This is a genomic window from Pseudalkalibacillus sp. JSM 102089, from assembly GCF_041366475.1.
GTDB classification, from domain to species: domain Bacteria; phylum Bacillota; class Bacilli; order Bacillales; family Guptibacillaceae; genus Guptibacillus; species Guptibacillus hwajinpoensis_B.
In genome coordinates this window covers 1-57,671 of the sequence record NZ_JBEWYW010000004.1, presented here as the reverse complement: position 1 = coordinate 57,671, position 57,671 = coordinate 1, and the positions used below count along the sequence as shown (strand labels likewise).

The 57,671-nt window shown below is 39.5% G+C and carries 52 protein-coding genes, 1 tRNA gene, 3 riboswitches and 1 other annotated feature (1 of these 57 running past the window's edge); of the genes, 5 read left to right on the top strand and 48 right to left on the bottom strand.

Annotated elements, in window-relative coordinates; genetic code table 11:
* The 20 genes from lon to ABVF21_RS10805 all read right to left on the bottom strand — a co-directional run.
* A protein-coding gene (gene lon / locus ABVF21_RS10900; RefSeq protein WP_303532014.1) for an endopeptidase La crosses the window boundary here: on the bottom strand, window positions 1–428 show its start. 1,894 nt of this gene lie to the left of the window's left edge; only the first 428 of its 2,322 coding nucleotides appear in the window; it begins with the start codon at window positions 426–428; its stop codon lies beyond the left edge, outside the window.
* A 253-nt stretch (window positions 429–681) separates the two neighbouring features.
* The gene (gene lonB, locus ABVF21_RS10895) at window positions 682–2,349 is read right to left on the bottom strand and encodes an ATP-dependent protease LonB (RefSeq protein ID WP_371018207.1); all 1,668 of its coding nucleotides are present in this window, start codon (window positions 2,347–2,349) and stop codon (window positions 682–684) included.
* Window positions 2,350–2,480: 131 nt separating this feature from the next.
* The gene (clpX, locus tag ABVF21_RS10890) at window positions 2,481–3,755 is read right to left on the bottom strand and encodes an ATP-dependent protease ATP-binding subunit ClpX (protein WP_194219374.1); all 1,275 of its coding nucleotides are present in this window, start codon (window positions 3,753–3,755) and stop codon (window positions 2,481–2,483) included.
* A 327-nt stretch (window positions 3,756–4,082) separates the two neighbouring features.
* Window positions 4,083–5,375 carry a trigger factor gene (tig, locus tag ABVF21_RS10885; RefSeq protein ID WP_303532021.1) on the bottom strand — a complete coding sequence of 431 codons (1,293 nt, stop codon included), beginning with the start codon at window positions 5,373–5,375 and terminating at the stop codon, window positions 4,083–4,085.
* Window positions 5,376–5,634: 259 nt separating this feature from the next.
* Window positions 5,635–6,663 (bottom strand): hypothetical protein, encoded by a 1,029-nt coding sequence (locus ABVF21_RS10880; RefSeq protein ID WP_303532022.1) that lies wholly within the window; start codon window positions 6,661–6,663, stop codon window positions 5,635–5,637.
* A 412-nt stretch (window positions 6,664–7,075) separates the two neighbouring features.
* Window positions 7,076–7,152: transfer RNA gene (locus ABVF21_RS10875), tRNA-Arg, on the bottom strand.
* Window positions 7,153–7,248: 96 nt separating this feature from the next.
* The gene (locus tag ABVF21_RS10870) at window positions 7,249–7,764 is read right to left on the bottom strand and encodes a metallophosphoesterase (RefSeq protein ID WP_371018206.1); all 516 of its coding nucleotides are present in this window, start codon (window positions 7,762–7,764) and stop codon (window positions 7,249–7,251) included.
* Window positions 7,765–7,872: 108 nt separating this feature from the next.
* Window positions 7,873–8,466 (bottom strand): XTP/dITP diphosphatase, encoded by a 594-nt coding sequence (locus tag ABVF21_RS10865; protein WP_371018205.1) that lies wholly within the window; start codon window positions 8,464–8,466, stop codon window positions 7,873–7,875.
* Complete coding sequence (gene rph / locus ABVF21_RS10860) at window positions 8,459–9,217, bottom strand: ribonuclease PH (protein WP_303532031.1); 759 nt, start codon at window positions 9,215–9,217, stop codon at window positions 8,459–8,461. The genes ABVF21_RS10865 and rph overlap by 8 nt, the downstream gene beginning before the upstream one ends.
* Window positions 9,218–9,419: 202 nt before the next feature.
* A complete protein-coding gene (locus ABVF21_RS10855; RefSeq protein ID WP_303532034.1) occupies window positions 9,420–10,505 on the bottom strand; it encodes a GerMN domain-containing protein in 1,086 nt (361 codons plus the stop codon).
* 211 nt (window positions 10,506–10,716) lie between these two features.
* Window positions 10,717–11,514: a glutamate racemase gene (gene racE, locus ABVF21_RS10850; protein ID WP_303532037.1), complete on the bottom strand. Its 798-nt coding sequence runs from the start codon at window positions 11,512–11,514 to the stop codon at window positions 10,717–10,719.
* Window positions 11,515–11,544: 30 nt separating this feature from the next.
* The gene (locus tag ABVF21_RS10845) at window positions 11,545–11,994 is read right to left on the bottom strand and encodes a MarR family winged helix-turn-helix transcriptional regulator (protein WP_194219366.1); all 450 of its coding nucleotides are present in this window, start codon (window positions 11,992–11,994) and stop codon (window positions 11,545–11,547) included.
* 190 nt (window positions 11,995–12,184) lie between these two features.
* Window positions 12,185–13,912: a phosphoenolpyruvate--protein phosphotransferase gene (gene ptsP / locus ABVF21_RS10840; protein WP_194219365.1), complete on the bottom strand. Its 1,728-nt coding sequence runs from the start codon at window positions 13,910–13,912 to the stop codon at window positions 12,185–12,187.
* Window positions 13,912–14,178 carry a phosphocarrier protein HPr gene (locus ABVF21_RS10835; protein ID WP_136947743.1) on the bottom strand — a complete coding sequence of 89 codons (267 nt, stop codon included), beginning with the start codon at window positions 14,176–14,178 and terminating at the stop codon, window positions 13,912–13,914. Before ABVF21_RS10835 ends, ptsP begins: the two co-directional genes overlap by 1 nt.
* 31 nt (window positions 14,179–14,209) lie before the next feature.
* Window positions 14,210–16,246 carry a glucose-specific PTS transporter subunit IIBC gene (ptsG, locus tag ABVF21_RS10830; RefSeq protein WP_303532048.1) on the bottom strand — a complete coding sequence of 679 codons (2,037 nt, stop codon included), beginning with the start codon at window positions 16,244–16,246 and terminating at the stop codon, window positions 14,210–14,212.
* 166 nt (window positions 16,247–16,412) lie between these two features.
* Window positions 16,413–17,252 (bottom strand): glucose PTS transporter transcription antiterminator GlcT, encoded by an 840-nt coding sequence (glcT, locus tag ABVF21_RS10825; RefSeq protein ID WP_303532050.1) that lies wholly within the window; start codon window positions 17,250–17,252, stop codon window positions 16,413–16,415.
* A 536-nt stretch (window positions 17,253–17,788) separates the two neighbouring features.
* A complete protein-coding gene (locus ABVF21_RS10820) occupies window positions 17,789–18,016 on the bottom strand; it encodes a helix-turn-helix domain-containing protein (protein ID WP_369810531.1) in 228 nt (75 codons plus the stop codon).
* Window positions 18,017–18,370: 354 nt separating this feature from the next.
* Window positions 18,371–19,129, bottom strand: a complete 759-nt coding sequence (gene sdhB, locus ABVF21_RS10815) for a succinate dehydrogenase iron-sulfur subunit (protein ID WP_303532052.1) — start codon at window positions 19,127–19,129, stop codon at window positions 18,371–18,373.
* The gene (sdhA, locus tag ABVF21_RS10810; protein ID WP_303532055.1) at window positions 19,129–20,892 is read right to left on the bottom strand and encodes a succinate dehydrogenase flavoprotein subunit; all 1,764 of its coding nucleotides are present in this window, start codon (window positions 20,890–20,892) and stop codon (window positions 19,129–19,131) included. The genes sdhB and sdhA overlap by 1 nt, the downstream gene beginning before the upstream one ends.
* Before the next feature lie 74 nt (window positions 20,893–20,966).
* Window positions 20,967–21,575 carry a succinate dehydrogenase cytochrome b558 subunit gene (locus ABVF21_RS10805; protein WP_194219360.1) on the bottom strand — a complete coding sequence of 203 codons (609 nt, stop codon included), beginning with the start codon at window positions 21,573–21,575 and terminating at the stop codon, window positions 20,967–20,969.
* Between the two features lie 307 nt (window positions 21,576–21,882).
* On the opposite strand from ABVF21_RS10805, the gene ABVF21_RS10800 reads away from it, so the two are divergent.
* Window positions 21,883–22,326, top strand: coding sequence for a YslB family protein (locus tag ABVF21_RS10800; protein WP_303532061.1), 444 nt, complete (start codon window positions 21,883–21,885; stop codon window positions 22,324–22,326).
* A gap of 30 nt (window positions 22,327–22,356) precedes the next feature.
* Here ABVF21_RS10800 and ABVF21_RS10795 read toward each other — a convergent pair whose 3' ends face one another.
* From ABVF21_RS10795 to zapA, 21 genes are all read right to left on the bottom strand, one after another.
* The gene (locus ABVF21_RS10795) at window positions 22,357–23,592 is read right to left on the bottom strand and encodes an aspartate kinase (protein WP_194219358.1); all 1,236 of its coding nucleotides are present in this window, start codon (window positions 23,590–23,592) and stop codon (window positions 22,357–22,359) included.
* Between the two features lie 244 nt (window positions 23,593–23,836).
* Window positions 23,837–24,025, bottom strand: a riboswitch (Lysine riboswitch).
* Between the two features lie 79 nt (window positions 24,026–24,104).
* Complete coding sequence (gene uvrC / locus ABVF21_RS10790; protein ID WP_303532065.1) at window positions 24,105–25,886, bottom strand: excinuclease ABC subunit UvrC; 1,782 nt, start codon at window positions 25,884–25,886, stop codon at window positions 24,105–24,107.
* 77 nt (window positions 25,887–25,963) lie between these two features.
* Window positions 25,964–27,472 carry a hypothetical protein gene (locus tag ABVF21_RS10785; RefSeq protein WP_371018204.1) on the bottom strand — a complete coding sequence of 503 codons (1,509 nt, stop codon included), beginning with the start codon at window positions 27,470–27,472 and terminating at the stop codon, window positions 25,964–25,966.
* Window positions 27,473–27,585: 113 nt separating this feature from the next.
* Window positions 27,586–28,524: an FTR1 family iron permease gene (locus ABVF21_RS10780; RefSeq protein WP_303532069.1), complete on the bottom strand. Its 939-nt coding sequence runs from the start codon at window positions 28,522–28,524 to the stop codon at window positions 27,586–27,588.
* Between the two features lie 30 nt (window positions 28,525–28,554).
* Window positions 28,555–29,322 (bottom strand): hypothetical protein, encoded by a 768-nt coding sequence (locus tag ABVF21_RS10775; protein WP_303532070.1) that lies wholly within the window; start codon window positions 29,320–29,322, stop codon window positions 28,555–28,557.
* A gap of 66 nt (window positions 29,323–29,388) precedes the next feature.
* Window positions 29,389–30,162, bottom strand: a complete 774-nt coding sequence (locus ABVF21_RS10770) for a glycosyltransferase family 2 protein (RefSeq protein ID WP_303532071.1) — start codon at window positions 30,160–30,162, stop codon at window positions 29,389–29,391.
* Window positions 30,159–31,622 carry an alkaline phosphatase family protein gene (locus ABVF21_RS10765; RefSeq protein WP_371018202.1) on the bottom strand — a complete coding sequence of 488 codons (1,464 nt, stop codon included), beginning with the start codon at window positions 31,620–31,622 and terminating at the stop codon, window positions 30,159–30,161. The genes ABVF21_RS10770 and ABVF21_RS10765 overlap by 4 nt, the downstream gene beginning before the upstream one ends.
* Window positions 31,619–32,563 carry a lysylphosphatidylglycerol synthase transmembrane domain-containing protein gene (locus tag ABVF21_RS10760; RefSeq protein ID WP_303532073.1) on the bottom strand — a complete coding sequence of 315 codons (945 nt, stop codon included), beginning with the start codon at window positions 32,561–32,563 and terminating at the stop codon, window positions 31,619–31,621. Before ABVF21_RS10760 ends, ABVF21_RS10765 begins: the two co-directional genes overlap by 4 nt.
* The gene (locus ABVF21_RS10755; RefSeq protein WP_303532076.1) at window positions 32,536–33,483 is read right to left on the bottom strand and encodes an NAD-dependent epimerase/dehydratase family protein; all 948 of its coding nucleotides are present in this window, start codon (window positions 33,481–33,483) and stop codon (window positions 32,536–32,538) included. The genes ABVF21_RS10760 and ABVF21_RS10755 overlap by 28 nt, the downstream gene beginning before the upstream one ends.
* 86 nt (window positions 33,484–33,569) lie before the next feature.
* The gene (locus tag ABVF21_RS10750; protein WP_371018201.1) at window positions 33,570–34,766 is read right to left on the bottom strand and encodes a hypothetical protein; all 1,197 of its coding nucleotides are present in this window, start codon (window positions 34,764–34,766) and stop codon (window positions 33,570–33,572) included.
* A 144-nt stretch (window positions 34,767–34,910) separates the two neighbouring features.
* Window positions 34,911–35,222: a thioredoxin gene (gene trxA / locus ABVF21_RS10745; protein WP_194219347.1), complete on the bottom strand. Its 312-nt coding sequence runs from the start codon at window positions 35,220–35,222 to the stop codon at window positions 34,911–34,913.
* A 253-nt stretch (window positions 35,223–35,475) separates the two neighbouring features.
* Complete coding sequence (locus ABVF21_RS10740; RefSeq protein ID WP_303532082.1) at window positions 35,476–36,453, bottom strand: electron transfer flavoprotein subunit alpha/FixB family protein; 978 nt, start codon at window positions 36,451–36,453, stop codon at window positions 35,476–35,478.
* A gap of 12 nt (window positions 36,454–36,465) precedes the next feature.
* Window positions 36,466–37,236, bottom strand: a complete 771-nt coding sequence (locus ABVF21_RS10735; RefSeq protein WP_303532084.1) for an electron transfer flavoprotein subunit beta/FixA family protein — start codon at window positions 37,234–37,236, stop codon at window positions 36,466–36,468.
* A 29-nt stretch (window positions 37,237–37,265) separates the two neighbouring features.
* Complete coding sequence (locus tag ABVF21_RS10730; RefSeq protein WP_303532085.1) at window positions 37,266–38,039, bottom strand: enoyl-CoA hydratase; 774 nt, start codon at window positions 38,037–38,039, stop codon at window positions 37,266–37,268.
* Between the two features lie 52 nt (window positions 38,040–38,091).
* The gene (locus tag ABVF21_RS10725; protein WP_226614598.1) at window positions 38,092–38,685 is read right to left on the bottom strand and encodes a TetR/AcrR family transcriptional regulator; all 594 of its coding nucleotides are present in this window, start codon (window positions 38,683–38,685) and stop codon (window positions 38,092–38,094) included.
* A 245-nt stretch (window positions 38,686–38,930) separates the two neighbouring features.
* Window positions 38,931–40,625 carry an AMP-binding protein gene (locus ABVF21_RS10720; protein WP_303532088.1) on the bottom strand — a complete coding sequence of 565 codons (1,695 nt, stop codon included), beginning with the start codon at window positions 40,623–40,625 and terminating at the stop codon, window positions 38,931–38,933.
* Window positions 40,626–40,963: 338 nt separating this feature from the next.
* Window positions 40,964–41,371 carry a DUF350 domain-containing protein gene (locus ABVF21_RS10715; RefSeq protein ID WP_303532090.1) on the bottom strand — a complete coding sequence of 136 codons (408 nt, stop codon included), beginning with the start codon at window positions 41,369–41,371 and terminating at the stop codon, window positions 40,964–40,966.
* A 16-nt stretch (window positions 41,372–41,387) separates the two neighbouring features.
* A complete protein-coding gene (locus ABVF21_RS10710) occupies window positions 41,388–43,733 on the bottom strand; it encodes an endonuclease MutS2 (protein WP_303532092.1) in 2,346 nt (781 codons plus the stop codon).
* A 31-nt stretch (window positions 43,734–43,764) separates the two neighbouring features.
* Window positions 43,765–45,480 carry a DNA polymerase/3'-5' exonuclease PolX gene (gene polX / locus ABVF21_RS10705; protein WP_303532095.1) on the bottom strand — a complete coding sequence of 572 codons (1,716 nt, stop codon included), beginning with the start codon at window positions 45,478–45,480 and terminating at the stop codon, window positions 43,765–43,767.
* Between the two features lie 175 nt (window positions 45,481–45,655).
* Window positions 45,656–46,198, bottom strand: coding sequence for a CvpA family protein (locus ABVF21_RS10700; protein WP_226614603.1), 543 nt, complete (start codon window positions 46,196–46,198; stop codon window positions 45,656–45,658).
* Between the two features lie 6 nt (window positions 46,199–46,204).
* Complete coding sequence (gene zapA, locus ABVF21_RS10695) at window positions 46,205–46,465, bottom strand: cell division protein ZapA (RefSeq protein WP_194219337.1); 261 nt, start codon at window positions 46,463–46,465, stop codon at window positions 46,205–46,207.
* A 152-nt stretch (window positions 46,466–46,617) separates the two neighbouring features.
* Here zapA and rnhC point away from each other — a divergent pair, with 152 nt between their 5' ends.
* Complete coding sequence (gene rnhC / locus ABVF21_RS10690) at window positions 46,618–47,568, top strand: ribonuclease HIII (RefSeq protein ID WP_303532099.1); 951 nt, start codon at window positions 46,618–46,620, stop codon at window positions 47,566–47,568.
* Window positions 47,569–47,625: 57 nt separating this feature from the next.
* Here rnhC and ABVF21_RS10685 read toward each other — a convergent pair whose 3' ends face one another.
* Complete coding sequence (locus ABVF21_RS10685) at window positions 47,626–48,597, bottom strand: nucleoside hydrolase (RefSeq protein ID WP_283153909.1); 972 nt, start codon at window positions 48,595–48,597, stop codon at window positions 47,626–47,628.
* Window positions 48,598–48,694: 97 nt separating this feature from the next.
* A riboswitch (purine riboswitch) is annotated at window positions 48,695–48,794 on the bottom strand.
* 140 nt (window positions 48,795–48,934) lie between these two features.
* Window positions 48,935–49,037, top strand: a riboswitch (purine riboswitch).
* Window positions 49,038–49,178: 141 nt separating this feature from the next.
* Here ABVF21_RS10685 and ABVF21_RS10680 point away from each other — a divergent pair.
* Entirely contained in the window at window positions 49,179–50,369 is a 1,191-nt protein-coding gene (locus tag ABVF21_RS10680; protein WP_371018200.1) for a NupC/NupG family nucleoside CNT transporter, read from the top strand.
* Between the two features lie 53 nt (window positions 50,370–50,422).
* On the opposite strand, the gene pheT is transcribed toward ABVF21_RS10680, so the two are convergent.
* The 3 genes from pheT to ABVF21_RS10665 all read right to left on the bottom strand — a co-directional run bounded on the left by pheT (window position 50,423) and on the right by ABVF21_RS10665 (window position 54,988).
* Complete coding sequence (gene pheT, locus ABVF21_RS10675) at window positions 50,423–52,831, bottom strand: phenylalanine--tRNA ligase subunit beta (RefSeq protein ID WP_283153907.1); 2,409 nt, start codon at window positions 52,829–52,831, stop codon at window positions 50,423–50,425.
* A gap of 27 nt (window positions 52,832–52,858) precedes the next feature.
* Window positions 52,859–53,893, bottom strand: coding sequence for a phenylalanine--tRNA ligase subunit alpha (gene pheS / locus ABVF21_RS10670; RefSeq protein WP_194219332.1), 1,035 nt, complete (start codon window positions 53,891–53,893; stop codon window positions 52,859–52,861).
* Between the two features lie 65 nt (window positions 53,894–53,958).
* Window positions 53,959–54,184, bottom strand: a binding site (T-box leader).
* A gap of 54 nt (window positions 54,185–54,238) precedes the next feature.
* On the bottom strand, window positions 54,239–54,988 hold the full coding sequence (locus tag ABVF21_RS10665) for a TrmH family RNA methyltransferase (protein ID WP_283153905.1): 750 nt from the start codon (window positions 54,986–54,988) through the stop codon (window positions 54,239–54,241).
* A 141-nt stretch (window positions 54,989–55,129) separates the two neighbouring features.
* On the opposite strand from ABVF21_RS10665, the gene sspI reads away from it, so the two are divergent.
* Window positions 55,130–55,336: a small acid-soluble spore protein SspI gene (sspI, locus tag ABVF21_RS10660; protein ID WP_194219331.1), complete on the top strand. Its 207-nt coding sequence runs from the start codon at window positions 55,130–55,132 to the stop codon at window positions 55,334–55,336.
* 40 nt (window positions 55,337–55,376) lie between these two features.
* Here sspI and ABVF21_RS10655 read toward each other — a convergent pair whose 3' ends face one another.
* Both ABVF21_RS10655 and ABVF21_RS10650 read right to left on the bottom strand, forming a co-directional pair.
* Window positions 55,377–56,462 (bottom strand): M42 family metallopeptidase, encoded by a 1,086-nt coding sequence (locus ABVF21_RS10655; protein ID WP_283153904.1) that lies wholly within the window; start codon window positions 56,460–56,462, stop codon window positions 55,377–55,379.
* Window positions 56,463–56,542: 80 nt separating this feature from the next.
* On the bottom strand, window positions 56,543–57,031 hold the full coding sequence (locus ABVF21_RS10650; protein ID WP_283153903.1) for a dUTP diphosphatase: 489 nt from the start codon (window positions 57,029–57,031) through the stop codon (window positions 56,543–56,545).
* A 97-nt stretch (window positions 57,032–57,128) separates the two neighbouring features.
* On the opposite strand from ABVF21_RS10650, the gene ABVF21_RS10645 reads away from it, so the two are divergent.
* Window positions 57,129–57,524, top strand: coding sequence for a sigma-w pathway protein ysdB (locus tag ABVF21_RS10645; RefSeq protein WP_283153902.1), 396 nt, complete (start codon window positions 57,129–57,131; stop codon window positions 57,522–57,524).
* 62 nt (window positions 57,525–57,586) lie between these two features.
* On the opposite strand, the gene ABVF21_RS10640 is transcribed toward ABVF21_RS10645, so the two are convergent.
* Window positions 57,587–57,667 carry an IS3 family transposase gene (locus ABVF21_RS10640; protein WP_371018277.1) on the bottom strand — a complete coding sequence of 27 codons (81 nt, stop codon included), beginning with the start codon at window positions 57,665–57,667 and terminating at the stop codon, window positions 57,587–57,589.
* Between the last annotated feature and the right edge of the window lie 4 nt (window positions 57,668–57,671).

Sequence of the window (57,671 nt, the reverse complement as noted above, 5' to 3'; positions counted from 1 at the left end):
TTAGAAACTTTAATGTATTGTTCAAATAAATCAAGAACTGTTCGCATTAATGCCTCTTCTTCAACATTCTTATCTGCGCTTTCATTAATTTGCTCTACTTCAACCTCATAAAACTCTTCTGTATCTTTAAATTCTACAATTTTTCCTCGTTGGAGCCCTTCAACAAGCACTCTTATTGTGCCATTTGGCAATTTCAGCATTTGCTTAACCGTTGCAAGTGTTCCAATCTCGTAGATATCTTTTACATCAGGTGTTTCAATTTCCACCTCTTTTTGTGTAGATAGAAAAATTTTCTGGTCATCCATCATAACCTTCTCAAGTGCTTGTACAGACTTCTCACGTCCTACATCAAGATGTAAAACCATTGATGGGTAAACAAGCAAACCTCTTAAAGGCAGCAATGGCAATGTTTTATGTTCATTCTTCAATCACGGCACCTCCAGACAACAAACTAAAAAACGTTATGATTCGCAATTATCCGAGCTTATTCTATTGATAAGTTGTACTTCATTGTATCCTAAGTTTCTTCTACTTGTCTAATCATCCCTGCTCAAACTCCAAAAAAACTTACTTATAATAGAAAAACGCGCCTGGCAGTCTTTTTTAGCTATGTTAGCTGATTTAATTTATTTCACGTTTTTTTTTGAGTTTTCTTCAATGCACAAAGAAAATCCCCGCCCCCTAACTTCCGGGCTGGGATTTTCCTATTACAATGGAAGGAAATTCTTGCGCTTTTTCAATCATAAAGGCTGCGTCAAATACTTCTGACAGATGTTTTACCGGAACTACAGTAATACCTTTGATGACTTTCAGCATATCTTCATTATTCTCATATGGGATGAGGACTAATTCAGCACCAGCATCCCGTGCAGCTGTTACTTTGGCAAAAACGCCCCCCACAGGTTTAACTAACCCATGAATGCTAATTTCACCAGTCATTGCAACTTTATGATTAACAGGACTTCCCTTAACAGCAGAGTATATACCTGTCGCAATAGCAACCCCTGCTGAGGGACCATCTACAGGAACACCTCCAGGAAAGTTAATATGTAGATGATAAGCCCCCACTGGTAGCCCCATCGATTTTAAGACGGTCATAACGTTTTCTACAGAAGATTTCGCAAGGCTCTTTCTTCGGATCGACTTTGACTGATTCCCGATGCTTTCTTCCTCAACAATACCTGTAATAGTAACAGAGCCTTCTTTTTCTAGTTTACCTTTAACGGCTGTCACTTCAATTTCAAGTAAAGCTCCCATGTTTGGTCCATAAACTGCTAGCCCATTAACAACACCTGTTGCTGGGGACAGAGGGATTTTTCTTTCTGGCCTTGGCGTAAGTCGACTCGCATGGATGACCCATTCCATATCTGCCGCAGTAATGCTTCCTCTATTTTCTGTAATTGCCAGTCCTGCCGCAATTTGCATTAAGTTAACCGCTTCACGACCATTTCTAGCATAGCGACTAACCCGCTCAATACCATCGTTATCGAGCGTAAGATTTAATTTCTTCGCTGCTCTAGTCGCTATACGGGCGATTTCTTCCTGGCTCAGCTCACGGAAATAAACTTCCATACATCTAGAACGAATGGCCGGCGGAATATCTTCTGGAGTTCTCGTAGTCGCTCCAATCATTCTAAAATCTGCTGGTAATCCATTTTGGAAAATATCGTGTATATGGTTAGGAATATTTGTATTTTCTTCATTATAATAAGCACTCTCAAGATACACTTTTCGATCCTCTAGAACTTTTAGCAGCTTGTTCATTTGAATGGGATGAAGCTCTCCAATTTCATCAATAAAGAGGATCCCTCCATGCGCATTCGTAACAGCTCCTTGCTTTGGCTGAGGAATGCCCGCCTGCCCCATAGCTCCCGCACCTTGATAAATAGGGTCGTGAACAGAACCAATTAAAGGGTCAGCAATCCCTCTTTCATCAAAGCGTGCCGTAGTAGCATCTAGTTCTACAAAAACGGCTGAATTTTTGAAAGGCGTTCCACGGTTTCGCTTAGCTTCCTCTAGAACGAGGCGGGCGGCCGCTGTCTTGCCTACCCCAGGCGGTCCATATATAATCACGTGCTGCGGATTAGGTCCACAGATGGCGGCTCTTAACGTACGAATCCCTTCTTCTTGACCAACAATCTCAGAAAATCCAGTTGGCCGAATACGTTCTGATAGCGGTTCGCTTAGCGAAATACTTCTTAATCGACGTAAATGCTCCATTTCTTTTCGCGATTCTTTATCTATTGAAACTTTCTGGGTTCGCTGATTCCGAAGCAAATTCCAGAAATACAATCCGATCACTATTCCAAAAAATAATTGTATCGCTAGTGCTATCCCTGTCCAATTCATACTCCTACCTCCTGAAGATTGATCAATAGAACTAGTATCTCCTGAGGTTTCGTTCCATAAACCGGCAATTCACAAATTGGATAGGGCAACTCACAAAAAAGCCAATCACCCGCAGGCGATTGGCTTTGAAATTATGCACTTTCTTTAGGCGATTTCTTATCTTCGTCGATAACAGAACCATCTTCAAGAATCAATTTAGGCGTAGTCTTCTCACTTACTGTAGAAGCTGACAGTACACACTTCTTAATCTCTTCACGAGCAGGAAGGTCATACATAACATCAAGCATAATTCCTTCAATAATCGATCGAAGTCCACGTGCACCAGTTTTTCTTTCAATTGCTTGTTTCGCAATTTCTACTAGTGCATCATCTTCAAACTCCAGTTCAACATCGTCAAGTTCAAGAAGTTTTTGATATTGCTTCACTAATGCATTCTTAGGTTTTGTAAGAATTTCTACTAGTGCTTCTTCATCTAGAGGCTCAAGGCTTCCAATAACCGGAAGACGGCCAATAAATTCAGGAATCAGTCCAAAACGAAGGAGGTCTTCAGGAAGAACCTTACCTAGGTATTCACCTGGTTTAAGATCTTCTTGTTTTGCTTCGCCACTAAATCCAATAATTTTCTTACCAAGACGACGCTTGATAATTTGTTCAATTCCATCAAACGCTCCCCCGCAAATGAAGAGGATGTTTGTTGTATCAATTTGAATAAATTCTTGATGAGGATGCTTACGTCCACCTTGTGGAGGCACACTAGCAGTTGTACCTTCAAGAATTTTGAGTAGCGCTTGCTGAACACCTTCACCAGAAACATCACGGGTAATAGAAGGATTCTCAGATTTGCGAGCTACCTTATCAATTTCATCAATGTAGATGATCCCTTTTTCAGCTTTTTCTACATCGTAATCTGCAGCTTGAATGAGTTTAAGAAGAATATTCTCAACATCTTCCCCAACATACCCAGCTTCAGTTAATGACGTAGCATCCGCAATAGCAAAAGGCACATTTAGAATTCTAGCTAGCGTTTGTGCGAGAAGTGTTTTACCGCTCCCTGTTGGTCCAATTAGTGCAATATTACTTTTCGCAAGCTCAACATCATCAGGTTTAGATGATGCATTAATACGCTTATAGTGATTATAAACGGCTACTGAAAGTGATTTTTTCGCCTTTTCCTGTCCAATGACATAGTCATCAAGAATTTGGCAAATTTCATGAGGCTTCGGTACTTCTTTGAAGTCCACCTCTTCTTCAGTTCCAAGTTCTTCTTCAACGATTTCAGTGCATAATTCAATACACTCATCACAGATATAAACACCTGGTCCTGCTACTAACTTACGGACTTGATCCTGCGTTTTACCACAGAAAGAACATTTAAGTTGTCCTTTTTCATCGTTAAATTTAAACATGAATTCACCCCTAACCTTTGATCTCGATGAAATCCGAGTAGGTCTATCTGCAAAGGAACTCCGTCAGTCCAATTGAACTTTAATTACTCATGAAGTAATCTTAACGGGCATCCACCACTGGTTTCTCATCCTATTTATGTAATGAAATTGTATCATATAACGCAAAAGGATACGAAATAAAACGACTCTTTAAAGCTTATTATGTATCAAGTTCTTTGTCTTACTACTATGTTTAGCAAATTTGTTTCATTTCATTACTATTTCTTTTTGTAAAAACAAGGCGCGATTAAGCGCCTTGTTTCAAATAAGCCAATCTACTAGCTTGTATTAAGCTTTTTTACTGTTGTCTACAAGAACATCGATTGCTTTACGGATGCGTAGGTCACCTTTGAGTGCATCAGTGCCACCCTGCATAGTAAGCATTGAACGAATTTGTTCTTCTTCCATGTTGTACATTGCAGCCATTTTAGAAAGTTCTTCATTCACTTCTTCTTCAGAAACTTCCACATTTTCAGCTTCAGCAATTGCTTCAAGAGTTAGGTTAGTACGCACGCGCTTTTCACCGTCTTCTTGCATTTGCTCACGAAGAGCTTTTTCATCCTGCCCAGAGAACTGGTAGTACATTTCAAGGTTCATACCTTGTTGTTGAAGACGCTGTTCAAATTCTTGAAGCATGCGGTCAACTTCTGCATCTACCATAGCGGATGGAAGGTCAATCTCGCTGTTTTCAGTAGCTTTTTCAATCAACGTGTCTTTCTTTTGAACATCAGCATCTTCTGCTTTTTGTTTCTCAAGATTTTCTTTCGTTGTTTTCTTAAGCTCATCAAGTGATTCTACTTCTTCGTTTACATCTTTAGCGAACTCATCATCAAGCTCAGGAAGTTCTTTACGCTTAATGTCGTGAATTTTAACTTTGAATGTTGCTTCTTGACCAGCAAGATTCTCAGCATGATACTCTTCAGGGAAAGTAACTGTTACTTCCTTCTCAGCACCAGCTTTCTCACCAATTAGTTGCTCTTCAAAGCCAGGAATGAAAGTGTTTGAACCAATTTCTAATGAATAGTTGTCGCCTTGTCCACCTTCAAATGGTTCTTCTCCAAGGAAGCCTTCGAAGTCGATTACTGCTGTATCGCCTTCTTGAAGTTCTCCATCTTCAACAACAACAAGCTCAGCTTGCTTTTCTTGAAGTGATTTAAGCTCTGCTTCCACTTCTTCATCTGTAACGCTTGTCTCTTGTTCTTCAACTTCAAGACCTTTGTATTCGCCAAGTTTAACTTCAGGCTTAACAGTTACTGTTGCTTTGAAGATCAAGTTTTGACCTTTTTCCATTTGCTCCACGTCTACTTCCGGACGATCAACTGGCTCGATACCAGATTCATCGATAGCTTCTGAATAAGCTTTAGGAAGAATAATATCAAGAGCATCTTGATAAAGAGATTCTACACCAAAACGCTTTTCGAAAAGAGAGCGTGGCATTTTACCTTTACGGAATCCAGGTACATTAACCTGTTTTACGACTTTTTTGAACGCTTCGTCCAGCGCACTATTAACCTCAGAAGCGTCTACTTCTACTGTAAGAACGCCCTGATTACCTTCAAGCTTTTCCCAATTTGCAGTCATTTACACATTACCTCCAACAATAAATATATTTCCACTAATCGAGCGTTTAAAAAAGATGACGCCTTTTGGAGTATAAAAGCGTCTGCTGTCTTTTAAACGGTCTCTTTTACTAGTAAATATGGGTTTGCAACCATTTTATTATAACATAGAACAGTTACTTTTCAACACATACGGTATGATTGTAAACCGCGTAACCATAGTACAGCTTACCTATGTTCCCGAATGATCGCAAGGCAAAACATTCTATTTCCATGTATTTCTACTCAAATGGGCGATAAAATGGCTGATTTTCGATGTTCATGATCCGATTTGCGGCCACCTCAAATTCAGAAGACCTAACTTCATAATAATCGCTAAGCTCCTCATTTAACAAGCCTTCACCATTCATTTCAGAAGCCACTTTATGAACAGCTGCCGCCCAAACAGCACTGTTCGATGGTTCGGCTTCAAATGGCGAAATGGCGAACAAATAATGCCACCAAATTTGCATACACATCTCAAAAAGAGCTGGATTTTTCTGTTCCACCACATGAGAAAGTTTCGATTTAACGCTTAAAGAAAAGTCCTGCAGAAAAATATCCTTCAATTCGGAAGGATTTACAGTAATTTCTCTTCCAAACTTATGTACGATAACTTCTTGATTCAACTCTTTTTCTCTTAACACCTGTAACACCAGGCTTTTAAGGAGGGGATCCTTATCTGTTGCATTTAAATATGTAAGATAAACTGGAATAGACTTTTTCTCATTAACAGCGCTCAGTTTCTGTATAGCCAACCACTGTTTTTCCGTCTTATCGCTTTCTAAATAAGCAATCAGCTTGTCTGCATCTTCCTCTTGGACAGTTTCAAACTCATCGTCAGAATCGATATCATAACTCGTCATTTGCCTGCTGAAATGCAATAGCTGATAGAGCGATTCCGCTATATTTGACGGAAGTTGATTTTCTTGCAATACCGCTTCGATCATCGTAACTACATTCTGATACTTTCCAAGCTGAACTAAAATTGATATGTATACTTGAAAAATGTCGTAATAGTCCCCGATACCCTGCTGCATCATTGTTTCACAGCGTTCAGATGCTTCTTTTAAATCGCCCATTTCAACCAGGCTTAGGACCATTCCAAAATTCCCTTGAGGATGATCTGGTTCGATTTCAAGTAGCTGACTAAAATGTTTATGTGCCTCTTTAATTTCTTTAGCTTTAAGTGCTGCCATTCCTTTTTCGACAAGTTTGCCTGCCACGTTTGGAAAATAAACTATTTTCCTCTCATGCTTTTCTTTATCCATGACGTAATCGCTCCACTCTCTTATATTCTCTATTAAAAGAGTTTACAGCAGGAAAGGCGCAGCTACGATTAGGTATCAGTTTATCAGTATCCACCTGTAAACTCAAGTTGAAGCACGTTACAGGTTCTATTCCCGCTTGCTTGTTATTTAACACGCTCTATTAGTAACGCACTACGATACGTGAATGTTCCCCTAAAAGCTAGTCACAGTACAGCACCGTTTCTGAACGTACTCATTAAAGTGTAAGCTATGTTAGGTTATATTGATGAAATGTCGTATTGGGCTCATTCAAGTGAAACCTTACTCTCACATGTTGAAAATAAGCCAAAAATCAACAACGTTCATCCACACAGCTCAAAATATAAAAAAAAAGCCATCTTATCACAATGATAAATGCCTTTACGATATAGTATGGTGTCCCAGGAGAGATTCGAACTCCCGACCCACAGCTTAGAAGGCTGTTGCTCTATCCTACTGAGCTACTGGGACATTGTTTAGTTTGTAGCGACATTTATTAATATAACGAATATCAAAAATAATGTCAATAGAAAAACAAGAAAAACACAGCCTTCGCTGTGTTTTTTCCTAAGTGAGAGAAAATATTTTTGAAAGATCTTCTACTATTTCCCCAGTTTCATCACGATACGTCACGCTAACATCATTTTCAGACCATTCTACAATCGCATAAGTTTGAATCGGCGGTTTTCTCGGAAGTTTGACACTACCAGGATTAAGAAACAGTGTTCCTTCCTCAAATACAGATAGGACCTCATGAGAATGACCAAAACAAACAAGATCCGCTTGTACTTCTTCAGCTTTATACTGCAATTTCATTAACGTCATTTTCGCATTATATAAATGTCCATGGGTCGTAAAAACAGTTTTGTCCCCTACTTTATCGACCGATTCATCTGGATAACGATGGTCATAATCACAGTTTCCACTCACTCTCACCTGAAAAGGTAGCATTTCAGATGCATCATAATCAAATTCTGAATCTCCACAGTGGATCATACATTCGACTTCATTTTGATGTCTCTCTACAAGATGCTGCAATTCTTCCTTAGAACTATGATTATCACTTACAACTAGAACTTTCATCTCACGTCACCTCTTCAATTTAGAGTCGAGTCATGAATGCTATGAATGTTAACTCAGGCAAAGAAGCCGTATATTCAACGAGTTCAAATCATTAGTTATCCATATGTTTTAAAATAAATTCTTAAATCCCTTTTCCAAACGATCAAGAGCTTGTCCTCTATGTGAGATAGCATTTTTTTCTTCAGGAGAAAGTTCAGCCATCGTTTTACCGTATGAAGGCAAGTAGAAAATCGGATCATATCCGAACCCGTAGTTTCCAGAACGTTCAAAAGCAATCGTCCCCTTGCATGAACCCGAAAAAATTTCCGTGTTTTGACCAGGGATGGCGACCGCTAGAATACATTGAAAAGAAGCTCCACGATCTTCTTCAGGTACATTCTTCATTTCTTCGAGAACTTTGTCCATGTTTGCTTCATCATTTTTATCGAGTCCTGCATATCTAGCCGAATAAACCCCGGGATCACCATCAAGTGCATCTATGACAAGCCCAGAATCATCCGCAATAACCGGTTGGTTTGTTAATTTCATAATGGCTTCGGCTTTTAGTACGGCATTCTCCGCAAAAGTATGACCAGTTTCTGCCACGTCAGGCGCTTCTTCGAGATCCAATAAAGAAATTACAGTAAGCTCTTCTGACTCGAACCTTCTCTTAAATTCTCTTACTTTACCTTCATTCTTTGTTGCAATAAGAAGTTTACGCATCCTCCGTAGAGTCCTCCTTTATTTTTGAAGCAAACTCACCGATCACCTCTGTTTGCTTCCGAATCAATTTCTCAACACCATCTTTACCTAGCGCAAGCATTTCATTTAATTGATTCATATTAAACGTTGCTTCTTCGCCTGTGCCCTGTAGTTCCACGAATTCTCCACTACCAGTCATAACAATATTCATATCCACATGAGCAGAGGAATCTTCCTTATAACAAAGGTCCAATAAAGCCGTTCCACCTTGATCAATTCCTACCGAAGTGGCTGCTAGAAAATCAGTTAATGGCATTTTCTTAATTTGTTTTCGACTCATACCTTTTTCTACAGCCAGTGCAAGTGCTACAAATGCGCCAGTAATAGAAGCAGTTCGAGTGCCGCCATCTGCCTGAATCACATCACAATCAATCCAAATTGTGCGTTCTCCAAGTGCTTCAAGGTCAACTACCGTCCGAAGGGCTCTTCCAATTAGACGCTGAATCTCCATTGTGCGACCAGCAACTTTTCCTTTACTTGATTCACGAATGTTTCTTTGTTCAGTGGCTCGTGGCAACATAGCATACTCAGCTGCAATCCACCCTTTCCCCTGTCCCCGCATAAAAGGTGGTACGCGATCCTCTATTGATGCAGAGCAAATCACTTTTGTATCTCCTACAGTAATTAATACAGAACCTTCCGGATGCTTTATATAATCTCTTTCAATATGTATCGCTCTAAGCTCATCTTCCTTACGTCCATCAATTCTCATACTCTTCCTCCTGTTCCCCATCTCTTTCATTACTAAATCATAACTATTTTAATAAAACTACCTTTAACCTTTTCAAGACTATGTTAATAAACGTTACTGATATTAGATAACCCATGAATCTAATCGTAATAAGCCTAACTAATCTTTATTTAAATAGAAAAAGAGGCAGTACACCTGCCTCTTAATCGTACCATATTCTATTTTAAAAACCCACTTTGTTAACGTCTTCTGGCCTTGAAACTGGTTCTGACAAAGCATTACCAGCTTCATCAATGACTTCTGGGTGACCATCAACAGTAATAGCTACTTCATTAATGCTTTCCTTCTCGGTTAACGAAAGAACCAGACTATTTATAATATCTTTCTGAATAACCATCTCTTCCGATCCAGTTAAGATCGCTTCATTAAAATCTAGCGTTAATAAGCCATCTTCCTCTTCAGCCTTCAATAATTTTACGTCTTTAGATAGTTGACTAAATAAGCCGGAATGAACTGCCGGTCCTTCCATTAGTCCTTTCAATACGCCTCGCACATCATCCGAGACGCCTTCCATGCGTTTCGTAACTGGGACGTAATATGCATAGTCTTCACTTTGAGCCATGAAATAGACGGTTACATCTTCACTATTGGAAACATCAACCACATTACCCATCTCATGGTTAATCCCATTTGCCCTGCTAACACTCTCTCCGATTGGCGTCCCATTCACAGGCATTTCCTGTTGATCATAGCCATTGATTTGAATTTTCACCTTCTCAATTCCGTCAAATTGAGTTAATGTCCAAGTGACAGCTTCAAGAATTTGTTTCTCATTTTCTGCAGCATAATCTTTAAACTCATTTGAGAAATCTACAACTACCGTTTCATCAACTTGATCAACGCCCTGGATAACAGTTCCAGCAGGCAACACAGCTTTAAAGCCGTTGGGAAGCATTTCTGTCACTGGACCATCAACAACAAGGTATTCTAACGCTTGTTTTGCAGCACCTTCTACGGCAGGAAGTTCAACGCTCTGTGGCACAACCATTCCATTGGCATCTAGTAAATAGAGCTGACGAGTCGTCATTCCAGTGGCTTCATCATCCGCCTCTTCACCCGTCGCTTCTTCTACTTCACCTTCTTTTGTAGCACCTGTCTCATTTTCCTCCATCTGTTCTCCATCTTTTACATAATCGACTTTAGGAGGATCGATTTCCTTTAATGATTTTTCAAAACCAAAACCGCAACCAGATATTGTTAATATACATGAAAGCAACAATAGCGCGAACCCAATTCCGCGTAAACGCATAGCTATCCCTCCCCGGATGGTTTGTACTACCATTTATACGAGTTATATTTCAATTTATACCTGAGTAATTTGAATAACTTGTTTTATCGATTATTAGGAGAGGTACGAGCTTCAAGAATTGGCTACGGTATTGAACCTTAGTGATTTCTAGAAATTTATTTTTGAAAAAATTATTTTTTGAGATAACTAAAAAACTCTAATCTTTGATAGATTAGAGCTCGATACGTTCAACATTAGCTACAGGATAATCCAGCCAATGGCTCGCAATCCTAGCGAAGTTGTCAATTGATCCAGTTGTAAGAAATGTATGCGATGGACGTTCATCACCTGTATATAAAAGTGAACTGTACTCTAGAATACCACTCACTTCATATGCTGTTTCATCGCCTGAACAAATAATGGCCGTATCGTCTCCCATGACTGATTGAATCACTGATTCTAATAATGGATAATGTGTACATCCTAATATCAGGGTATCGATTCCTTTATTCATCAATGGGGCAAGCGTGCTTCTGACAGTCTGATACGTTTCTTCACTGTTCAGATTTCCGGTTTCGACCAGCGGCACAAAGGGAGGGCACGCAAGACTTTCCACTTTAATATCATTATCAATAGCTTTAAGGGAGTACTCGTAAGCTCGACTTTTTACAGTACCAGTCGTTCCAATTACTCCAATATACTTATTCGTCGTTTCTTTCAAAGCACTTCTTGCTCCTGGGTGAATAACACCTCTTACGGGGATAGATAGTTCATCTTGAATCTCTTTAAGAACGACAGCCGTCGCAGTATTACAAGCAATAATGAGCATTTTAATATGGTATTGCTCTAATAGGTAATTCGTCATTTCCCAGGTGAACTGCCTCACCTCAGAAACCGTTCTAGGCCCATAAGGACATCTTGCTGTATCACCTAAATAAACAATTTCTTCTTTTGGTAGCTGTCGCATAATCTCTCTTGCTACCGTTAGTCCGCCAACACCTGAATCAATAACCCCGATTGGTTTCTTCAAAATATTTCGCCTCTCTACTTACCGGTCCAGTTAGTTCTTTTTCATTTCGTCATAAAGTAAATGCAAACTTTCTTCAAGTGCTTTTACTTGATCTCCCGAGAATTTCTGGGTAATGTTTTCCAAATAGACCTGTCTTTTATGAATCACTTTTTTAATTATTTCATTTCCCTTATCTAATATATGAATTCGTACGACTCGTCGATCGTGTGGGTCTTTCACTCGTTTTACTAGCTCCGTTTTTTCCATACGATCCACGAGATCCGTCGTCGTACTACAGGCAAGATACATTTTATTAGACAGTTCTCCAATTGTTAAATCACCGTATTCAGAAAGCCATTGGAGCGCAAGAAATTGAGGAGGTGTAATGGAAAATTCACTCAAAAGTTCCCGTCCATGTTGTTTAATAATACCAGCAACCATACGAAGTGATTTCTCTATATCAACAATTGACGCTGGTTCTCTTGTTAATTCTTCAGACATCTAGTCTCCCCCTTATAATATCTTACATTCTATTTTGATTGTAACCGATATGAATTGCAAGAGATGACTACTTCTAACTTCTTATTCATATGCCCATGTATAAGAAGTGGCGTAAAATACTTTCCTAATTCATCATTGCCCCCAAAAACGAATCATGAACATATGTAAAAAAAAGAAGAGCTATAGTTTCCTATAGCTCTTCCGTTGCGAAATGTTCTTGTACATAGGCAACCACTTCTTCATTTGTTGCAAGTGAAAGAATATGATCGATATGAGAAGAAATCTCTTCTTTAGATAGCTTCGTCATTTGACTTCTAGCAGGCAAAATCGAAGTAGCACTCATGCTGAATTCATCGAGTCCAAGACCAAGAAGGATTGGGATCGCAATCTGATCTCCCGCCATTTCACCACACATACCAGCCCACTTGCCTTCTTTATGAGCTGCATCAATGACCATTTTAACAAGTCTAAGAATTGCAGGATTATATGGTTGGTAAAGGTAAGATACCTTTTGATTCATACGATCAGCAGCCATCGTATATTGAATAAGATCGTTAGTTCCAACACTAAAGAAATCAACTTCTTTAGCAAAAACGTCAGCCATTGCCGCCGTTGCTGGTATTTCAACCATCATACCAATTTCAATATCTTCTGATACCTGAATACCTTCCCCGATTAGCTCCTCTTTAACAGAAAGAAGCATCTCTTTAGCCTGACGGAATTCACCGACAGTTGCAATCATAGGGAACATCACTTTCAAGTTACCGAAAACACTAGCGCGAAGAAGTGCACGCAGCTGAGTACGGAAAATTTCCGTTTCTTCCAGGCAAAGACGAATCGCACGGAACCCAAGGAATGGATTCATTTCTTTCGGAAGATTTAAGTAAGGTAGCTCTTTATCTCCACCGATATCAAGTGTACGGATTACGACAGGCTTACCATCCATTTTTTCAAGAACTTCTTTGTAAGCCTTGAACTGCTCTTCTTCTGAAGGCAATTCGTTACGGCCCATATATAGAAATTCAGTACGATAAAGGCCGACGCCTTCTCCACCATTTTCAAGGACACCTTTTACATCTTCAGGAGTTCCGATGTTTGCTGCAAGCTCAACATGTTTCTCATCTTTCGTTGTTGTTGGCTCATTAACAAGCTTCGCCCATTCTTGCTTTTTAGCTTCAAAGTGTTCTTTTTTCTTTGTATATTCCGCAATTTCTTCTTCAGAAGGATCAACGATCACATTACCATCGATACCATCAATAATAACTAGTTTACCTTCCACATCTTCAGAAGTAATAGTTTTCGTTCCAACAACAGCTGGAATTTCCATTGAACGCGCCATGATAGCAGAGTGAGATGTTCTACCACCAATATCCGTCGCAAACCCTTTAACAAACTGCTTATTTAATTGAGCAGTGTCAGAAGGAGTAAGATCTTCAGCTAGAACAATAACTTCATCGGTGATTGCACCCGGAGATGTAAACGTAACACCAAGTAAATGAGCCAGTACACGTTTAGATACGTCTCGAATATCAGCAGCACGTTCTTTCATATACTCATTATCCATGTTCTCAAACATGCTAATAAACATATTGGAAACTTCACTCATTGCACTTTCAGCATTTACTTTTTCATTATTAACTTTATCTTTCACTGCATTCAACAACTCTGGATCAGATAAAACGAGAAGATGAGCAGCAAAAATCGCTGCTTTATCTTCTCCGAGCTGTTCATTGGCGTGATTTTTAATGACTTCTAGTTCTTCTTTAGCACGATGAACGGCCGCTTCAAAACGTTCGATTTCAGCACCAGCATCAGTAATTGACTTTTGTTCAATTTCAAGTGCCGGATTTTCAAGTACGAACGCTTTAGCGATAGCAATTCCCGCAGAAGCGCCAATTCCAGTCAGTTGGTTAGACATTACTTGCCTAGACCTTCGTTTTCCATAACTTCAGTTAGTCCTGCAATCGCATCGTCAGCATCTGATCCTTCTGCTTTGATAGTGATTTCAGAATTTTGTTGGATACCAAGACTCATAACACCCATGATGGATTTCAAGTTTACAGACTTCCCGTTGTAATCAAGCGTTACGTCAGAGCTGTATTGACCTGCTTTGTTTACTAGTGCTGTCGCTGGGCGTGCGTGAATTCCTGATTCGCTTGTTACTGTGAAATTTTTCTCTGCCATTTTCAATTCCCTCTTTCAAATGTTATATTTTTTATTTTGATATTGTAATAATATCTTTGTCTTCCCGCGAAACAGTTCCTTCTTTCGAAAGATCAATTGTTTCTCCCTCTTCAAGGTTAGTAAATACAATAGGAGTAATAGTTGATGTTGCATTCTCTTTAATAAATGAGAGATCAACCTTCATAAGCTTCTGTCCTTGCTTAATCTCATCGCCTTCGCTAATGAATACTTCAAAACCTTCACCTTTGAGGTTAACCGTATCAATTCCAACGTGAATTAGAATCTCACGTCCATTAACAGACTCAATACCAATTGCATGCTTCGTTGGGAACACATTCATTATTTTGCCATCAACCGGTGCGACAATCAAGCCATCAGTTGGTTCAATCGCAAAACCGTCTCCCATCATCTTACCAGAAAAGACCTGATCAGGCACTTCTGAGATTGGCATAATCTTACCCTCTAGAGGAGAAATAAGATGATCAGCACCCTTCACTCCAGAAGGTTGCTCACTCTTTTCTTCTTTTTTCTCATCTTGAAGTGGCTTTGGTGTTTTTCCACTCATGATATCTCTGATTTGTCCTTTTAAACCATCGGACTGCGTTCCAAAAATAGCCTGAATGTTATTCCCTACTTCCATAACACCTGATGCACCAAGACGTTTCAAACGCTTCTTATCCACTTCGCCTTTATCTGAAACAGAAACGCGAAGTCGTGTAATACAAGCATCAAGACTTGTAATATTGCTTTCACCGCCAAGAGCTTGAAGCACATTGTAAGCAAGTGCTGTATTGTCCTGACCATCGTCAGCAATTTCATCCTCTTCATCTTCTTCTCGTCCAGGAGTCATTAAGTTAAACTTACGAATCGCGAAACGGAAGCCGAAGTAATAGATTAATGCGAATACTAACCCTACTGGTATAACAAGCCACCAGGCAGTTCTACCTTGAAGTACTCCGAATAGAAGGAAATCAATAACACCACCAGAGAAAGTCATACCAATTTTAACATCAAGTAAAGCCATTGTCATAAAAGAAAGACCTGCAAAAATCGCATGAATTCCAAAAAGGACTGGAGCTACGAATAAGAAAGAAAATTCAAGCGGCTCAGTTATCCCCGTTAAGAAAGAAGTAAGTGCAGCCGAGCCCATGATTCCTGCTACAACCGCTTTCTTTTCTGGTCTAGCTTCATGATACATAGCAAGCGCTGCTGCAGGAAGACCAAACATCATAAACGGGAACTTACCAGTCATGAATGTACCAGCAGTTAGCTCAGCACCATCTTTCAACTGTTCGAAGAAAATCTTTTGATCTCCTCGAATGATTTCACCAGCAGCATTTGTATATTGTCCAAACTCAAACCAGAATGGTGAGTAGAAAATATGGTGCAGTCCGAATGGAATTAACGAACGTTCAATGACACCGAATACAAATGCAGCAAGTGCTGGATTAGCATCAAGCATGTTGTGTGAAAAAGCATTTAGGCCAGATTGTACAGGTGGCCAAACGAAAATCATAATTACACCAAGAATCAAAGCTGAAACCGCCGTTGCGATTGGAACAAATCGTTTCCCAGCAAAGAAACCAAGATATTGAGGAAGTTGAATATTATAATACCGTTTATACATATAGGAGGCAAGAATACCGACTATAATTCCTCCGAAAACCCCTGTTTGTAATGTAGGTATACCAAGCACATTAGCATATGATGCGCTTTCAGCAACTTGATCAGCTGATACGCCTTCAAGTACACCCATTGTAATATTCATAACAAGGAAACCTACAATTGCAGCAATACCCGCAACGCCGTCTCCATCAGATAAACCAATTGCTACCCCAACCGCAAATAGTAGTGCAAGGTTAGCAAATACTATCCCACCAGACTCCTCCATAACAGTAGCAAGAAGCTGGAACCATTCAGCTGACAAGAACGGTAGTTTTTCAAGTAAAGTTGGATTTTGAAATGCATTACCAAAACCTAGCAATAGTCCGGCAGCGGGTAAAATTGCAACTGGAAGCATTAGCGCTTTACCAACGCGCTGTAAAACCCCGAAAGCCTGTTTAAACATGTGTTTTCCTCCTTTTATTTTTCCCCCAAAGAATTTGAATATAAAAAAGGCATGAGTGGACGGTATGACAACTCAATCAGGATATACTATACCCCAATCAGTTTTTGTCATTCCGGCTTCACTCATGCCTGATCGTATCAGTAACACGTTACCGTTAAGTATGAAATTATTTAGGAGAAAGCCTTTGCAAGTGCATCGTTAAGTAGACTGCTTCTGCATCAGGAAAATTCGTACGAAGTTCCTTCTGCATAATTTTAATCAACTTCCATGAAAGATTATAACACACTGGATATTCTTCTTTCAACACTTTTTCTAATCGTTCATGTGCTTCAACGGGTTGATTTAACTCACTGCGTTCAATCGCATGTCTCAGATGACGTACAAGACGCAAATAATCAATTCCTGTCCGACTAATTTCAATTCGAAGAGCTTCTTCAATAACTTTAACGAGTTGACTAATTAAAGCAGAATATTTGTTAAGTTTACCTACGCTTCTATTGGTAATGGCACTGTGAATATGTAACGCAACAAACCCAATCTCTCCATCAGGAAGAGCCACTTCAAGCTTATGATTAATTAACTGTATCACTTCTTCAGCAATTGTATACTCTTTTGGATACATTGTTTGCGTTTCAACTAGAAAAGGATTCTTTACATCCAATCCTTGACGAAGGCGTTTAATCGCAAAGGAAAGGTGATCCGTTAAGGAAACGTGGATATGCTCATCTAACTCCGCATCCAGCTTATCTCCGATTAACGAAATAGTATCATTCATCATGCCGATAAAAGATTCTGGGACATGTGGAACTAATAACTTATATTGTTCCTGCTCATGCTTATCTATAAGAACAAAATACTTGTCTACTTTAGATTCATCGAGTCTTTCGCCTTGTTTCTGATTGAAGCCAATCCCTTTTCCCGTTAAAACGACTTCATTATTATTCTCCGAAACGGCAATTACGACATTATTATTTAGAATTTTCTTTATTTCAAATTCACCATTCATGTTCAATTTCCCCTCATTAAACCGGTTTCATTTGTGATTATGAACGTACTAATGATAGTAAATAACAGATCGAACGTCAATGAGAAAACGTTCCAATAGATTGCCCCTTACTCATGTAATATAGTTGATATCATAATCTATTGCTTCATTTATAACAACCCGAAGATATTTTTCTATCTTCCTTTCATTTCATATGCCGATATTTTATTATGTCATTATCATACAAAAGAAAATCTACTCATAAGCTATGGTATTTGTATAAGTGTCTCTTCTTCGCATGAAACCATCTTGTTACATGCTTTTTTGTTATCTTAACATACTATTCATTCTTTTTTTATTTTAACCTACTCACTTCATAGACTGACCTCTATGAATTCCTCTTAATTACTCTTTATCATGAATTACAAGTTCCTATGTATCTCATTCTTTTTCACTGAATGACATTTAACTCGAACGAGGAAATAATCTAGAATTTACAGTATAAGCAAGCATGACGTTACACAAAAGAAAAAACCGGCTTTTAAGCCGGCACAGTTTTATATTTCTAATTCTCCCAGTCGAAGCAATTCGACAACAGCCTGAGAACGCCCCTTTACCCCCAGCTTTTGCATCGTGTTCGAAATATGGTTCCGAACTGTTTTTTCGCTAATAAACAATTCTTCTGCTATTTCTCTTGTTGTTTTGTCTTGAACAAGCAATTCGAAAACTTCTCTTTCTCTTTTGGTTAATAGTGGCTTTGGTCGGTAGTGGTTCCCTTTCAACATTCCACCCTCCTCGATAGGGCAACAAAGCAACTTCGATTGAAATTATATAGTCCATACAATATATGAATTTCTATCTTACGTGTTACATTAATTCACACATTGCATAAAAACAGTTTAGAGAATTTATTATGACAACCTTCGTTCTTCTTCATCATTTCCTGAGAAATATCGTAATAAGGTTTTATTCTATTCATAAGACTTGGCTCTGTTAATGAACGCTGTTGATTTTAGAGTCATTTAAGTTCTGTAATGATCAACCGCTTCGCGGAAAAAATCGAGAATCATCAGTATAAGCTAACATAGCTTAAGTATTATCTGAAACTAAAAAAAGACCCCCTTGCAGGGGATCTTTTCCTAGTGATCACTTCCAAAAAAGTTTTTGAACGTTTGAAGTGACGTTGCTCTATTCATTGCAGCAATAGAAGTTGTTAATGGAATTCCTTTCGGACAAGATTGCACACAGTTTTGTGAGTTACCACAATGCCCAAGTCCACCCTCTCCCATTAAGCCTTCCAGACGCTCCTCTTTGTTCATCTCACCTGTTGGATGTGAGTTGAATAATCGAACCTGTGAAATAGCAGCCGGTCCAATAAACTCCGAGCGACTATTTACGTTCGGACACGCTTCAAGACAAACACCACATGTCATACATTTAGATAGTTCATATGCCCACTGTCGCTTATTCTCAGGCATCCTCGGACCAGGTCCAAGATCATAGGTACCATCGATCGGAATCCATGCTTTCACTTTCTTAAGTGCATCAAACATTCTGCTTCGATCTACAGCAAGATCTCGCACAACCGGGAATGTGGTCATTGGCTCTAAGCGAATTGGTTGCTCAAGTTGATCTAGTAAAGCAGTACAAGATTGACGTGGTTTTCCGTTAATGACCATCGAACAAGCTCCGCATACTTCTTCTAGACAACCCATTTCCCAAATAACAGGTGTAGTTTTCTCACCGTTTGCATTAACTGGATTACGACGGATTTCCATTAAAGCAGAAATAACATTCATGTTTTGACGGTATGGAATCGTAAACGTTTCTTCATATGAATTAGATTCAGGTCCATCCTGCCTTTTTATCTTAAGTGTAACAGTTTTATTCTCACTCATCATTTATCCCCCGCTTTCTTCTTAGAATAATCGCGTTTACGAGGTGGAATTAATGATGTATCTACTTCTTCATAGTAGAATTCTGGTTTGTTGTTTACTGCATCGTATTTAGCCATTGTTGTTTTAAGAAATTCTTCATCATTACGCTCAGGGAATTCAGGCTTGTAGTGAGCACCGCGACTTTCGTTACGGTTTAATGCCCCGATTGTAATTACCCGTGCCAACTGTAGCATGTTAGATAATTGTCGAGTAAATGAAGCCCCCTGATTACTCCACTTGGATGTATCATTAATATTGATGTTCTCGTAACGCTCCATCAACTCTTGAATTTTCTCATCTGTTTCCTTTAACTTGTCGTTATTTCTTACAACCGTTACGTTAGCTGTCATCCATTCGCCAAGCTCTTTATGAATTTGATAAGCATTCTCTGTTCCATTCATCTTCATGATTGCGTCCTGCTTTGCCTGCTCTTCTTGTTGATGCTTTTCAAATAATGAAGAAGAGAGATCCTCAACCGTTGCTTCTAATCCATTAATATAGTCAACCGCATTTGGACCAGCAACCATGCCACCATAAATAGAAGATAATAGCGAGTTTGCTCCAAGACGATTGCCACCGTGTTGAGAATAATCACATTCACCAGCAGCAAATAGCCCAGGAATATTAGTCTGCTGGTTAAAATCTACCCATAAACCACCCATTGAATAGTGTACAGCAGGGAAAATTTTCATAGGGACTTTACGAGGATCGTCACCCATGAATTTCTCGTAGATTTCAATAATACCGCCAAGCTTAACATCAAGCTCTTTTGAATCTTTATGTGAGAGGTCAAGGTAAACCATGTTCTCACCATTAATACCAAGCTTTTGACTTACACATACATCAAAAATTTCTCTCGTAGCAATATCACGCGGTACAAGGTTTCCGTATGCTGGGTATTTTTCCTCTAGGAAATACCATGGTTTACCGTCTTTATACGTCCAAACGCGGCCACCTTCGCCACGTGCAGATTCACTCATAAGACGAAGCTTGTCATCACCAGGGATTGCCGTTGGATGAATTTGAATAAATTCCCCATTGGAATAAATAGCCCCTTGCTGATAAAGCGCACCAGCAGCAGAACCTGTATTAATAACAGAGTTTGTACTCTTACCGAAGATAATACCAGGTCCACCTGTCGCCATAATAACCGCATCTGCTTCAAAACTTCTTATTTCAGAAGTTGTTAAGTTTTCACCCACAACTCCTCGGCATACACCTTCCTCATCTAAAATAGCGGAGAGAAATTCCCATCCTTCATATTTTGTAACGAGGCCTGCTACTTCATGGCGACGAACTTGCTCATCAAGCGCATATAGAAGCTGTTGCCCGGTTGTTGCACCAGCAAAAGCAGTGCGGTGATGTTGTGTTCCACCAAAGCGTCTGAAATCTAGTAGACCTTCTGGTGTTCTGTTAAACATTACGCCCATACGATCCATTAAGTGAATGATACCAGGCGCTGCATCACACATTGCTTTTACTGGAGGTTGATTTGCAAGGAAATCGCCTCCATAAACTGTATCATCAAAGTGCTCCCAAGGAGAATCTCCTTCTCCTTTTGTATTAACAGCCCCGTTAATTCCCCCCTGCGCACATACAGAGTGAGAACGTTTTACTGGAACGATGGAAAGAAGATCTACTTGCATTCCAGCTTCCGCAGCTTTGATGGTAGCCATCAAACCTGCAAGGCCGCCTCCAACTATCACTAATTTACCTTTACTCATAAGAACAGTTCCCCCTTAAATGCTGGCTCTGTCTGAAAGTTATGTATCAGACGTGGTGAAGACAGTTCACTTTCTTAAACAAATGCAAATAATGCGCGCATGCCAACAACTGAAAGTGCAACGAAAATGACCATTGTTACGTATGTCATCGTACGCTGTGATTTTGGTGTTACTGTGAAGCCCCAGCTTACAAAGAATGACCATAAGCCATTTGCGAAGTGGAAGACAGTACCAAGTACACCAACGATGTAAAAGATCATCATTCCTGGATTAGACAAGATATCAGCCATCATTTGGAAGTTTACTTCTGCTCCCATCGCAGCCTGTATTCTCGTTTGCCAGACGTGCCAAGTTACAAATATTAATACGATAACGCCAGAAATCCGCTGCAAATAAAACATCCAGTTACGTAAATAGCCATATCGACTTACGTTGTTTTTGGATTGAAACGCGATATAAACGCCGTAAATCGCATGGAATAAGAGCGGTAAGAAAATAACGAAAATTTCAAGCAAATACCTGTAAGGAAGGCTCTCCATAAAATGAGCTGCGTCATTAAACGCCTCGGGCCCTCTTGTTGCAAAATAGTTAACAGTAAGATGCTGAGTAACATAAAGTCCGAGCGGAATTACTCCTAGAAGCGAATGCAATTTTCGGCTTACAAAGTCTCGACTTGCGGCCATGTTTTGTGTGTCCCCCTTTTAAGTTGTTAAGCTACCATCTGCCAGTGCATTTTTTCTAATAAAGAAGTCTTTGCATGCACAGAAATCATCGCTTTCTGTCGATTATATTGTGACATACCCATTGTACTCCCATCATTTAGGACCGTCAAGAAAACGTGTACATTTAGATTTTTCAAAATTCCCTTACAACACCTGCGTATATCTCAATTGAATACGCTTTCTATATAAATAAATTCTATCTATGGTTCTATGGAGGATTTGTCGATAAAACGTTATAATTATTTTGTAGAAAAGCTGGGAGGAATTTATGTTTAAGAAGCGCACAAACTCGATTGATTATAGTCATGAAATAGAAACAACTGCTTTTGGATATGAATTTTATAGAGAAGTTCTTATTCCTGAACTTCTTGGAAGTGAACAGCCGGCTGTTTTATATTGGACTGGAAAAGAAATGGCCAGGCAATTCCCGCTCTCCACTCGAGAAGAGATCGAGGATTTTTTTCAGCGTGCTGGATGGGGTAAATTATCAATTGCACAAGAAAAAAAGAATGAAGTAACGTTTGATCTTCAGTCAGCTCTTATCACTGAGCGAAGAAGTACTAGTCGAAATGCTTGTTATCAACTTGAAGCAGGTTTTCTTGCTGAACAATATCAAAATATGCTTCGTTGCATCGCTGAAGCCTATGAAACTGATAAAAAGAATGAAATTCAATTCACAGTAAAATGGGACCCAAAAGATCAGATTGAATAAAAAGGAGACCACATGTGGTCTCCTTTTTGATTACATTTGTTTAACAGGGGTTCTTTCATCTAGTTGAAATTTATCGTGTAGCGACTCAATAGCATAAATCATTTTGTCTTCTGGAACGATCGTTGACACTTTGATTTCTGATGTACTCACCATCTTCATTTCTACCCCGTGTTCAGCAAGCACTTCAAACATTTGTGCCGCAACACCAGGGTTAGAAATCATACCTGATCCTACTATCGATACCTTAGCAAGTTCTGATTCGTGATAAATATGTTCGTAGGGAAGTTTCACTTTAATGCGACGGAGCACATCAAGAGTTAATTCAAGAGAGGCAGTTTCAATTGAAAATGAGATACTCGTTGTATTTTTCTCTCCTGTACTTTGAATGATCACATCTACATTAATACCATTTGCCGCAAGAGATGAGAACAAGGAAGGAAGTGTTGTAATCTCATTCGGCAAACCCGAAATTGTTATTTTCGTTACGTTACTTTCAAAAGCCAGACCTCTAACCACCAAATTTTGTTCCATTGATACGACCTCCTCAATTAGCGTTCCAGGTTCATTCGTAAAGCTCGAGCGGACCTCAAGCAAGATGTTATAGTTTTTTGCAAACTCAACCGCTCTAGGATGTAAGACACCAGCCCCAAGGTTAGCAAGTTCAAGCATTTCATCATAAGAAATCGTAGAAAGCTTTCTTGCACCCTTCACATATCGAGGATCTGTCGTATACACACCATCTACATCTGTATAAATTTCACAACGATCCGCTTTAAGAGCTGCTGCAATCGCCACAGCTGTTGTATCGGAACCACCTCGCCCTAGCGTTGCGATGTCAGACGTATCAGTTAGCCCCTGGAATCCTGCTACTATCACAATTTTTCCCTCAGCAAGGTGTTGATTCATACGTGAAGCATCAATATCGAGGATTCTTGCATTGCCGTGTAGCGACTCTGTTTTAATTCCTGCTTGCCAGCCAGTCAATGAAATGGCATCGTACCCTTCTTCATTTAATGCCATTGAAAGAAGCGCTGTTGTCACTTGTTCTCCAGTCGTTAGAAGCATATCAAGCTCTCTTGCAGACGGTGTAGCTGTTATCCCTTTTGATAATCCTAAAAGCTCATCCGTTGTTTTGCCCATCGCTGAAACAACCGCAACAACCTCATCTCCATTATTTACAGCTTCCATAAGCCTTTTGGAAACATTTTTGATTTTCTCAACATCTCCAACAGACGTGCCTCCGAATTTCAATACGCGTAGTCCCACTCTCTCCATCCTTTCTTTCATGCAGCTCGTTATCCCTCATAGTGCGTTAATATCGCACGTTACAAACACTCACTAACTAAGAGTCGAAATGGATATTAAAAACTCGGCCACTCACCAGATTGAAATAGCGATAGCCTTCATTTTTTTATACTTTAAACCTGTAAAGCGTTTATTAAAGTATAAAAAAACAACAATGAGAAAAACCTCACTGTTGTTTTCAGAACAAATCCAAGAAAACGTCCCTTTGTGAGATAGTTCTCCATCCAATTCCCGGGTAGGTATTGGATGACAGCTCTGCACTTATTCAATACAGATCCAGCTTCAGACGGATAAGCGTCTTTCCACTTCGGCAAATCCCCCTTTCAGCTCCTATCACTGAGTCTTAACACTCTTCAGTAAGCTTACTGTTGGTTTTTGCGCCTCTACCATCACTTCAACTTTCGAAGTGTGGAACTATTAAATTTCACTCATTATAACGAACTTACGTGAATGCCGCAACATGTTCTTACAAATTAGTTTGATTGACTTTCAAATCGAGCGATTACTTCCTCTGCAACATTCATTGGTAGTCCTGCGTTGTGTAAGTCTTCAACGCTCGCTTCTTTCATCTTTTTAATCGATCCAAAATGATTTAGCAGCTTCTTTTTTCTCTTCTCTCCGATACCGGGAATATCGTCAAGACTTGACTTAAGCATCGATTTCCCTCGAAGCTGTCGATGAAACGTAATCGCAAATCGGTGTACTTCATCTTGAATCCTTTGCAACAGGTAGAATTCCTGACTATTTCTTGGTAGATAAACAGCCTCTGGAGGATCACCAATAAGAAGATGAGACGTTTTATGTTTCTCATCTTTCGTCAGCGAACAAACCGGTATGTCTAGACCAAGCTCATTCTCGAGCACATCCTGTGACGCCTGTATTTGAGCTATTCCGCCGTCAATAATAATTAAATCAGGAAGCGGACCATTTTCCTTAAGCATTCTTGAATATCTTCTTCTCACAACCTCTTTCATAGAACCTACATCGTTTGGTCCTTCCACAGTTTTGATTTTGTACTTGCGATACTCATTTTTCTTTGGCTTTCCATCAAGAAAAACAACCATAGCGGATACAGGGTTCGTTCCCTGAATGTTCGAGTTATCAAAAGCTTCAATTCTAAGTGGAGCTTCTATATTAAGCTTTTCTCCCAAGTTTTCAACAGCATCAATCGTTCTTTTCTCGTCGCGTTCAATTAATGAAAATTTCTCATTAATGGCAATGGTCGCGTTCTTCATTGTAAGCTCCACAAGCTCTTTTTTCTTGCCTCGTTTTGGCTGATGAACAGGAATTTGTAGAAGTTCTTCTACCATCTGAGCATTAACCTCCTGAGGAAGCAGTACTTCTTTTGGCTTAGGATGATTTTGTTGAAGATAGAACTGACCGATATAAGTTAAAAAATCTTCTTCGGCATCATTATAGAAAGGAAAAAGAGAAACATCTCTCTCAATTAACTTCCCTTGTCGTACAAAGAAAACTTGAACACACATCCATCCTTTGTCGAAACTATAACCGAAAATATCCCGATCAATACCATCGTTAGATTGGATCTTTTGCACTTCCATAACTTTATCAATATGAAACATTAAATCGCGAAACTCTTTTGCTCGCTCGAAATCCATGTTCTCAGATGCTGTGGTCATCTTTCTTTCTATGTCTTCTTTAACTTCCTGGTGACCTCCGTTTAGAAAACGCGTAATCCCGTCAATCATCTCTTTATTTTGCTCTTTAGACACGTCGTTGACACATGGAGCCAGACACTGGCCTATATGATAATAAAGACAGACGCGATCAGGCATTTTACGACATTTACGTAAAGGATATAGTCTGTCCAAAAGCTTCTTTGTTGCACTAGCTGCATAAGCATTCGGATATGGTCCAAAATACTTACCTTTATCTTTTTTTATTTTACGTGTCGTAATTAAGCGGGGCTGTTCTTCTGCCGTTATTTTTATATAAGGATAGCTTTTATCATCTTTAAGCATCACATTATATTTCGGATCATGTTTTTTGATTAAATTAAGTTCAAGTATAAGAGCTTCAAGATTTGTGGAGGTTACGATATACTCAAAATCACGTATTTCACTTACAAGCCGCTGCGTTTTTCCGTCGTGTGATCCACTAAAATAAGATCTGACTCTATTTTTTAGCACCTTTGCCTTCCCAACATAAATAATCGTTCCCTGGCGATCTTTCATTAAATAACACCCGGGCTGGTCAGGAAGGATCGCTAGCTTATTTTTAAGATGTTGTTCCATGCTGCCTCACCTCACTACTCCTTTTCAAGGCGTATCTATGTTCCCCTCTCATTGTAACACATTACCTCAATTTTCTATTATCTTAAGAACTCATATAAAACAATGTCATGATAGACAGGATCATACAATATGGAGGAATGGAATTCTTTGACCTTTTTGATTTGACCATCCATCGATATATTTTGCTTCTTAAATCCATCGAGAACCTTTCCTGTTAAAAATACGCGATGGTCATCGTAATATTGAAGATCAGATAGAAAGTTTGAATACGTATAAATTTGTTCGTGTTCAAACGACACCTTATTATAGGACATTACCCTAGTTTCTTCCCAAGTATACACAATAACTGGCTCGTTAAATTGCTCTACATAATCCATCAATTGATAAACAGCTGCTGGATCGTTGGCTTCTTTCATAGTTGAATAGGAAACAATTGATTGTATGCTAATTATTACGGTTAAACCAAGCATTATTTTTGTAGAGTTATTCCCCTGTCTTCTTAATCCTATCCAGAGAAAGCCAAGCATTATGATCCCAGGTAGAGGCAGGATATGTCTTGGCTTATCGATGTTTTGCGCCAATAGCGCCCATAGAAAATAGCTCAATGCCATAGCGACAAATGCCCAGCCAAACCATGAAATTTCTCGTAAAGTTCTCCCCCTATTTTTCACCCCTTGGAAGATCATGAACGTAAACAAGGTTAGATATAGTAGTAAAATCGTTAGCGCTTGACCGCTAAGACCTGTCCAAACTATGTTATTCAATATCAGATGTGATATTCGTTCCAAAAGTGGGGCTGAGGCTGAAACCGCCGTACCACCCCACTCTTCAAAGTGACCTTCAGAAAACCCAAAGGCTAGCTGTAAAAATGCAGCTACGCCACCTTCAGAAACAGCTAACCCCCCTACCCAAATTAATTGAAAGATAGCGGCTATACCGACCTGTGTTAGTAAAAATGAACTATAGGATTTAATGGACTTATGCTGCTTTTTTCTCTGTATTAATAGTAGTAGAAGGCCAATACCAAAAGGTAAATAAGATAAACGAACTCCTAAAAGTAAACTAAACAAAAAAGAAGCGACAACGATGCTCATGAATGAATGTTCGCGATGAAATGCTTTTTGCAAGCTCCATAAGTACCACCATAGAATAGCAACCGCCGCCGCCTCGCTCATCGGTTGAATGGTTAACACATTGACAAATACTATTGATTGAATTAGAGCTACTGATGCCATGCTAAGTGTTTTTGAAAGAAAAGAGCGACTAACCGTATATACTGGATACATAGAAAGTAACATTAATACTCCATTCCATAACGCTAAAGCCTCAACGGGATTTCCTATCCATTCATTTAACAACATCCCACCTAGAATAAAATAGGGATATCCAGGAAAGTGAGGTTGCATGGCGAATAAATCAAATCGATTTAGGGCGAGTGAGAAATCGACTTGATCCCAAGAACGTGGTAACTCAGTTGCATAGGCGATTCTCCACCAAGCAATCAACAGGATACTGCTCATTGAAATAAGCCAGATGAGTATTTTAATGCTTCTAGCTCGTATAAGGTATCTACCTGATCGATCCAATCCTAATCATCCTTTATAATTCTTGATATGGGTCATACATTGATCTATCCTTTTTAAATATTCCCGATGAAAAAAAGTACAAGGCGAAGAGTTTCGCCTTGCACTTTGGAAGTTTATTTAACTGTTGATTGTTTCATTTCGTTTGTCGCTTTAAAAATCGCTTTACTCGGTTCTTTCACTTCTGATTTTACAGGTTCATTCTTTGAGTTCACAAGAAGATAAATCACTGCAAAATAACCAACGTACGCGATGATTTCTTCAATAGAAGGCATTGAAGAGTATCCGAACAACGCTTTAAAGAAAATTCCAATGTCCCCTGAGAGAAGAGGTGCCACACCTTGATCACGAACATAATGCGCGTAGTCAATTGGATGTTCTGGCAAGAACCATGTAAGATCGTATACGTGAGGCATTATGCTACCAATTAGTTTAATATCCTGCATCATCGAAATGCCCTGTACAAATAACCCACCGGCAATAAGTACAATAAAGATTCCAGTAATCTTAAAGAACGATTTAAGCGGAATGCGCATCGTGCCCTTAAAGAAAAGGTACGATACAGCGGAAGCAATCAAGATTCCAGTAATCGCTCCCCATCCTTCAAATCCTTTACCAATATCGCCACCAGTAATGGCAGCAAAGAAAAATACCGTTTCTACACCTTCACGAAGAACAACGAGGAAAGAATGAATGACCATGCCTATCACGTTCCCCGTTGTGATGTATTCCGTCATTTTTCCTTCTGTCTTTCCTTTAAGATTACGACTATGCGAAGCCATCCAAAATACCATTTGAGTTAATAATACGGCGGAGATTAGCATAATAGAAATTTTCAGGTAAATCTCGCTTCCCATCGCTGCGAACCCGGTGAAAACAACCTGGAACAACATGGCTACCCCTACACTTGCCACAACAGCAAGCCCAGCACCTAACCAGACATATTTATTATACTGGCACTGTCCCATTCGTTTCATATAGGTGGTTATGATTCCAATTATGAGAAGCGCTTCAAGTACTTCCCTGAACATGATCAGTAATGCCTGAATTTCCATTAAACTTTCCCCTTTCCGTAAACAAAGATTTTAGGAGCGTCGGCGTTTTCTTGTTGTGTAAATCACTACTCCTGCAATCACAACGATGAGAATAACGATTGGCAGCCAATTTGATAGCTGACCGAGATCAGTCCAATCTGTTTTTTTACTACCAGCGCTTTCATCCTCAGTTGCACTTTCTCCAAAGTGCCCAATTTCCACTGATTTCATATCAAAATGATTTTTTAGTCCATCAAGTATAACTTTCTTACTTTCAGCGTATTTCTCTTCATCTGATTCTTTCTCCCCCACTCCGAAAAGGCCAGGGTTACCAAGCGAATCAAGCAAGACCTCAAATTCATTCTTTATCTTTTCATCAAGTTCTGGATTCGTTTGTTTCACCACGGGAGAGAGCGTTTTATATGTGGCATCTGCCTTGCCAACTAGTTTTCTAGTTGTATCATATTCTTCAAAATCTGTTTCAGCGTTTTCAAGTCGACGTGATATATTTAAGACCAGGACTTGCTGCATATTCGTTATCACAGCTTCCTTCTCTTCGTTGTCTAGCTCATTTTGAACAGCTTGAACCGCATCGTCACCCATATGTAATTGAATTTCATCTTTAACGGAAGCAAAAATTTTATTCGCTTCTGCAAAGTTCGGAGGAGATTCATTAAGTTTTGCAGACATTTCACTGTATGCTTCAGCTACTTTCTCTTCGGTAGGGTCACCATAAGAGTATGCACTGGCAAGATCAGGAACTGCTAGTATACAAATTAGCGTCATTATTAATGCTGATGACAGAATACGTTTTATCATTTGAAATATCCTCCTCATTGATAATGATAATGATTATCACCATTGAAGTCAATAACAGATCAGCAATTAGTGTGACTTTTCTGCCACCATACTTGTCGTGTGTCCAGGCAAGATTTTATGCGCACTATAGTCAATCGCCACCTTTTGAACTGGTCGCATCATTTCTTTCAAAATAGCAGGTAATACAGATGTTAAATACGCTTTAAACTTAATATATGATTCACCAGTAGATCGAACCTGGTACGTAATTGGAACTTCTTTAACTCTAAATCCTTTTCGAACAAGGTTCAAAGTAATGACCTGTGCATAGTTGTAGTCATGAATGATTTCTCCATGCTCCATAGCTTGTCTAGAGAAAACTCTCATCCCAGACTGACCATCATAAATCCACCTTTGTAAAAGAAAGGACTGAATAAATGTAAAACAATAATTGCCTAAACGACGATGAAGTCGCATCCCATCAATCGTACCTTTAAAACGAGAACCCATCACGTAGTCTGCCTCCCCTTTGAATAGAGGTTCGAGGAGGTCAGCTAATTGCCAGGCAGGGTATTCATTATCCGCGTCAAGCATCACACCTATGTCAGCACCTAATTCTACTGAATAGGAAAGCCCCTTTCGAACTGCGGCACCAAGACCTTGATTGTTATCAAAAGAATAAATATAGTTAGCTCCAGCCTTTTTGGCTACTTCTACTGTTCGATCTGTTGAGCCATCATCGATTACAAGAACGCTCACCTGAACAGAAGGATGAATACTCCTGGGAATTTGCTTAATCACTTCTCCAATGGCATGCTCTTCATTATGCGCGGGTAAAAAAACAATCACATGCTGTTTCATTTGATAATGTCTTCCTTCCTATCCTGAAGCGCTTCTTCTAGTATCGCTCCTCTACTATGTGAAGGGATTGGGGAACCTAATAAATGAGCAACGGTTGGCGCTACTGAAGTAAGGCTATGTCTTTCTTCTACAATTTTCCCCTTTTCGATAAATGGCCCATTCATAAAAAATGGAACAAATCGTTCTCCTTCATCAAGATGACCATGTCCCCCAATGCCATCTGCTTGTCCATGATCTGCACAAACAATGAGAGTTGTATTTTCCATAAACCCATTCACTTCAAGAAAACCAACGTAATCTTCCACTAATTTATCAGCTTCTTCAATTTTTTGAATGTAATCATCATACAAGACTCCTCTCGCATGACCAGTTTGGTCGGTCCCAATAAGCTGTACAGTGAAAAAGTCAGGGTTTTTATCTAACATAATCTGACGAGCCCCCTCCATAATTTTCGTATCAGCCACATCGTTATTCATAACTGCCGTTACAGTATCTACGTCATCTCCCATAGCGTCAACAAGGTGGGCAATACCGAGTAACCTTCCTGTCTTCCCAACTTTTCTTAACGAATCAAAGATCGTCTCTACTTTCACTCCAAGATTCCAAACCATATTGGACTTAATACCGTGCTCCAGAGGATATGTACCTGTCATCATCGAGGAGAAGCAAACAACTGTACGCGCAGGGTATACCGTCTCCATTTGACTGTATTCTGTCCCATTTTTCTTTAATGAATCAAGAAAAGGCGTATTGGCTTCCTGGAATCGCTCTTTTCGCATTCCATCGATTACAATCATAATGACACGCTCATTAGTCGACGTAGGTGGTACAGCTTTCGTATAATCTGATTTAATTGCGGGCTTCCAGTCAAATAAGTAATGGTGAAGAATAAAACTAAATAACCAAATTCCTGCATAAAAGAAAACAAGAGTCGTCCATTCAAAAGTCATTTCATTCTTTACTGAAGAGTCAATAACCATCACCCATAATGGTAGAATTAATAAAAACTTCGGAAGTTGTTCTTGCGCGTTACCACTAGTAGAATCACTATTCTTAAGCACTAACTTCCAAAAACGAGTGAAGTTAAGCCAGCTCGTTCCAATTCGAAGATGGTAATAGAATGTTCCCCAGAAAAAGACAGTAAAGAAAAAATAGATACCTACACCTAGCATGGCTACTTGAAGTGAAAATGAATCAAAAATAAGCAGGTACCCAATTAGAGGCATCCATAAATAATTTCTTAAAAATAATGGGTAATCATAAACGTAGTAGAGTACTAAAAGAGGCAATACGACGCCAAGTCCAACAAAGAAAGCCTCCCAGAACTCTATAGAAGCCCATTGAGAAATGTAAAATAACAATATTGTCCCTGTAACAAAGATTGGTGTAAATGGCTTACCTTCATTTAATAGATTCCAGCATCTTGCTGCTATCTTTTCAAAGCCTGAAGCTTGTTTCATGAGGTTTCTCCTTTCTTATTCATAAACGACTTCAACTCCTGTAATCGAAGAGGATAAAGATAGAACGCCACTAATCCAGCGCCAAAAGAATAAATATACTTAAATGCATGCGTAACAATCGCAATTGAAAGGGCTTCTTCCCATCTGAAACCTACCCGATTAAGTGAAAAGCTCATCACACTTTCGTAAGTCGCAAAGCCACCTGGAGCTAATTGAAAGACACCAGATCCGACTGATAATGATGTAACCCACATGGCATCTGAATATGTAAATAGATGACCAATAAGACTCGCTACGCTAAAAACGACGATTCCTTCAGCTACCCAGCTTATAAAAGATAGCGTTAGAACAAGCACCATATGTGGTGAACTTACAAGAGTCTGCATGGTTGTTAACTGCTTATAAAAAAAAGAAGCAGCGTGATGTTTTTTCAGATAGATAATCAGCCCACCAACGGTAACACCAAAAATAACTAGCGCGGTTATGAAAAAGGTCAGGTTGATATCAATCCCCATCAGGTCCGCCCCAATAACTGAAAAAACCCCTAACCAGAAGAGGTCAATTAACCTTAGAACGAGCACTGATTGAATAGCGATTCCCCATCGCCCTTTTTGTTTCTGCGCAAGCACTCCCATACGCACAGCCTCTCCGCCTTTAAAAGGAAGTAGATGGTTAAAAAAGAGACTATAAAAAACCCCTGCTAAATAAACCCTAATTGATATATTCTTATCAACAAGTAATCGCCAGCACCAACTACGTAATAAAAAAGAACATGTATATCCAGTGATCATAGCGATTAACCACCATGGTTCACTTAGCAATTCAGAGGTAAGAGCTAAAAGACTCGACAGATTAAATTCTTGAAAAAGAAGAAATACAAATGAAATGAATAGGCCAATTCCAAATGACCACTTTAATAAGCGTGATATTTTTTTGCCCATTCGATTGTCCTTCTTAATCCTTCCTCAAACTTCACCTTCGGAGTATATCCCAATTCTTCCCTAGCCTTACTAATATCGCTCCATGTATGCCTTACATCCCCTGGACGAAACGTTTCATCAAGTATTTTCGCATCGGGAAAATAGACACCAAGCGAAGTAATAAGTTCATTAAGCTGAATCGGCGTACCCGAACCGAGATTATAAATCTCTGATATTCCTTTTTGTTCGAATGCTAATGTTATACCTGTAACTATGTCATCAATATACGTAAAGTCCCTAGACTGGTCACGATCATAAACAATGATTTCCTTCCCCTTTATTAACTTATTAATAAATAGAGGAATCGCCATATCGGGACGGCCCCATGGCCCATACACTGTAAAAAATCGTAAAACCGTTAACTTAAAGCCGTAAAGCGATTGATACGCATGGCAAAAAGATTCTGCTCCAGCTTTAGCAGCTGCATACGGAGACTTCACTTTGCCATTTGCCTCATATTCTAACACCGGGCCATTCTCACGATTGCCGTATACTGATGAAGAAGAACCAAATAAAACATGGGGGACTCCCGCTTCACCCGCAGCTTTTAATACATTTACCACTACTTTGATATCTTGATCAATATAGTCATGTGGATGTGTTAATGAATATTGAACTCCTGGAAGTGCAGCAAGATGAACCACCTTATCGTAAGAATGGTCTCTGAAGTGAGCATCCGTTTTTTCCTGATCTAATAAATCAAACACGTGAACTTTAATTGGACCTGCTATTTTCACTTCTTCCAGATGTTCTTCTTTTCGATGAATATCATAATAGGAAGAGAAATGGTCAATGATTGAGACATCGTGACCAGCTTTTAAAAGCGACTTTGCAAGGCTACTTCCTATAAAACCTGCCCCGCCAGTAATGACTATTTTCATCTCAGGCACTCCTATATTTTCAGTGTTTCAAATAAGTCCTTCCTACAAGAGAAATGGCCGCATTTAGCGGCCATTTCAATCTAAAGCTATTCTACTACACTTTCTAGTGCGGTCAAAATGCGATCACTTAGCTTTTGCGCTTCATCTGCATTCTCACTAGCAACGGCATCAAACCAGCTTTGTGCGTCTTCATAGACTCCACCCGTTTCCTCTTCGCCGATTGCCTCCATTAATGGCATTTCAATCGCTTTTAGGAATACATTGGCTTCCATTGCAGCTTCTTTACCTTCAGAAAGCTTATCTTCTTTAGCTAGCTCAGCTACTTTCTCGTGATATCCTTTGATTTTTCCGGTAAACGCTTTTGCGAACAAATCGTTTACTTCATTAGCTTTTATTGCCTCTGGGTCGTTACTTATATCGAATAATTCGCTTAACTTCTCTGCCGCTTCTTCATTGCCGCCTGAGAGTGACCCTTTTATTGCTTGATAAAAACCGAGAGCTTCTGTTTGCATCACTTGTAACTCATCTGTTTCACCAGTCTTTACTGCTTCCTCAATCTTTTCTGCATAGGAATTAGAAGCTAAGTAGTAGCTCTTATAAATGGACTTATCCGTTACTTGCTTCGTTACAGCAAAATCTTCCATATCCCCTTCAGAAAGAGCCTGTTTCTGCGCTGATAGACCATTGTTAATATTCTCAACAATACTTGAATCGCCATCAAGTTCATAGTAGGAGTCGCGTTTTTCTGCTGTAGGAATAAATACTTTTTCTGCTAGCAACTGTATTTCTTCAAAATGAAGCATAGCCTCATCTTCTTTGTTAGCATCCTTCGCATCAATCACTGCCTGTTGAAGGGATTTTTGCTTTTGATAAAAGTATGACTGTGTCCCTTTATCAATGATCTGACGAGCTACATTCTTATCAAGCTCTCCAGATTTTCCAGCTTGAATTCCTGTAGAGATAAAAGTATCAAACTCATTATCAATTTCATTCACAGCGCTCTTTAGTTCACTCGTGTAGGTAGTTTCAACTAACTCCCAATCTACTTCTTGATCTTCCTTAATTTTGTTTAGTTCATCAGTAATCGTCTGATAAGCTTCTACTTGTTTCGTAGTAGCAGCGCTTTCAATTGACATCTCACTAGACTTATCATCAGAATTCGTTTGTTCTTGCTTAGAACTATTGTTTTCTGTGTTTGTAGCATTTTCAGAATCATTACCACAAGCAGCAAGAACCGTAGCTGCAAGCGTAATAGAAGTGAATAGCATAGCCGATTTCTTCATTATGTAAAACTCCTTTTCGTCAGGTCTTATATCCATGATGATTATATCGAGAACGATTATCAGTGTCAATACCGTTTCATTTGGAGATAACATAAAAAAACACCCTGATCTTAAAATAGATCAGAGTGTTTGAAACTTAACTAATTATTGATGCTTAGAAAGCGTCTGAGCAAGTGCTTCTTTTGGTTGGAAGCCGACAACCTGGTCAACTACCTCACCATTTTTGAATACAAGTAGTGTTGGGATACTCATTACCCCAAATTTACTTGCTGTTTCCTGATTTTCGTCAACGTCAAGCTTTACAACTTTTACGTCGCTCATCTCAGAATCAAGCTCTTCTAGTACTGGAGCAATCATTTTACAAGGACCACACCATGGTGCCCAGAAGTCTGCAAGAACGAGACCTTCACTTGTTTCTTGTGCGAAACTTTGATCTGTTGCGTGTACGATAGCCATACTGTATCTTCCTCCTTAAACATTATCACTTGAGTTTACCAGGTTAAGGCCGGTTGCCTCAGTGTGCTCTGCCAATTTAATTTCATATCAATTGGCACAAAATGAGTATATCATTAATACTCTTTCTGATTCCATTCTTTTGACTTAATTTCATTATTCCCTATCTCATCATTAATAAAACGATCCTGTAATAATGAAATAAGATCGTTATATCCCTATACAAAAAGCGAGCTAGGTAAGCTCGCTTTTTTTCTTAGCTTGTTTGCAATACTTTCTTAAACTCCTGTGTAAGTAATGGTACAACCTCAAAGAGATCACCAACAATACCATAATCTGCAACATTGAAAATGCTTGCTTCAGGGTCTTTATTAATTGCTACAATCACTTTCGAGTTAGACATTCCTGCTAAGTGTTGGATAGCACCAGAAATACCGCAAGCAATATAGAGATCAGGTGTAACTACTTTTCCTGTTTGCCCAATCTGAAGGGAGTAATCACAATAGTCAGCGTCACAAGCACCGCGGGACGCGCCTACAGCAGCACCGAGAAGATCCGCAAGTTCTTGAAGTGGTTCAAATCCTTCTTCACTTTTAACGCCTCGCCCGCCGGCTACAATCACTTTTGCTTCTGAAAGGTCAACACCTGATGTAGATTTACGGACCACTTCTTTCACGATCGTACGAAGATCCTTTATTTCTATGGTTTCTTCAAAGACTTCACCAGAGCGTGATTCATCGATTTCAAGAGCAGAAATATTATTTGGACGAATCGTTGCAAGAATAACGCCTTCTTTTACTTTTTTCTTCTCAAAAGCTTTACCAGAGTAAATTGGACGTGTAAATACGACATCTTCGCCATCAAGTTCAATACCTGTAGCATCGGAGACAAGTCCAGCGTCAAGCTTACTTGCAAGACGTGGAGCTAGATCTTTGCCCATTGACGTATGGGGCATTAAAATAGCATCCGGATCGACGCTCTGAACGATTTGCAAAAATGCCTGCCCATATCCATCACTTGTATAGTTTTTAAGCTTTTCATCTTCTACTTTAATCACACGGTCTGCTCCGTAGTGAAATAGTTGCTCTGTTAAAGAACTAATACTTTCACCAGCAATTGCTGCAATCACTTCACCACCGGCTGCGATTTCTTTCCCAGCACCAATTGCTTCAAATGATACATTTCGTAATTCATTGTCACGAGCTTCTGCGAATACGAGTACTTTTTTGGCCATGATGATTCCCTCCTATATAACTTTCGCTTCCTGGCGAAGTAATTTCACTAATTCTTCCACTTGATCTCCAATTTCACCTTCAAGTACTTTGCCAGCTTCTTTCTTTGGTGGCAAATAAACTTCAATTGTTTCCGTTTTAGCTTCGATCTCGTCTTCATCAATATCAAGATCGTCGTAGTCGATTTCTTCCAGAGGCTTTTTCTTAGCCTTCATAATCCCTGGAAGTGATGGATAACGAGGTTCGTTGAGTCCCTGCTGTGCTGTTACAAGTAAAGGCATCTGTGCTTCAACAACTTCCATATCACCTTCAACATCACGTTCCATTGTCGCTGTTGTTCCATCGATATCAAGCTTCGTAATCGTTGTTACGTAAGCGATTCCAAGTTTTTCAGCAAGACGAGGTCCAATCTGACCAGTGCTGTTATCATTAGAAACATTCCCGCCAAGGATAATGTCATATTCCTTATCCTCAAAATAAGCAGCAAGAAGGGCAGTCGTCGTATACTGGTCACTCTCATCAATGTCTTCATTATTTATGAGAACGGCCTTGTCTGCGCCCATCGCTAGAGCTGTTCTTAACTCTTTTTCAACTTCTTCGTCACCAATGCTTACAACCGTTACTTCTCCGCCATGATCGTCGCGAAGTTGGATCGCTTCTTCAATGGCATACTCATCGTATGGATTAATAATAAATTCAACGCCTTCTTCACTAATTCTCCCATTTTCGATTACGATTTTTTCTTCAGTATCAAACGTTCTTTTCATAATGACATAAATGTTCATATCTTTATCCCTCCCTGAAATAGTTCACCTTATTTATCTTGAAAGTTTGGCTGACGCTTCTCGATGAAGGCTCGAATGCCTTCTTGGCCATCTTCTGAAGCAAATGCCTTTCCAAAATACTCTTTTTCTTTTTGAACGCCTTCATCAAACTTTTCCGATTTAGAATAAGTAAGAAGTTTAAGTGCATAACCAACTGCCACAGCGCTCTTCATAGCAATCTTCTCAGCAAGCTCTTTTGCTTTCGGAAGAAGCTCTTCCTCGCTATACATCTGATTTGCTAAACCAGTTGAAACAGCTTCACGTCCTGAAATTGGCTCGCTCGTTAGCAGCATCTCTGTTGCTTTTGCTTTTCCTACTAATGCCGGCAACCTTTGAGTACCTGCAAATCCCGGCACCAAACCTAGCTGCAGTTCGGGAAGACCTAGCTTTGCATCTTCAGTTACAAGACGAATATGACATGCCATTGCAAGTTCTAGTCCACCACCAAGCGCAGCACCATGAATAGCAGCGATGATCGGTTTTGGGAACGCTTCCATTTTGTCGAATAATTGTTGACCATAGCTCCCCAAATCAGCAAATCCTTCTTCAGTGCTAACCGTTGTAAACTCTTTAATATCAGCTCCTGCTGAGAAAAACTTTCCTTCTCCAGAGAGCAATATAACTTTTGTTGCTGGATCGTCTTCAATTTGAGTGAAAGCTTCTGACAATTCCCGCAATACGTCCGATGCCACTGCATTAGCTGGTGGACGGTTCAGCGTAATTTGTGCCACTTTATTTTCAGTTGAAATGTTAATGAATTCCACTTCTCCACTCCTCTCAAAACTTTGTGACCCCAGTCAAAGCCGGGGTCTCTATTTATTTGCTTAAGCCATTGATCAAAAGATTATGAAGTGGCTTAGCAAGTGGTTCTAACTCAAATTTGTGGTCTTTCATAACCCAATTCGTTACGGTTTCATCGAGAGTCCCAAAGATCATTTGTCTTGCGAGACGAATATCTAGTTCCTCAATAAACAATCCTGATTTAATTCCCTCATGCAATATGTGATCAACGAGTGTAAGGTATTTCTTAAGTACTTCGCCAATTTGTGCTCGAAGGGCTTTATTTGTTTGTCTTAGTTCCAATTGCGTGACGATAGCAAGCTCATAATCAGAACCTAGATGTTTAAAGTGCATATCAATAAGTGTGAACAATTTATCCATTGCATTATCTTTCTTTACAATTTGTTCCTCTGTCTTATCGATAAAACTTCCCATTTTTTTCTGAAACAACGAAATTAACAAATCCTCTTTATTCTTAAAATAAAGGTAGATCGTACCGTCTGCCACGCCTGCTTCACGCGCAATCTTGGATACTTGCGCTTGATGATAACCATTTTGAGCAATGACAACAACAGCCGCATCAATGATTTTATCGTATTTCGGACCCCTTTTTTTCCCCTTTTCAACCATATGAAGCTCTCCCTTATTCTTTATCCGGCACTCATTCAAAATGAATGAGCATTCATTCATAATCTTATTGTAGCGACACGACCATGCTATTGTCAATATAAGATTTCTGAACGAGCGCTCGGTTGGAATCGAGAGTTATTTTGCAAATTCATCATATCATAATAAGCAGAAATGTGCGAATCTTTCCGGAATTTTTTATTTAATACATATTGATTTAACTGAAATTAAAAAAGCAAAACCAATCGCTACAGCGATTGGTTTTGTTTAACTTTCTCTTCGTCGACTAGAACACGACGTAGAATTTTTCCAACGGTTGTTTTAGGAAGCTCCTCCCGAAATTCATATAATCGAGGTACCTTATAAGCAGCAAGGTAACGTCGACAATGTTGATTTAAATCATCTTCTGTTATTTCAACGTTACTTTTTAGCACTACGAATGCTTTCACTGTTTCTCCTCTATAAGCATCAGGTACACCAATAATAACGGCTTCTTGAACTGCTGGGTGTTCATATAAAACTTCTTCAACTTCGCGTGGATAAATGTTATATCCGCCTGCAATAATCATATCCTTTTTCCGATCAACGACATAAAAGTAGCCCTTCTCATCTCGATAAGCCATGTCACCAGTATAAAGCCAGTCATCCTTCAATACGGCAGCGGTTTCATCTGGTAAATTCCAATACCCCTTCATCACCTGTGGACCTTTCACAATTAATTCGCCGATTTCCTTCACTTCAGCTTCTTCATTTGCAGCATTCACAATTTTTGCATCTGTGTCTGGCCAAGGTAAACCGATACTACCAACAACAGTACCATCTGATAAAGGATTGGAATGGGTTACAGGAGATGACTCTGTTAAACCATAACCTTCCACTAAACGACCGCTAATTTTCTCTTGAAATTTTTGTTGGATTTCAACTGGAAGTGGAGCTGAACCGCTAATACAAGCTTTAATAGACGAGAGATCATAGCGATCGATATTCGGATCATTTAATAAAGAGATATAAATAGTTGGTGCACCTGGAAATAAGGTTGGCTTTTGTTTTTGAATCGTTTTTAATGTGTCTTTAGGTTCAAACTTTGGAAGTATAATCATTTTGGCAGCATACATAATCGATAAGTTCATCACACAAGTCATTCCGTAAACATGGAAAAACGGGAGAATTCCCATCACACTCTCTTCGCCATATTTAGCATCACGAATCCAATTCTTACATTGCATCGTGTTAACAACCAGGTTATAGTGTGTCAGCATAACTCCTTTTGCGAGACCTGTAGTTCCACCAGTGTATTGAAGAAGAGCCAAATCTTCTTTGGAATCAACATTAACATGTATATCATCGTTATTACCGTTTGCCACCCATTCCAAAAAGCTATGAATTTGGCCTGTTGAAGGCATTTCAACAAGTAATCCCTGCTTCTTTTGCTTTTGCACGAGTGGATACAGAACATTTTTAGGAAAAGGTAAATACTCCTGAATCTTCGTTACAACAATGTGCTTTAGTACTGTTTTATCTTTTACTTTTAATACTTTCGGTAAAACAAGATCAAGACAGATCATCATATCCGCCTTAGAATCTGTTAATTGATGTTCTAGTTCCCTCTCCATGTATAGTGGATTCGTCTGAACGACCACTCCCCCAGCCATCAATACAGCGTAATAACTAATCACAGCTTGAGGGCAATTAGGAAGCATGATCGATACTCTCCCGCCCTTGCTCAGACCGTGATCCCGCAATGAATTCGCAAGTCGTCTTGAGCGATGAAATAACTCCTGAAAGGTAAGTTCTTTTCCCAGAAAGTGAACTGCCTTTTTGTTAGGATGTTTTGTAGCTGCATCAACAAGATAAGCATGGAGGGGCTTTTCCTCATACTCTATTGAAGTCGGTACTCCTTCTTGATAATAATCAAACCATTCTTTTGCGCCATTGTTTGTCAATTTTCATCAACCTCCCTTTCACGACTCCTTCCAAACCAAAACTCTCTCTATATGATAATTATAATGAAAACGCTTCAAATATCCTATCTTTTTTTAATTTTTTGAATACATTGGCATTTTAAGTCGTAAAAGATAGACGAGCATACGACATTATTCTATCCACAATTAGGTTAAGTTGTGATAAGAGCGCACAGAATTTTGAACAAAAAAAGAACAGGTAAAGTACCTGCTCTTCTTGAACGATCATACAAAATAAAATAAATAAACAATGCCCGCAATAAAGAATATCCCTGATACAACCATAAGAACTTTCCATAAAGTCTCCATATGTGCTCCCCTTACGAAATTCCTGCCCCTATTACAAAGGACAAACCAATCGAAATAACCATAGAAATGAATCCTACAGCTCGATTGTCTGCTGTAATTTCTTTATCTATCCTAAATTTAGGTGTTAAAAACTCAAAGGTGAAGTAACCAATTAATAGAAGGAGAAATCCAAAGACCCCCCACCCCATCATGGTCACAAGTGAATCATTATGCTCAATTGAAAAACGAAAGATATTCGCAATACCAAATATTTTACCTCCAGTAGCCATCGCTACTGCGAGGTTACCTTTTTGGATTTCTTCCCAGTTACGATAGGACGTTACAAATTCAAATACTGAAAGAAACACAATCATACAAACAATCACTACGCTATAATTCGCTGCAGTTTGAAATGCGACACTCTCCCATAATTGATCCATTGTTTAAATCCTTTCTCTACTTCAATTCAACGACAGTTACACCACCGCCGCCTTCATTCATTCCACCCATGCGTAGATTTTTCACTCGGGAATGACGTTTCAACCATTCATGGACACCTTTTCTAAGTGCCCCCGTTCCTTTACCATGAATGATTGAGACCTGGTTATACCCAGCAAGTAAGGCATCGTCGATATAGCGCTCAACTTCCATTTGAGCATCTTCATACCTTTTACCTCGTAAATCAAGTTCAGTTTTCACTCGACTATCACTTCCACGAACTGTCACAAACGGCTTTCGCTCAACGACCGGTTTTGATTTAATCGCTTCCAGATCATTTGCCTTAACATTCATTTTCATTATCCCAAGTTGAACCTGGTATTCGTTCTTCCCGACTTGCTCAACAATGTGCCCTTTTTGGTTAAAGCTAATCACCTTCACTTCATCACCTGGTTGATATGATTTAGTTTGGGTTTTTTTAGGCTTTGGTTTTGAAGATTTCAATTCTGGTTTCGCATCCTCAAGCTGTTTTTGAGCATCAATCAATTGGTGTTCTTTAACAGATCCATTTTGGAATGTACGCAGTTCCTGAATGATTTTTTTGGCTTGTTCTTGGGCTTTCTCTACTTCTTCAGCAGCTTTCTGTTCCGCTTTCTCAAAAAGTCGCTCTCGCTGTTTTTCAAATTTCTCAAGCTGCTTTTCCAAGTCATTCTTAAGTGATTCTGCTTCTTTTCTAAGTTCAGACGCTCCTTCTCGATCTAATTCGGCTTGCTTCTGGCTATCTTCAAGTGATGAAATCATCCGATCAACTTTGTTACTTTCGCTTGATATTTGAGATCGGGCATCCTCAATAATATCATCCATCAGCCCGAGGCGTCTTGAAATCTCAAATGCATTACTGCGGCCTGGCACTCCAATTAATAGGCGATACGTGGGGCGTAGTGTCTCAACATCAAATTCTACACTGGCATTCATCACGCCTTCTCGATTATACGCATAGGCTTTTAATTCACTGTAATGTGTCGTCGCAATAACTCTTGATCCACGCTTATATACATAATCAAGTATGGATATGGCAAGTGCAGCACCTTCCTGAGGATCGGTCCCAGCGCCAAGCTCATCAAAAAGAACAAGACTATTATGGTCAATGTTCTTGAGAATATGAACGATATTCGTCATATGCGAAGAAAAAGTACTTAAGCTTTGCTCGATAGACTGCTCGTCTCCGATGTCTGCAAAGATATTTTGAAAGACCGCCATAGTAGATCCTTCATCAGCTGGTATATGAAGTCCAGATTGAGCCATTAGCGTAAGAAGTCCGGCCGTTTTTAATGTAACTGTTTTCCCGCCTGTGTTTGGTCCAGTAATAACCAGTGATGAATAGTCTTTTCCGAGAAATAGGGAAGAAGGGACGACCTCATCTTGAGGTAAAAGGGGATGTCTTCCCTGTCTTATTTCTAGCTCCCCCTCATCATTCATGGAAGGATTTGTTGCTTTCAATTCGTCAGCATAGAGGGCACGCGCAAAAATAAAATCAATATCCGCAAGTACATCAACATTATGTCTAAGCGTTTCAGAAGCTTCCGCAACATGTCCGGTCAATTCTGTTAGGATCCGCTCAATCTCAAGTTTTTCCTTAACTTTTACTTCTTTTAGCTGATTGTTAATTGATACGACCGATTGTGGTTCAATAAACAACGTCGCACCAGAAGAGGATTGGTCGTGGACCATTCCACCAAATGAACTTCTATATTCCTGCTTAACGGGGATAACGTAACGTTCATTCCGAATGGTAATGAGCGCATCTGAAAGCATTTTCCTTGTGCTTGAAGATCGAATGAGGCTTTCTAATTTCTCACGAACGCGAGATTCAAAGCTACGAAGCTGGGTTCTAAGTCGACGAAGTGCATCACTTGCAGAATCAAGCAAATCCCCGTCCTCATCTATGCAGGCGTTAATCTCATTCTCCAGCTCATTTTCAGGCATAATTTGACTAACTAAATCTCCGAGAAGAGGAAGCTCTACACCATCTTCAATCATATTATCAAGAAATGTTTTAAATCGACGACCGCCGTAGATTGTACTCGAGATGTCGAGTAATTCAGATGGGTTTAGCATCCCTCCAATCTCTGCTCGCTTCACGCTTTGTCTAATATCTCTAATGCCACCAAGCGGCGCTTGACCACGAAGACGGATCACTTTTCTTCCTTCTTCTGTTCCTGCTAACTGATGGTTAACATCTATTAAAGAATACAAAGGGGTTAACTGTTCTACTTTTTGTTTTCCTAATGAGGATGAGACGTGTTTTCTTAATCGTTCTTTCACTTTATTATATTCGAGTAGCCGTAACACTCTTTTTTGCAATGGTCGTTCCTCCTAATAAAACGGGATTTGTTTATGAGTGACGGTTAAAAAATGCTTCAAGATCTTTAGCCGTAAATGTGTTTAAGACAGTCTCTTTTCGTAGCCAGCCTCTTCTCCCAGCTGCTACGCCGATTTCCATATGCTCAAGCATGTCCATATGGTGAGCATCTGTATTAATCATTATTTTAACATGGTTTTCTTGTGCTTTTTGAAGCCATTCCGCTGCAAGATCTAATCGGTTTGGATTTGCATTTAATTCAAGAGCCGTATCCGTTTCTTTCGCAAGCGTTATTAACTTATCATGGCTTAAAGCATACCCTTTCCTTTTTCCAAGTAACCTTCCTGATGGATGAGCAATGAGGTCAACATGGTGACTCCGAAGTGCTGTTTCAAGACGTGCCATTATCGTATCCTCATCTTGGGAAAAGGATGAATGAATCGAAGCAATAACAAAATCCATTTCCGACAACATCTTATCGTCATAATCAAGTGTTCCATCAGGTAAAATATCCATTTCTACCCCTGCAAATATTCTAAAATCATTCCATTTTTGATTGAGACGATCAATCTCTTCTCTTTGCTCTCGTAGCCTTTCTGGTGTCAAACCATTCGCCACTTTAAGGTACTGAGAGTGATCTGTTATCGCGATATACGAATATCCTTTTGCTCTTGCTCGTTCGGCCATTTCTTCAATCGTATAAGCACCATCACTCCAGGTGGAGTGCATATGTAGATCTCCTTTTATATCGTTCAACTGGACTAATTCAATTTCATCTTTCTCAGCTTCTTCAATTTCACCTTTATCTTCGCGGATTTCTGGCGGAATATAGGCTAAACCAAAATGCTGGTAGAAATCCTTTTCATCTTCAAATGTGAGAACTTCCCCCGTTTCTAAAGACTCTACACCATACTCACTAATTTTTTCGCCTTTCTTTTTTGCGATTTGCCTCATTTTTACATTATGAGCCTGCGAACCCGTAAAATGATGGAGTGTAGAAGCAAATTCTTCAGGCATTACAATTCTAAAATCTACTGAAACGCCATATTCATCGCCAAGTTCAAGTGTAATCTTCGTCTCTCCCTTTACGACTACTTTAGAAACACCTTCTAATTCAAGTAAGCTCGCTGACACATCAGCAGCAGAAGTTGTCGCTATAATAAAGTCAAGGTCTTTGATCGTTTCCCTTACCCTTCGCAAGCTCCCCGCTCTTGCAAATTTGTCAATGCTATGGATTTCTTTTAATTGGCTTTCAATGTTTTCAGCAAGTGGTAGCATGTAGGCAATGGATAAGCGTTCAGGTCTTTTACCTGCTTCCTCAATCGCTTCAAGAATTTTATCCTCACTCTTTTTCCCAAAACCAGGGAGTTCTTGAATCTGATGTGCTTCACAAGCTTTTTGTAATGTCGCCATATCAATAACATCAAGTTCCTTGTATAGCTTAGCAAGCTTTTTACCACCAAGTCCCGGTAATTTAAGTAACGGCACAAGACCAGATGGGACTTCCTTCTTTAATGATTCAAGCGTTTCTGATTCTCCTTTTTCGAGAATTTCATTTATTACCGCTGCCGTCCCTTTTCCAATGCCATTTAGCTCAGCAGGATCTTCAATTTGCTCCATACTCCGATCATCTGTTTCGAGTGCTCGGGCCGCTTTACGAAAAGCGGATATTTTAAAAGGGTTTTCCCCTTTCAATTCCATATAAACTGCTATCTCTTCAAGGAAATGAATAACCTGTTTTTTATTCATCTTTTTCTCACCCTTCTTCATAAGATCATTACTACTATCCTATCCATATTCAAACCCAAATCCAATTAATTTATCTTAAAAAAAGCGAGAGCGCTCGATTAGATCCTACAAGCGCTACCAATTTAACCAATAGTACTTATGCTAATACAAATAAATAACCCTTCTAATTGAAGGGTTATGCTACGTGCGTACTCCAGAGGTCTTTAATTTGTTCTGTCAACACAGGGGTATGCTTGACGATGCTTTCCGCAAGAAACGAATTTGATATGGCTGTTTGAACGGTTTCATTTGGAAGAAGTGCTGCAATAAATAGAAATAAAAACACGATAATGTATACTTCTACAAATCCAAGCACTCCGCCAAGCCATCCATTTACAGTTCTCAATATAGGTAAATCTGCAAGAAAGTCGAGCATAGAACCAACTATTTGCATAATAATTTTGGTACCAAAGAACAATAACGCAAACGCAATTCCACTATAGTATGTGGCCTCTAAGTTTATAGCGTCAAACACCATTGCCGTAGAAGATGCCTCGTTGCCGAAGGACGGGTATGGAATCCATAGCTTCAAATGTGGAGCGAGATCCTTAAAATACATATACGCAACAACAAATGAAACGATAAATCCTGCTAAATGAACGACTTGAAGGATCAAGCCTCTTCGAAGTCCAATTAGGAACCCTCCAACTAGTATAATAAAAAGAATTAGATCAACCATCTTACGTTATTCCTCTTCTCTCAGTTTTTTCTTTAACTCTTCAAGTTCTTTCTTAATCATCACATAATCATTTACAATATTAACTGCTGTTAGCACAGCAAGTCGCTTCGTATCTAAATAGGTATTCATTCCTTTAATCTCATTCATCTTCTCATCCACTAAAGTTGAGACTTCACGAATATGTTGATGACTTTTATCACCGATTATTGTATATTGTTCACCATAGATTTCCACGGTTGTACGTATTTTTCCATGACTGTCTGTCACCCCATAAGCCTCCTATCAAGAGAGAGAATCCTATTTTACATCATAGCATGAAAATTGGTATTTTTGAAACACAGCGCTCCTGAACCATTCTTGTTCACCTTCAGATTCTGCTATAATAGGATGCAAGCCTAGTTCACAAAAGGAGTTTTGTTATGTCACAGGTTGTTTTAACTGTATCACCTTCCATTATGAATGAAATTAAAAAGAAATACAACAGCCACTTAAGCGATAAACAGCCACCGGGGAGCGTTTTTGTAGCGAAAACTTCTACCTGTACTATTACAGGCTATAAATCTGGAAAAATAATGTTCCAGGGTGCAGGGGCAGAAGCAGAAGCAAGACCATGGCAATCTAGCGGAACAGCGAGTTCTAAAAAGGCAACGAATTCGAAAAAGAAAACAGTGGGCGATCATCAATACTCTCCACCTGGTAATATCTCAACTCTTTCCGCCATCGGAAGTGATGAAGTTGGGACAGGAGATTTCTTTGGTCCAATGACAGTTGTTGCTGCATATGTCGACCAGAAGCAAATTCCACTCTTAAAGGAACTCGGTGTAAGAGATTCTAAAGGAATGAAGGATCCAGAAATTATTGAAATAGCTAGAAATTTGATTAAAACCATTCCTTATAGCCTGCTTATCCTACCAAATGAAAAATACAATACTATGCAGAAAAAGGGAACGAATCAGGGGAAAATGAAGGCTCTACTACATAATCAGGCCATCCAGAATGTGATGCGCAAAGTACAGGAATATGATGCCATACTCATTGATCAATTCGCTAAACCTGAAGTTTATTTCAACTACCTAAAAGGTCAATCCACAATCGTAAAAGAAAATGTATATTTCGCAACTAAAGCTGAAGAAATACACCTTGCCGTAGCAGCAGCATCCATTATTGCAAGGTACTCTTTTGTAATGGAAATGGATCGACTTGGAAAAGAATATAATGTAAAGCTTCCTAAAGGGGCGGGACCAGCTGTAGATATAGCAGCTGCAAAGCTTATTCAAAAACATGGAGATCAGATTCTTGGGAATTTAGCTAAGATACATTTTGCTAATAGCTTAAAAGCTCAAAAAATAGCTGATCAATCACGTCGTTAAAGGAACTCTACGAAAAAAGCTGACTCGAGTGAGTCAGCTTTTTTGATGTTCATTTAATTAATAAGGGTGAGAAGCTTCTAATTGATCTTCTGCTTTCAGCATGATGGAAGTGAAATAGTTAAAGAACATGTCACGATCCACGTCATCTACTACAATTACTTCACGACCTATTTCATCAAGAACGGTTCTCCCTTGACTTACTCCATCTACTTCAACACGACATTTTACTTTTCTTGAATGGATAAAAGGTTTTGGTGTCACAGAAACTGTAGTAAGAACATCCCATAAATAGTAAGTCGAATTGGTCTCAACGTGTACAAGTGGAGGACACATGGCGTAGCATTGTCCAATAAAGTCAACACCAATTTCCTTTCGTTTAGCTGCCCACATGTTTCTTACATTATTGGTTAATGGAACTTGATTCGTGCTTTCAAGTGCGACCATTTCGATCTTAATAGAAGTTTTGAAAACAGTAGATACTGCTTCGGGGTCCCAAAAAGCATTCCATTCTGCTGTACTATCATGTTCTGGTTCTTCCACATTTCCTACTTCTAGGAAAGTGCCCCCCATCCATACTAACTTTTCAATACTCTGTTCAATATGCGGAGCTGTTTCTAACGCTCTAGCAAGATCTGTTAATGGTCCAGTAAAAAGGAGCGTCAGCGGTTCAGAGCTTTGTTCGAGAGCATCAATCAGATGCAAATGAGCAGGCAGTTCTGACATAGGTGTATTTACTTTATTTGATTCGTTTAGAATAGGTAAAGCATCGACATAAAAGGCATGCATGCGCCAGTCTTTAGGGAATGGATTAATCCCTCTTGAATTGGAGGCCGCAACATTTAATCCAGTGGCTTTTCCAAATCGATCTATTATTTTTCTGCTTGCAGAAACAGCTGGTTCTAGATAACAATCTGCAGGAATAACCGATACGCCAGCAAGCTCGATCTCTTCCATGTTTAATAATAGAAACAGTGATGCCAAATCATCAACGCCACCATCATGATTGAAATATACCTTCTTTTTTTCCATCCTATATCCCCCTGCTGGATAACTCGCATGTCGCTAACCATCGTTTCCTGAAAGTGAACCTTTTCTATTTATAGCAATGAGCTACGTTTAAGGGCTTCTCAATTTTTTATTCACTCATAGTCCTGTCATTTCAGGTAACAGGGTAGAAACGTTCAGGCCAATTCCCGACATATATGAGCTTCCATTATTCTAATCACTTTGTACTCTATCAGAGCGTGAATAAGGAAGCAATAAGCAAAAAAATGTTGTGCGTTTACATTTTTCATTCGAATATTCCAAACATTCCTACTTTATTAATAGGTCTTGCTACCTATTCTTTCTTCTGCTAGATTGATGAATACAACTTCACATTTATCTCTATATAATTTTGGAAATAGGGTCCAAAGAGTTTCTACCCGGCAACCGAGAATTGCTGGACTATAGGGAAGGTATGGCATCATCACTTAGACAAGCATATTCTGTTTTTTTGTGTGCCACTTTTCTTCCTGTAAACTCGGACTTTCTACAAAGTACGGGTTTTTTTGTATTCAACCGATTTAGATTTGTGAAGAAACCACTAGTTTTCAGGGGGAATTACCATCATGAATATTTTCACAGGACTACTCTCGATTATTGGCGTACTTGCTATCGCCTGGTTAATGAGTAACAAGAAAAAATCAGTCAAATGGAGAACGATCGGGGTTGGCGTTTTAGTTGAAGGGCTTTTTGTTTTATTTGTTCTAAAAGTAAATGCAGGAAAGGTTATGCTCGAAAAAGCTTCTGCAGCTGTACAAAACGTTATTAACTATAGTAACGAAGGTATTCAATTCGTATTTGGTGGCCTCTACGAAGAAACAGGTCTAACATTTGTATTTGCTATAAATGTTTTAGCTGTCATCATCTTCATTTCTGCTCTTGTCTCAGCACTTTATTACATGCGCATTATCCCACTTATCGTTCAAGTGATTGGCATTACGATTGGTAAGCTAATGGGAACGACGAAAGTTGAAACATTTAACGCTGTTGGAAACTCCTTTTTAGGCCTAGCCGAAGCGCCTTTACTTGTAAAACCATATTTGAAATTGCTCACCAGATCTGAGATATTTGCCATCATGGTAGGAGGTACTGCTTCTGCTAGTGGAGCCATCCTCGTCGGTTATTCACTTATGGGTATTGAACTTAAATATTTATTGATCTCTGTCTTTAGCGTTCCTTTCGTTTCACTTGTTATTGCAAAAGTGATGGAACCAGAAACTGAAGTTTCACAAACTAATGATAAAGTAAAAATGAAAAAAACGGATCACGCCAATATTTTTGAGGCAATCGCCGACGGAACAGTCAGCGGTGTGATGCTTGCGTTAAATATTGGAGGTCTTTTGATAGCATTCATCAGTATTCTAGCAGTTGTAAACGGCATGTTAGGTTTCGTTGGAACTGACCTGAGCTCAATTCTAGGGTATATCTTCTATCCATTTGCCCTATTAGTAGGTATTCCAACGGATGAAGCTTTTCGAGCAGCATCCATCATTGGTACGAAAATGTCAATTAATGAATTTGTGGCTTTCCAAAACTTAACCTCCATTCAAGCACAGCTATCTGACAAAACCGTTGCCATTCTTTCTGTCGCACTATGTAACTTTGCTAACTTCTCATCCATCGGGCAGCTTATTATTGGACTAGGGTCACTCGAGCCCACTAAACGTTCTCAAGTTTCTAAATTAGGGTTAAAGGCCATTATCGGTGGTACACTAGCGTCCTTTATTACGGCTATATGTGTAGGAATGTTTATGTAAAAAATAGTATAAATAAAAATCCTCCCTATACACGTAGGGAGGATTTTCTATAGCTATCGACGAAGGGCAGCTCCAAATTGTTCTTCTACTGCTGTAAGAACCCGGTCATGTGCCTTCTTCACTTCTTCTTCTGTTAAAGTTTGTTCTGGATTGTAATATCTAAGAGAAAAGGCTAGTGATTTTTGACCTTCATCAAGATGTTCACCCTGGTAAACATCAAATAGTTGAATGTCCACAAGCTTAGATCCACCAGCTTCTTTGATGACTTTCTTTACTTCTCCAGCTTCAAGCGACTCACTGACAACAAGAGCAACATCTCTAGTAACAGACGGGAAGCGTGGAAGCTTTTTGTATTGAAGGTGAGCAACATCTGCATTCAGTAACTTCTCTAGATTGATTTCAAAAACGTATGTTTCACTCAAATCAAGATCTTTCTCAACTTCTGGATGAAGTTGACCGATATATCCGATGAGCTCATCATCAAGATAAACCGATGCTGTACGACCTGGATGAAGCTTTGGCTCTTCTGCACGAGCGAACGAAAGACGATCCTCTAAACCAAATTCAACCGCTATTTCTTCGAGGATTCCTTTTACAACAAAGAAATCAGCGACTTTCTTTTCTTTTTGCCATAGGTGCTCTTGCCATAATCCTGACACTACGCCAGCAAGGTGTTCCTGTTCCACTGGAAGTTCATCACCTGGTAAGAACACAGAAGCCGTTTCATAGAAAGCAATATTTTCTAGCTGACGGTTGCGGTTATACTGCGCTACCTCTAGAAGATGCGGAATCAGGCTCGTTCTAAGTTCACTTCTTTCTTCACTCATTGGCATCGCAAGACGAACAGCTTCGGCTGATTCATCAGAGAAGAAAAGACGTTTAGAAGGCGACGTAAGAGAATACGTTACTGTTTGGAAAAGACCTGCGCCTTCAAGCGTACGGCGAACATGGCGACGCTTCACTTGATATTCTGACAGCTGTCCTGGTGTACTTTCTGTAACAGGCAGCGTTGCAGGAACATTATCATATCCGTAGAGACGTCCTACTTCTTCAATTAAGTCTTCAGAAATCGTTATATCCGGGCGGCGTGGCGGTACCTGAACTGTAAATGTGCCACCAAAGTTTTGATAAGAGAATTGCAGACGCTCAAAAATAGCAGCAACTTCTGTTTCAGAAATTTCTGTTCCAAGAACTTGATTAATTCGATTCACTTCAATACTAACGTCAAGAGCTTCGATGGTTCGAGCTCCCTGTTCAGCAATACCTTTTAACACTGTTCCACCGGCAATTTCTTGAATGAGCTGAGCAGCACGTTCGCTTGCACCAACAACGCGGTTTCGATCAATTCCTTTTTCAAAACGCGCACTTGAATCACTACGTAAGCCTAGATCTTTTGATGCTTTCCGAACAAGCTTGCTGTTAAAGTAAGCTGCTTCAAGCAAAATCGTTGTTGTGTCTTCTTGTACTTCAGAATCAGCGCCACCCATAACACCAGCCACGGCAACGGGTTTTGAACCATTCGTGATTACAAGATGCTCACTCGAAAGCGTGCGTTCAGCATCATCAAGAGTGACAATTTTTTCTCCTTCAGTTGCGCGACGTATCACGACTTCCTTCGATCCAAACCGATTATAATCAAAAGCATGAAGTGGCTGTCCGTATTCCAAAAGAACATAGTTCGTAATATCGACTACGTTGTTAATTGGACGAATACCAGCAGAAACGAGGCGATTTACAAGCCACTGCGGTGATGATTTGATCGTTACGTCTTTAATAATGGAAGCTCCATAATAAGGATTATCTTCTTCATTCTCTACACGAACTGACACATACTCTTCAACGTCTTCATCCGAACGAACAAGCTCTGGAGATGGAAGTTCAATTGAGCGATTCAATACTGCCCCGACTTCATAAGCGACGCCGATCATGTTCATCGCATCAGCTCTGTTTGGAGTAAGACCTAGCTCAAGAACTTCATCATTTAGATTCAAGTATTCAAGCGCATCTTCTCCAGGTGTCACGTCTTCACTAAATACAAAGATTCCGTCTGCATACTCTTTCGATACAAGTTTACTTTCAATTCCAAGCTCCTGAAGCGAGCAGATCATACCATGAGAAGCTTCACCGCGAAGTTTTGCTTTCTTAATCTTAAAATTGCCTGGAAGTACAGCCCCAACTTTTGCTACAGCTACGTACTGGCCTTGAGCAATATTTGGTGCTCCACAAATAATTTGGACCGGCTCTTCTTCACCAACATTCACCTTACAAATATTTAACTTATCAGCATCAGGGTGTTGCTGACATTCAAGAACGTGACCAATAACCACACCGGTAATTCCTTTATTAAGCTTTTCGACTGTTTCTACCTCAATACCACCCTTAGTAATCAGGTCTGCCAGTTCATCAGCTGAGTAACTATCTAAATCTACATACTGCTGTAGCCAATTCATTGATACGAGCATGTTTTCTCCTCCTAACTTTCAATCATATTATAGTGAATTAAACTGTTTAATAAATCTGCTGTCATTCGTGTAGAAATGACGTATGTCATCAATACCATATTTCAGCATAGCGATCCGTTCTGGTCCCATACCAAAAGCAAACCCAGTGACTTTCTCAGGATCGAAGCCGGACATGCGAAGTACATTCGGATGTACCATACCTCCTCCAAGAATTTCTATCCATCCTGTTCCTTTACATACAGAGCAGCCATTCCCGCCGCAATTAAAGCAAGAAATATCCATCTCTACAGAAGGCTCAGTAAATGGGAAGAAGCTAGGGCGAAGACGGATTTCACGTTCTTCTCCAAACATTTTCTTCGCAAATGATTGGAGCACACCTTTTAGATCACTCATGCGAACATTCTCACCAACCATTAGTCCTTCAATTTGCATAAACTGATGGGAGTGTGTTGCATCATCTGTATCACGACGATAAACTTTACCGGGCACGATGATTTTAACAGGACCTTCTCCATTTAACTTCTCCATCGTTCTAGCTTGCATTGGAGAGGTATGCGTTCTTAATAGCGTTTCTTCAGTTATATAGAATGAATCCTGCATATCTCTAGCCGGATGATCCTTTGGAAGGTTTAACGCTTCGAAATTATAATAATCGGTTTCAACTTCTGGTCCTTCCGCAATCGAGAATCCCATACCAAGAAATAGGTCTTCAATTTCTTCGATTACCCTCGTAAGTGGGTGATGATTTCCTCTCTTAATTGGACGACCCGGCAGAGAAATATCGATCGTTTCTTTCTTCAATCGTTCTTCTACGGCTGCTTTTTCTAAACGAGTCACTTTCTCCTCTAATTGATCCGAAATCGCTGAGCGAATTTCATTAACGAGCTGCCCCATTTTCGGACGTTCTTCTTTCGATAATTTTCCCATACCTTTAGAAATTTCTGTAATTGGCCCTTTTTTTCCAAGGTATTTCACTTTGATATCCTGCACTTCTTTCATTGAAGAAGCTTGCTGGATTTCTGATAGTGCTTCTTCTTTTAACGTTTGTAAACGCTCTTGCATCTTTTCAACCTCCACTTCATTTTCGTGTTTGCTTCTTTTTGCAATAAAAAAATCCTCGCTCCCCAGAAAGGGGCGAAGATTTGATTTCGCGGTACCACCCTAATTCACCGATAGAGTACACCTATCAGCCTTAAGCAAAGAATAACGGCTTGTAAACCGATCCGCTTTCGAACGAACAAAGCGGCAACTCCAGAGCGAATTCGGCAGCGTCCCAATAGAAATGCTTTCAGTCTCGGCATTTCCTCCCTGCAAAGGCAGCGGCAGCTTACTACTCTCCATCATTGTTTTTAACATATATAAGTTGCTTTTAATTATAGAAAAAAATCGCTATATCCGCAAGCCTTATTATGAAGGTAACAATCCATACATCAGAATTCCTGCTGCAACGGCGACATTTAACGACTCTGCTTTACCATATATCGGAATATATACGTTCACGTCTGCTAAACATTGAAGCTCGTCTGATACACCGTTTGCTTCGTTTCCAAGAATGACAGCAAACTGAGAAGATGAATCAAGCTCGTGATATGGCGTTCCTCCACTCACTTCTGTTGCGTATATCAGCATGCCAGCTTCTTTTAATTTCTGAACTTCTTTCACCAAATCCCCTTTTATTACAGGAAGATGAAATATAGATCCCTGGGTGGATCGAAGCACCTTACTGTTATAAGCATCAACGGTTCCATGTCCAAGTAGAAGGCCGTCGTATCCAGCGCTATCTGCAGTTCGAATAATCGTTCCCAAATTACCGGGATCCTGAATGGCGTCCAGTAATAATAGTTTGCCATGACGAGGTAGTTCAGGCTCAACCATTTTACAAACAGCCATAATCCCCTGTGGTGTTTCTGTATCCGTTAGTTCTTGCATCACTTTCTCCGTAACAGTATAGACCACAGGTAGCTCTTTAAACGGATAAGCAGATAAGTCAGTGTCTTCTATCACAATCAATTCTGTGATTAAAGCCTCAGCCTTCGCAGCTTCTTCTACAATATGTGGACCTTCAATGATATAAGAAAAAGCTTTCTCTCTACCCTTTCGCGTCTGAAGTTTTTTCCAATCTTTCACTTTTTGATTTTTAGCGGATTCTATAATCATTATGCTCTCCTTCAGTTTTCAATGTTTCCATTATAAAGGGTTGAAAGGGAAGATTCCAATAAAACTCATGAAATTTCTTCAATTCGCTCATACTAATGAGGCTTGAACCAACAAGCGAATGAGAAAGGCGAGGTGGAAAGTATGGACCTTAATTTACGCAAAGCAATTCTCGCTAATATTAATGGCAACAATGAGGAGCAACTCGAAGCGACAATCCTCGACGCCATGCAAAGCGGAGAAGAGAAAATGCTCCCTGGGCTTGGTGTTCTTTTCGAAATTCTTTGGAAAGAAGCACCAGAAAATGAGCGAGAGCAAATGCTCTCTTATATGGCACAGGGTGTAAATTAACAAGCGAAATCCGGTGGCAAGAGCCACCGGATTTTGTGTTCTAGTTAAAGATAATTTCTTTCACAGTATCAGCATCAAGCTTTTTAATCACTTCAACAATCAAATTAACTGCATTCTCAAAATCATCACGATGAAGAATCGCTGCGTGAGTATGAATATAGCGTGTGGCAATTGTGATGGAAAGTGCAGGTACTCCATTTGCTGTTAAATGAATTTTACCCGAATCTGTTCCACCGCCTGCAATAGAGTCAAACTGATAAGGAATATTGTTCTCATCAGCTGTATCTGTTACAAAGTCACGAAGACCTTTGTGACCGACCATTGAAGCATCATACATAATAATTTGAGGACCTTTCCCCATTTTGGATTGAGCGTCCTTATCACTTACTCCAGGAGTATCACCAGCGATACCAACGTCAACCGCAAAGCCTATATCAGGCTTAATCATATTTGTAGCCGTAGTCGCTCCGCGAAGACCTACTTCCTCTTGTACCGTCCCAACGCCATAGACAGTATTAGGATGCTCTTCTCCTTTTAGCTTACGAAGTACTTCGATCGCAATAGCACAGCCAATACGGTTATCCCATGCTTTCGCCATAAGCATTTTTTCGTTATTCATAACAGTAAATTCACAAACTGGAACAACAGAATCTCCCGGCTTAACGCCCCATTCCATAGCCTCTTCTCGGCTTGAAGCACCAATATCAATGAACATATCTTTCTTATCGACCGATTTCTTACGCTGTTCAGGAGGAAGAATATGTGGTGGTTTAGAACCGATGACGCCCATAATGTTACCATTACGAGTCATGACGTTAACACGCTGTGCAAGCATAACCTGCTCCCACCAGCCGCCAACTGTTTGGAAATAAAGAAAGCCTTTATCATCAATACGCGTTACCATAAAGCCAATCTCATCGAGATGACCTGCAACCATAATCTTTGGGCCTTCTGCTTTACCTTTTTTAACCGCAATTAAGCTGCCAAGATTATCATACATAATTTCATCTGAAAGAGATTCAATGTGCTTCTTCATCACTTCGCGAGGTTCACGTTCGTTACCTGGTACACCATTCGCATCAGTGAGTTCTTTCAGCATCTGCAACGTTTCGTCTAGCTTAGCCATATGTATTGCCTCCTTGATATGTATTCTCTGTTCATTATAACGGTTTCCGAAATATTTCACAATTCAGAGGACTCTTGAATCTAATATCCCTGATCCTGTCGATTATGATTCACTTTATTTTTTTTCAAATATGCTTCATTCATTTCTTCAAACCGTAGCCCGATAAGTTGTCCAAGTAAAAGATAACTTTCCATTAAATCGTTAAATGCTTCCTCATTTTTTTCACTCGCCACTTGATCAATCGCTTTGTAGACACGATGGAAAGCTTGTACTTCAGAGCCAGCGGGATCGTCTTTTGACAATGCTTCATACGTTGTAATGCCCAATTCAATCCCTAATGAGAGAATAAAATGAATACCATCCACATACTCCTCTAGAATCGTTTCTTTAGGGGAAGGAGCTTTTTTACTCCAATATTTAAAACAACGTGTTTCATTCGCTAGTTCTCCAATCTCGACTTTAAGAGCAAGTAGTTTATTCTCGAATAAATCTTCATGCCCCAGATTGTGTTCCTTTACAATCCGAGTATCAAGTTGTCTTTGTAATGTAAATAATTGTTCGAATTTCAATGAACTCTTCCTTTCTTAAATCTTTTCTTTTTTTGAAACCTTTCTTTATCATATACGTATAGAGAATAGAAGCATAGTGAAAATGAGGTGCTGACTAATGATTATTATTCTTTTTCGTCTTGTCATTCTCGTAGCCATGGTGTTGATTGCTTATTCTGTCATCCGCTTTTTTATGGATCCAAAACGAAAGTTGGAAAAAGCTCACGATCATAAAGAGTACTATTTCTTCGATGACTCGTCCAATGTAAGAAAAAATTTTCTCGTCACCTACAAAGGTGCCTTATTCGAAGGTGAAAAGTATCTTGGCACTACTGAAAAATCGTTCGATATTATTACCCTTTCAGTAGGGGTGAAAAATGCATCAGAACTATATTTGCTTGAGAAAGAAGATTTCTATTTTCTTGAAAAGGAAATGGACATCCGCTATCCTAGTGCAAAAATTGAATGGAAGAGCCCAGTCAAAGAATTTTTACGCCATCGCGAAAATACTTAACAAACAACCCCCCTCCGATCTGAAGTGACCCCTGTCAAGTAGACAGGAATTAAAAAGCATTTTTAAGCAGCCTGAGCTCTATACTTATAGGGGCTCAGGTTGTTTAATTTCTTTTGAAATCTTTGGTGATTGTAAAATCGTATGTAT

Bases quoted from the DNA above. Each gene is read 5' to 3' on its own strand.
- lonB (WP_371018207.1), bottom strand. From the start codon at position 2,349: ATGAATTGGACAGGGATAGCACTAGCGATACAATTATTTTTTGGAATA.
- clpX (WP_194219374.1), bottom strand. From the start codon at position 3,755: ATGTTTAAATTTAACGATGAAAAAGGACAACTTAAATGTTCTTTCTGT.
- tig (WP_303532021.1), bottom strand. From the start codon at position 5,375: ATGACTGCAAATTGGGAAAAGCTTGAAGGTAATCAGGGCGTTCTTACA.
- ABVF21_RS10880 (WP_303532022.1), bottom strand. From the start codon at position 6,663: ATGGATAAAGAAAAGCATGAGAGGAAAATAGTTTATTTTCCAAACGTG.
- ABVF21_RS10870 (WP_371018206.1), bottom strand. From the start codon at position 7,764: ATGAAAGTTCTAGTTGTAAGTGATAATCATAGTTCTAAGGAAGAATTG.
- ABVF21_RS10865 (WP_371018205.1), bottom strand. From the start codon at position 8,466: ATGCGTAAACTTCTTATTGCAACAAAGAATGAAGGTAAAGTAAGAGAA.
- rph (WP_303532031.1), bottom strand. From the start codon at position 9,217: ATGAGAATTGATGGACGTAAGGAAGATGAGCTTAGAGCGATACATATT.
- ABVF21_RS10855 (WP_303532034.1), bottom strand. From the start codon at position 10,505: ATGCGTTTACGCGGAATTGGGTTCGCGCTATTGTTGCTTTCATGTATA.
- ABVF21_RS10845 (WP_194219366.1), bottom strand. From the start codon at position 11,994: ATGTCTGAAGAATTAACAAGAGAACCAGCGTCAATTGTTGATATAGAG.
- ptsP (WP_194219365.1), bottom strand. From the start codon at position 13,912: ATGTCTAACCAACTGACTGGAATTGGCGCTTCTGCGGGAATTGCTATC.
- ABVF21_RS10835 (WP_136947743.1), bottom strand. From the start codon at position 14,178: ATGGCAGAGAAAAATTTCACAGTAACAAGCGAATCAGGAATTCACGCA.
- ptsG (WP_303532048.1), bottom strand. From the start codon at position 16,246: ATGTTTAAACAGGCTTTCGGGGTTTTACAGCGCGTTGGTAAAGCGCTA.
- glcT (WP_303532050.1), bottom strand. From the start codon at position 17,252: ATGAATGGTGAATTTGAAATAAAGAAAATTCTAAATAATAATGTCGTA.
- ABVF21_RS10820 (WP_369810531.1), bottom strand. From the start codon at position 18,016: ATGTTGAAAGGGAACCACTACCGACCAAAGCCACTATTAACCAAAAGA.
- sdhB (WP_303532052.1), bottom strand. From the start codon at position 19,129: ATGAGTGAGAATAAAACTGTTACACTTAAGATAAAAAGGCAGGATGGA.
- sdhA (WP_303532055.1), bottom strand. From the start codon at position 20,892: ATGAGTAAAGGTAAATTAGTGATAGTTGGAGGCGGCCTTGCAGGTTTG.
- ABVF21_RS10805 (WP_194219360.1), bottom strand. From the start codon at position 21,575: ATGGCCGCAAGTCGAGACTTTGTAAGCCGAAAATTGCATTCGCTTCTA.
- ABVF21_RS10800 (WP_303532061.1), top strand. From the start codon at position 21,883: ATGTTTAAGAAGCGCACAAACTCGATTGATTATAGTCATGAAATAGAA.
- uvrC (WP_303532065.1), bottom strand. From the start codon at position 25,886: ATGGAACAACATCTTAAAAATAAGCTAGCGATCCTTCCTGACCAGCCC.
- ABVF21_RS10780 (WP_303532069.1), bottom strand. From the start codon at position 28,524: ATGGAAATTCAGGCATTACTGATCATGTTCAGGGAAGTACTTGAAGCG.
- ABVF21_RS10775 (WP_303532070.1), bottom strand. From the start codon at position 29,322: ATGATAAAACGTATTCTGTCATCAGCATTAATAATGACGCTAATTTGT.
- ABVF21_RS10770 (WP_303532071.1), bottom strand. From the start codon at position 30,162: ATGAAACAGCATGTGATTGTTTTTTTACCCGCGCATAATGAAGAGCAT.
- ABVF21_RS10765 (WP_371018202.1), bottom strand. From the start codon at position 31,622: ATGAAACAAGCTTCAGGCTTTGAAAAGATAGCAGCAAGATGCTGGAAT.
- ABVF21_RS10760 (WP_303532073.1), bottom strand. From the start codon at position 32,563: ATGGGCAAAAAAATATCACGCTTATTAAAGTGGTCATTTGGAATTGGC.
- ABVF21_RS10755 (WP_303532076.1), bottom strand. From the start codon at position 33,483: ATGAAAATAGTCATTACTGGCGGGGCAGGTTTTATAGGAAGTAGCCTT.
- ABVF21_RS10750 (WP_371018201.1), bottom strand. From the start codon at position 34,766: ATGAAGAAATCGGCTATGCTATTCACTTCTATTACGCTTGCAGCTACG.
- trxA (WP_194219347.1), bottom strand. From the start codon at position 35,222: ATGGCTATCGTACACGCAACAGATCAAAGTTTCGCACAAGAAACAAGT.
- ABVF21_RS10740 (WP_303532082.1), bottom strand. From the start codon at position 36,453: ATGGCCAAAAAAGTACTCGTATTCGCAGAAGCTCGTGACAATGAATTA.
- ABVF21_RS10735 (WP_303532084.1), bottom strand. From the start codon at position 37,236: ATGAACATTTATGTCATTATGAAAAGAACGTTTGATACTGAAGAAAAA.
- ABVF21_RS10725 (WP_226614598.1), bottom strand. From the start codon at position 38,685: ATGGTTGAAAAGGGGAAAAAAAGGGGTCCGAAATACGATAAAATCATT.
- ABVF21_RS10715 (WP_303532090.1), bottom strand. From the start codon at position 41,371: ATGGATCAATTATGGGAGAGTGTCGCATTTCAAACTGCAGCGAATTAT.
- polX (WP_303532095.1), bottom strand. From the start codon at position 45,480: ATGAATAAAAAACAGGTTATTCATTTCCTTGAAGAGATAGCAGTTTAT.
- ABVF21_RS10700 (WP_226614603.1), bottom strand. From the start codon at position 46,198: ATGGTTGATCTAATTCTTTTTATTATACTAGTTGGAGGGTTCCTAATT.
- rnhC (WP_303532099.1), top strand. From the start codon at position 46,618: ATGTCACAGGTTGTTTTAACTGTATCACCTTCCATTATGAATGAAATT.
- ABVF21_RS10685 (WP_283153909.1), bottom strand. From the start codon at position 48,597: ATGGAAAAAAAGAAGGTATATTTCAATCATGATGGTGGCGTTGATGAT.
- ABVF21_RS10680 (WP_371018200.1), top strand. From the start codon at position 49,179: ATGAATATTTTCACAGGACTACTCTCGATTATTGGCGTACTTGCTATC.
- pheT (WP_283153907.1), bottom strand. From the start codon at position 52,831: ATGCTCGTATCAATGAATTGGCTACAGCAGTATGTAGATTTAGATAGT.
- pheS (WP_194219332.1), bottom strand. From the start codon at position 53,893: ATGCAAGAGCGTTTACAAACGTTAAAAGAAGAAGCACTATCAGAAATC.
- ABVF21_RS10665 (WP_283153905.1), bottom strand. From the start codon at position 54,988: ATGATTATAGAATCCGCTAAAAATCAAAAAGTGAAAGATTGGAAAAAA.
- sspI (WP_194219331.1), top strand. From the start codon at position 55,130: ATGGACCTTAATTTACGCAAAGCAATTCTCGCTAATATTAATGGCAAC.
- ABVF21_RS10655 (WP_283153904.1), bottom strand. From the start codon at position 56,462: ATGGCTAAGCTAGACGAAACGTTGCAGATGCTGAAAGAACTCACTGAT.
- ABVF21_RS10645 (WP_283153902.1), top strand. From the start codon at position 57,129: ATGATTATTATTCTTTTTCGTCTTGTCATTCTCGTAGCCATGGTGTTG.